The following is a 57,671-nucleotide window of genomic DNA, read 5'->3' on the forward strand; positions in this document are numbered from 1 at the left end:
TCCATCGCCGCTTTGGCAACCGCTGTTGGCACATGCGTAATCAGACGCGGATCAAACGGCACAGGAATGATATAATTTGGACCATAAACGGGCCGGTTTCCCTTGTAAGCAGCGGCCACTTCATCCGGCACATCTTCGCGCGCCAGTTCTGCAATGGCTTCGGCGGCTGCAATTTTCATTTCTTCATTGATGGTTGTTGCACGCACGTCCAACGCCCCCCTGAAGATATACGGAAAACCCAGCACATTGTTTACCTGATTGGGATAATCAGAGCGTCCTGTTGCAACAATTGCATCCCCCCGCACTTCAGCAATTTCTTCCGGGCGGATTTCCGGATCAGGATTAGCCATGGCAAAGATAATCGGTTTGGCTGCCATTTCCTTGACCATTTCCTTAGACACCGCATCCTTGACGGACAGGCCCAGGAAGACATCAGCACCGACCATTGCTTCTTCAAGCGTCCGCGCTTCTGTTTCAACAGCATGGGCCGATTTCCACTGGTTCATGCCGATTTCACGGCCTTTGTAAATCACACCCTTGGTATCACACAGGATGGCTTTATCATGCGGCAAGCCCATCGCCTTGATCAATTCAAGGCAGGCAATCGCAGCGGCGCCTGCGCCATTTACGACAACTTTGGTATTTTTTATATCACGGCCCGTCAGGTCCAGCGCGTTAATCACTCCGGCCGCACAGATAATTGCTGTTCCGTGCTGATCATCATGAAAAACGGGAATATCCATTTCTTCGCGCAAACGCTGTTCAATGATGAAACATTCGGGGGCTTTGATATCCTCTAGATTTATGCCGCCAAAACTTGGGCCCATCAAGCGGACGCAGTTAACGAATTCATCCACATCTTCTGTATCCAGCTCCAGATCAAAACAATCCAGATCGGCAAAGCGTTTGAAAAGAACCGCTTTCCCTTCCATCACGGGTTTAGAGCCAAGGGCCCCCAGATTACCAAGACCCAGAACAGCCGTTCCGTTCGAGATAACCGCAACCCGGTTTCCTTTGGTTGTAAAATCGTAAACAGTATCCGGGTCTTCTGCTATGGCCAGACAGGGTGCCGCGACCCCCGGAGAATAGGCAAGTGATAAATCATGTTGGGTTGCAACGGCTTTGGTCGCAACAATCTCTAACTTACCTGGTTTACCTTGCGCATGATATCGCAGCGCTTCGTCATATTGGCTGGAATCCCGCTTGTCACTCATTTCACTGTTTCCTCAGTTTCTTTCTTGTCCCGGCGACCAAACTCTCCGTTAAAAAAAATTTCTGACAAATGAGTTGGCAAAACCGGCGTCTATGATAGTTTTCATTCATGCCTACAGTAGTAAAAACAAAGTCGCAACAGAATAAGTCTGTCACGCCCATGATGGCGCAATATTTAGCAATAAAGGAAGGCTATCCTGATAGCCTTCTTTTTTATCGCATGGGTGATTTCTATGAGCTGTTTTTCAAAGACGCTGAAATTGCGTCGGCGGCCCTTGACATAGCCCTGACCAAACGCGGAAAGCATGACGGGCTGGACATACCGATGTGTGGGGTTCCAGTTCATTCAGCAGATGGGTATCTTCAACGCCTGATCCGCAAAGGCCACCGGGTGGCCGTTGCCGAACAGACGGAAAGCCCGGCCGAAGCAAAAAAACGGGGTCACAAATCCGTTGTGGCCCGCGATGTGGTGAGGCTGGTCACGCCAGGCACAATTACAGAAGACAATCTTCTAGATGCCCGCTCTCATAACTTTCTCGCGTCCGTTGCGCGGGTCGGAAAAGATCACGCTCTTGCCTGGGCGGATATGTCGACCGGCGAATTTTTTTACAGCACTGTCGCGGAACTGGACATCCAGACGGAACTGGCCCGCCTGATGCCGGGTGAAATCCTGTTATCGGATAAATGGCTCGACGATGCTCAACTCGGCCCTGTTTTTGAAGATTGGGACAAAGAACTGACTCCCCTTCCCTCGGTCCGTTTTGACAGCCAGAATGGGGAACGGCGGCTGAAGGCCCTTTTCAAAGTTTCTGCGCTGGATGCTTTTGGCCATTTTAACCGGGCTGAACTTGCCGCCTGCGGGGCGCTGGTTGATTATGTCGAGCTCACCCAAAAAGGCAAATTTCCGCACATCAAAGCCCCTTTAAAGCAGGCATCAACCGATGTTATGTCCATTGATGGGGCAACCCGCCGCAATCTGGAACTGACCCGTACCATGAACGGCGAGCGGCAGGGTAGTCTGCTGTGGGTTATTGACCGAACCATCACAGGGGCCGGCGCCCGCAGGCTGGGTGCTGATTTGTCCAGTCCGCTTACCCGGCCCGATGATATTTATTACCGGCTGGAAATGACGGATTATTTTGTCCGCGACAATGCCCGGCGCGAAGCACTGCGCACGATCCTGCGCCGATGCCCCGATATGGAACGCGCCCTCAGCCGATTGTCGCTTGGACGCGGCGGCCCCCGTGATATGGCGGCTGTTCGGGATGGGCTTGCTGAAACGGCCAACCTTCGTGCGACGTTGAGCCAACTGGATATCGATACTGAACGCCGGGGAATTGACGCTGCGGCAGAACAGCTTGGCTTTCACGCTGATCTTGTTGACGAACTGACCCGGGCCCTGTCTGCAGATTTGCCCCTTCTCGCCCGCGATGGCGGCTTTATTGCCAAGGGCTACAGGCTCGATCTGGACGAACTAAAGGCGCTGCGCGATGAAAGCCGGCGACATATTGCCAACCTTCAGGCTAACTATGCCGCCAAAGCAAACGTTCCCTCGCTTAAGGTCAAACATAACAATGTTCTGGGTTATTTTATCGAGGTTACGCCTCGGTTTGCTGACAATATGGGCGACGATTTTATTCATCGTCAAACCATGGCCAACGCCATCCGCTATACAACGGTGGAGCTGGGAGAACTTGAAGATAAGATCTCGCGGGCGGCAGAACGGGCGCTTGCCCTTGAAATGGAACTGTACGACAGCTTGAACCAGACTATTCTTGCCCATGCGAGCAAGATCCTGTCTGCGGCTGAAGCCATGGCTTCGTTAGATGTTGCGGCAAGCCATGCGGAACTTGCCGTAGAAAAAAATTACAGTCGGCCGCTGATTGATGACAGCCTGAAGTTCGATATTGAAGGTGGCCGTCACCCCGTTGTTGAAGCTGCCCTTGAAGCCGGCAATGAAGGTAAATTTATCGCCAATGACTGTAGCCTGAGCGATGATCACCGATTATGGCTTTTAACCGGTCCGAACATGGCGGGTAAAAGTACCTTTTTGAGGCAGAATGCCCTGATTGCCGTGCTTGCCCAAATTGGTGCCTACGTCCCTGCCGAAAAGACCCATATTGGGGTTGTTGATCGATTATTCAGCCGTGTGGGAGCTGCTGATGATCTGGCGCGCGGGCGTTCGACCTTCATGGTCGAAATGGTGGAAACCGCTGCCATTCTCAATCAGGCCGGTGAACGCGCCTTGGTTATTCTGGATGAAATTGGCCGCGGTACTGCCACGTTTGACGGCCTGTCCATTGCGTGGGCCACGGTGGAAAATCTCCATGACATTAATAAATGCCGCGGACTGTTTGCCACCCACTATCATGAATTGACAGCCCTTTCCGCCAAATTACCGGCATTGTCCAATCATTGTATGCTGGTCCGGGAATGGAAAGGTGATGTGATTTTTCTACATGAAGTAGGTCAAGGGTCTGCTGATCGGTCGTATGGTATTCAGGTTGCAAAACTGGCGGGTTTGCCCAAAGCCGTTGTCAAACGCGCAGAAAGCGTTCTCAGCCATCTTGAAGAGAAAGACCAGAATTCAGCAACAACCCGTCTTGCCAATGATCTGCCACTATTTGCAGCTGTTGTTGAAGAAGTGTCTCAACCGGCCTCATCCAACGGTCCTTCTGATGTTGAGGAAAAACTGAAAGAGATCAGCATTGACGATCTTTCCCCGCGAGAGGCGCAGACCTTACTTTATGAATTAAAAGGACTTTTACCGCCCGAATAACGCAGCGCAACATAAAGATGACAAATTATCAATTTGCCTTTAATCTGCGTTTATCAGTCAGATAAATACAATAAAAAAGAAAATGGGAGTATCCTGATGTTTGATTTAACCGGGAAAAATGTTGTTATCACAGGGTCCAGTAAAGGGATCGGAAAATCAATTGCACATCAGATGGCGCTAGCCGGTGCAAAAGTCACGATTTCCAGCCGGAAAGCAGATGTCTGCGAAGAAGTCGCCAAAGAAATCAATACCAGCCTTCCCGATGGATGCGCCGGAAGTGCGATCGTCATTCCCGTAAACATTAACTCGAAGGAAAGCCTTCAGAACCTGGTTGACGAAGCGCACGAGAAAATGGGCCAGATCGATGTTCTGGTGTGTAATGCAGCCCTGAACCCGTACTTCGGACCAGCAATGGATTGCCCGGATGATGCGTTTGACAAAATTATGAGCGCCAATATCAAATCAAACCATTGGCTTTGTAATATGGTCTTGCCGGAAATGAAGGCGCGCAAAGACGGTGCCATCATTATTGTCTCCTCTATCGGTGGATTGAAAGGTTCTGCGGAATTGGGGGCTTATTGCATCTCCAAGGCCGCTGATATGCAGCTCGTGCGCAACCTGTCCGTAGAACATGGACCGGATAACGTGCGGATCAATGCGATTGCCCCTGGCCTCATTCGAACTGACTTTGCCCGTGCCCTTTGGGAAAATCCCGAAATCCTTAAAAAAGCGACATCCCGGGCACCCCTGAAACGGATTGGCGAACCTGAAGAAATTGCGGGTGCCGCCGTATTCATGGCGTCAAAAGCCGGAAGTTTCATGACCGGTCACACCATGGTCATAGATGGTGGTCAGACAATCGTCTAACGCGTCACCAGAATGTTATTCGCCCTGCCAGCCTTTCCCCGTTACGATAGGCTGACAGGGCAATCAAGCCCGCCATGCTGTTGAAAACAGGACCACAAAGTTGGCCGTTTGATCTTTTGAGGGCGTCATGAATTTTATTCCCGCATCCACAATCACCTGTCCCAAATGCGGACATGTTGAAACGGAAACCATGCCTGTCGATGCCTGCCAATGGTTTTACGACTGCAAGGGCTGCCAATCCCTTTTAAAACCGAAAGCTGGCGATTGCTGCGTTTTTTGCAGCTATGGTGATGTTGCCTGCCCGCCCATCCAACAGGGAAAAGACTGCTGTTAAAAAGCGCCCTTTATCATCTGATCGTGGACCAGACTGGCCGCAACAGCAAACATCATGACAGCCACAAGAAGATCCAGAAACCGTGCGCCCGCTGGATGCTTCATAAGCGGCGCCATGAGCCGCGCGCCATAGCCTAGGAAAAAGAACCAGGCAAAAGACACAAGAACCGCCCCGGCAACGAAAAACAGACGCAGATCAAACGCATAGGCCGATGCAATCCCGCCCAGCAAAATGACTGTGTCCAGATAGACATGCGGATTAAGTAATCCAAAGGCCAGCGTCAGCATGATCGCTTTTTTAACACTGGAGGTCGGTGGCTCGTCGACCGACGTATCAACCGGTTTTGGGACAAACACACGGAACAATGCCATCCCCCCGAAAATGAGCAAAAATGCTACACCGCCCCAACTTGCCAGCGTCACCAGCCAGGGCAGGGTCGCAATCAATGTCCCAAGGCCCAACGCGCCCGCCGCAATCAATGTGCCGTCAATCAACGAACAAATCAGACACACGATAAAAACCTGATCCCGTGCAATTCCCTGACGCAGAACAAATAGATTCTGGGCGCCAATGGCAATAATCAAGGCGCCGCCGAGAAGCGCGCCATTTGCGAAAGCTGCAATTGACATATATTCGTCGAAATTCCCAAAATCAGGAGGAAGTTACTGATAAACTGTCCGAATGTGATATAAAAAATCTATACAGCAACACGAAGAAGCGCAAGAATTGAAACCGAATGGATAAAGTTCCCAATCAGCGAGCCATCTTTGATCGCAAGACAATCGTCGCCCAAATCAGTAAACTGGCAGAAGAACATGACCCGCAAGGGTTTGATTTTCGTACCGCTCTTCTTCAACTGCTGAAAGATACATTGTCCAGTGGACAGGCTGAAATCAAACGTCGTTTCATGGCCAATAATAAAGGCCGTCCTTCCATGCATGCGACCTGCTTTCTGATCGACCAGTTAATCCGAACCATTTACGATGTAGCGAGTGTTCACGTATATCCATTAAACAATCCCACCTCAGAGGAAAAACTCTCTCTGTTGGCCGTAGGTGGTTATGGACGGGGCGAATTGGCACCTCATTCCGATGTTGATCTGCTTTTTCTGTTTCCGTACAAGCAAACATCATGGTGTGAACAGGTCATTGAGTTTTGCCTGTACCTTCTTTGGGATCTTGGACTGAAGGTGGGGCATTCCACCCGGACACCGGATGAATGTATCCGCCTTGCGAAAAAAGACATCACCATACAAACAGCCCTGCTGGAAGCACGGTATGTCTGGGGAGATCAGGACCTGTCCAACGAATTGCGGGAAAAGTATTTCAAAGACATTATTTCCGGCAATGGAAAGCAGTTTATCGAAGCAAAACTTGCAGAGCGCGACGAACGCCACGAACGGTTCGGAAACTCGCGATACGTCGTCGAGCCTAATATCAAAGAAGGCAAAGGCGGCCTACGAGATATCCAGACACTCTTCTGGATTGCCAAATTTATTTACAGCACGACCAGTATTCCTGAAATGCTGTCTCGCGGCGCATTTACACAGGCTGAACGGCGGCGGTTTCAGAAAGCCTCAAATTTTCTGCGCACGGTCCGCTGCCACCTGCATTACCTGACGGATCGGCCGGAAGAACGCATAACCTTCGATGTCCAAACAGAATTGGCGTCCCGGTTGGGCTATAAGGATCACGCCGGGGCGCTGGGCGTTGAACGCTTTATGAAGCACTACTTTCTGGTGGCAAAGGATGTGGGAGATCTGACCCGAATATTCTGTGCCAATCTGGAAGCAGAACAACAGAAAAAGAACCGCCTCCCCATTCCCGGGCTCGGCCTTCTAAGACGAAAGGTCAAAGGCTATTCGGCAGAAGGGGGCCGGCTAAACTTCATTTCAGAAGAAGAATTCAAGGAAGATCCGGTCAAGATCCTTGGCCTTTTCCATGTGGCCCAGCAAAAAGACTTCGATGTCCATCCGGAAGCCCTGCGCCTTATTCGTCAGAACCTGAAACTGATCAACCGAAAAGTCCGGCTCAATCCAGAAGCCAATCGATTATTTCTGGAAATGCTAACCAGTAAAAAAGATCCTGAAACGACCTTGCGGCGCCTGAGTGAAGCCGGCGTTTTCGGGCGATTTATTCCGGATTTTGGCCGTGTAATTGCACAAATGCAACATGATATGTACCATGTCTATACGGTGGACGAACATACCATTCGCGCCATTGGTATCCTTGCGCAAATCGAACAGGGCGCGCTGGCAGAAGACCATCCTCTCAGCCATCGCATTATGCCCAAAATCATTTCCAGAAATGTTTTGTTTGTTGCCGTGCTTTTGCATGACATCGCAAAAGGACGCGGCGGCGATCACTCTGTTCTGGGGGCAGAGGTTGCGGAAAAGGTCTGTCCACGCCTTGGCCTGTCCCGGTCTGAAACGGAAACAGTCGCCTGGCTGGTTCGGTACCATCTTCTTTTCAGCAATGTTGCTTTCAAGCGGGACATCGCAGACCCCAAAACAGTTGCCGACTTTGTGCAGATCGTCCAAAGCCCGGAGAGATTAAAACTCCTTCTCATTCTTACTGTTGTCGATATCCGCGCCGTCGGTCCGAATGTCTGGAATGGTTGGAAAGGACAATTACTGCGAGAGCTTTATTACGCAAGCGAAACGGCTTTGACCGGCGGCCATGTCTCTGAAGGACGGGCCGATCGGGCGCGCCACAAAAAAGAGGAATTACGGGCCGCATTGCCGAACTGGTCCGAAGAGGAAATGGACAAGCATCTGGATCGTTTTTACGAGTCTTACTGGGTTGCCACCAGTCTTGAGACTCAGATCCTCCATGCGGAAATGTTGAAGAAAGCAGATGCAGCCGGCGACACCTTAACGATCGAAGCCCATAGTGACCCATTTCGTTCCGTTACGGAAGTCACGGTTTATACAGGCGATCACCCGGGTCTGTTCGCCCGAATTGCGGCGGCCATGTCCCTGTCCGGGGCCAATTTTGTCGACGCAAAAATTCACACGACAACCGATGGCATGGCGTTGGATAGTTTTGTTGTCCAGGACCATGAAGGGGATGTGTATCGCCGCATGGACAAACTGCGGACAACGATCCGGGACACCCTGAGCGGTAAAGTAAAAGCGCATCTGGAACTGGAAAAACGCACAAAAACATCAATCCCCAGTCGAACCCGTGTCTTTAAGGCAGAACCGTCGGTTCTGGTCAATAATGTTGCCTCCAATATCCATACTGTTATTGAAGTACGCGGGCGGGACCGACCCGGTCTGCTGGCTGACTTGACCCGCACTTTGTTTACATTATCGGTTACAATTGCGTCGGCTCATATCTCCACGTTCGGTGAACGGGTGGTTGACGTTTTTTACGTGAAAGACATGTTTGGCCTTAAAATCACCAACAAAGTGAAGATAAAGAATATCGAACGCAAACTTATTCTTGCCCTTGAAGGGACAGAAAAGAAAAAGACCAGAAAAAGTAAAACCACCAGTTTGGAAAAGAATACATCGTGAGCCTCTTTCGATCTGTCGCCACCGTTGGTGGCTTTACTATGGTCAGCCGCATATTGGGCTTTACCCGTGATATCCTTGTTGCATTTGTTCTGGGCGCAGGTCCGGTTTCAGACGCGTTTTTTGTTGCGTTTCGCATTCCGAACATGTTTCGCCGCTTGGTCGCGGAAGGCGCATTTTCAGCCGCATTTGTCCCCTTGTTTTCGCGAAAACTGGAAGATGGTGATACGCAAGATGCGCTGGAATTTGCCTCCCATGCGCTCGGTTTCCTGACCGGTTTTCTGCTTATATTCTCCATCGCCTTCATGGTTTTCATGCCCTTAATCATGCAATATCTTGCGCCGGGTTTTGAAATTGGTGGCGATCGGTTTGATCTGGCCGTTACCTATACCCGCATTACATTCCCTTACCTGATTGCAATGGCGGTTGTCGCTTTGCTTGGGGGAATGTTAAACGCGATTTACCGCTTTGCGGCCATGTCGGCTGCGCCGATCCTGCTCAATATCATATTAAGCGGCCTTCTGGTCATGCAGATCCTGTTTCCCGTATACGAGGCTGGCCTGGTTCTGGCCTGGGGCGTTTCAGCCGCAGGTGTCGCCCAGGTTATCTATCTGGTCATCGCCTGCAAAAAAGAAAATATTTTCCCTCCATTGCGCAAGCCTCGATTTACCCCACAAATCAAACGCCTGTTTCAGTTAATGCTCCCCGGCCTGCTGGGGGCTGGCGTTTTACAAATCAATATTCTCGTGGGCACCATTATCGCCTCATTGCTCGCGACAGGCTCCATTTCAGCCCTTTATTATGCAGACCGGATTTACCAGTTGCCGCTCGGTGTTATCGGAATTGCCGTTGGTACGGCGTTACTGCCGATGCTGTCGCGCCAGTTACGGGCTGGCGATAACGGCCCTGCCCTCGATACCATGAACAGGGCTGTTGAACTGTCGATGCTGTTTACCCTGCCAGCCACAGCGGCATTGATGGTGATTGCAGAACCGATCGTTATTGTTCTGTTTCAACATGGCGCGTTTGATTCTGACGCCGCCCGGATCACCTCGGAAGCATTGATTGCCTTCTCGAGCGGTCTTCCCGCTTATGTGCTGACCAAAGTCTATGCGCCAGGTTTTTTTGCCCGTGAAGATACCGTAACACCGGTGGTCATTGGGGTCATTGCCATGATCATCAATGTAACCCTCAGTTTGCTACTGCTTGAAAACCTCGCCCATATCGGCATTGCACTGGCAACCTCTGTAGCAGCGTGGATGAACGCGTTAACCCTGCTGATAATGCTCAGGCGCAAAGGCCAGTACAAAGCCGACAGACGTCTTTGGCTGCGGGTCAGTGCAACGCTCTTATCCAGTGGGTGGATGGCGGCGTGCCTCTATTTCATACAACCTTTTCTGTCTCCCCTGCTTCAAGGTCCCCTTCTTCTTCAGATTGTCGGTCTGGCCGTTCTGGTCCTTGGCGGTGGTCTCGTCTTCGCGATCGCTGCCTTTCTGTTCGGCGCGGCCCAACTTTCAGACATAAAATCGATGCTCTCCCGGCAAAAAAGTACCTAGGCAGTTGACGAACGCGGAGGGCCCTGCAATAACCCGTTTTCTATTGGGAATTGTCCCATTTCTCCAGCCCGGGCGGATTTCAGGTGGAAACCGCAACCCCGGGCCCGTGTCCAAAGCGTGAGGAGCGTTTTATGTCTCGTATTTTTTCTGGCGTACAGCCTACTGGTAATTTGCATCTGGGTAACTATCTGGGCGCAATCCGTAATTTTGTCGGTCTGCAAGATGATTATGAATGCATCTACTGTGCCGTGAACATGCATGCAATTACGGTATGGCAGGAACCAAATGAACTTCGCAACAATACCCGCGAAGTTGCCGCCGCGTACCTTGCCGCCGGTGTTGATCCTGAAAAGTCCATCATTTTCGCGCAAAGCGCCGTTCACGCCCATGCTGAACTAGCCTGGATTTTCAACTGTGTCGCCCGTATTGGCTGGCTGAACCGGATGACCCAGTTTAAGGAAAAAGCCGGGAAAAACAGAGAAAACGCCTCACTTGGCCTTTATGCATATCCGTCCCTGATGGCAGCGGACATTCTGGCGTATAAGGCAACCCATGTGCCCGTCGGCGAGGACCAGAAACAACATCTGGAACTGACACGGGATATTGCGCAAAAATTCAATAACGATTTTGGCAAAGAGGTTTTTCCCATCGTTGAGCCGCTGATATTTGGCGAAGCAACACGGGTTATGTCCTTGCGCGATGGGTCCAAGAAGATGTCCAAATCAGACCCAAGTGATTATTCGCGCATTGCCCTGACCGACGGACGGGATGACATTGCCCGTAAACTCAAAAAGGCCCGGACGGACGCGGATCCCCTGCCGGAGACTGTTGACGGTCTGGAAGATCGTCCGGAAGCTGCCAATCTGGTTGGTATTTACGCCGCCCTGTCTGGTCAGTCCAAAGCGGATGTACTGAAGGAATATGCTGGATCGCAATTCTCAGTGTTCAAGCCCGCATTGACAGATTTGGCCGTTGAAAAATTTGGCCCCGTGGGTGAGGAAATGAAACGCCTGATGACCGATCCCGCCTATGTGGATGACGTCCTGGCGAAAGGCGCAGAACGCGCGTCGGCCATTGCCAACCCGATCATAAAAGAAGTGAAAGAAATCGTTGGATTTCTGGGCGCGTAACACAAGCTTAGACAGGGAAAACTTGTAACTTTCCCTGTCTAAGCTTACATCTTTAGAGGATTTATTCACACCCAAGCAAAAAGCAGGGCAGACACCATGAGTGAAATCGGAACGGGCGGCGAAGCCCAGGGTACACGTAAAATCAAACTGTTATCCCGCTGGCGACCATTTCTGTTGATCCTTCTGCTGATTGTCTTTGGTTATTATGTGGGTGGAATGATCTGGATCCACAAAATCAATGACGACCTGACCTTTCTGCCTGCGGAAAGAAATACCGTTAAGGGTGGAAGTGCGGCCGTTGAAGTTGCCGCAGGCTTGATTGACCGGGAAATCAATCAAAACAGTTGGACCTCCAATGATCCTTTTTTCATGCCGGGCGCGCTGTTGGATAACATGCCTAATTATCAACAGGGCATTATGTCTGCACTGGCACGGTTCAGCTTCGAACTGACCGATCAGATTGGTCGGACCAGAGGATCCAGCCAAACCGACAAAGACCTGCAAACCGCGGCAGGACTTCTACAATATTCCGGTACTGTCTGGAGTTGGGACCCAACCGTTTCTCTGCTGCCAACCGCCTCCTCTGAACGGCAATATAACAAAGCCCGAAAAGCCCTCATTTCATACAATCAGCGCCTGGCGGATGGCCGGGCGGTTTTTGAAAAAAGAGGGGACAATCTGCAGGCGACCCTGAACAGGATTGCATCAGATATCGGCTCTTCAACCGCCGTTATTGACAAACATATCGCCGAAAATGCCGGCGCCTATGTGGATTTTGAAGCTGATGACCTGTTTTACGGTTTCAAAGGTCAGGCCTATGCCTATTACACTGTCCTTACGGCCCTTTCACAGGATTTTGAAAATCTGATCCGCGAGCGAGAACTTGGCAACGCCTGGAACCAGATGCTGGTGAGCTTTCGCTCAATTGTCGAGTTGGACCCCTATGTCATCTCAAATGCCAAAACTGATGGTCAACTTTTCCCCAATCATCTGGCTGTTCAAGGTTTCTATATCTTGCGGGCCCGGACCCAACTCCGCGAAATTAGCAACATTCTCTTGAAATAGAGGCGCTGATGGTGGCAGGATAGCGCTGATTGAAATTACAAATGGAAGTTTCATGAACGATGAAACCCTGTCTCCTGGACGGCGCAACAAATTTCTTGTTGTTGTTGATGAGACACCCGAATGTAAATCTGCAATCCATTTTGCCTGCCGTAGGGCCTGGCATGTGGGCGGTGGCGTAATTCTCCTATACGTGATCGAACCTCCCGATTTTCAGCATTGGATGGGCGTCGAGCAAGTCATGCGCGAAGAAGCCCGGGAAGCCGCTGAAGAATTGCTCCAATCCCTTGCGGACGACATTCGCCGGGACACAAATATTGTTCCAGAATTCGTTATCCGGGATGGGTATAAAAAGGACGAGCTTCTGGCGCTTATTGAAGAGGATCCAGATATCCGTATTCTGGTCCTTGCCGCCTCTCCCGATTCCGGGGGGCCCGGACCCTTGGTCAAAAGCCTTGTTGGCGAGATGTCAGGCACCTTTGCGGTCCCGATTACGGTTATTCCGGGGAACCTGAGTGACAAACAACTGGACGCCGTCACCTAACGCCCAGAAAATGAATCACTTTCTTTTTTTAAGCTTCCCCTGTCGAAAAATTCAAAAAAACTAATATGGTAAACAATTGATTAACAGTGGCAATTCTCACTGCTAAGGGAAAACTTGCATTTCGTTTTTTGTTAGGACATAGTCCCCAACTCTTGTAGAGGAATTACCCCAAATTTGAGGTAAATACACCCTATTTAGTATGCTTGAATGTTGTATAATACTGAATATAGTGTTACAATCAGGCTCGTTTCGACGGGTACAACTTGTGTGACGAAATCTTAATGCATCAGATAACGACTTTATTCAAATCAGCTCGACTTGCCACAGTGCTCGTATTGGGCGTTGCTGGTCTTTACGTGGCAACTGATTTCGGTACTTATCCGTCTCAGCAAAGTGCCGCCGCAAAAATGCCAAAGCCCTATGCCGTGGTTTCGACTGACGCGGTCGATCCAGACAAATTGGCGATGCTATCTGTTCCGGTTCCTTTAACCCGACCTGCAGACCTGCCATATATAGAGCAACCCCATCAGGTGAACGTCGTGTCTCTGGACCAAAAATGGTCTGGCATGTCTTTTGATCTGGATGCCATCCGTTTTGGCCGGGAAGTTCCCCGGTATTTTGTTGAGCAGATGCCCGTCGATATTCTGGACATCACTCAGGTTGACGAACGAAAACGGGTCTTTTTGTCTTTAGCGCTTCCCCTCATTCTAAAAGTCAACGAAGAGATCCAGGCCGAGCGACAACGTCTTGAACGCATTATAACCGCGCGATCTTACCGACAGAATATCAGTTCGAAGGACAAACGCTGGTTGCGCCGTCTGGCGAAGAAATATAATGGCAGCACAAAAAACCTCGCTGACTTGTCTGCACGGGTCGATACAATTCCGGTCTCTCTCGCTTTGGCACAAAGCATTGAAGAAAGCGGCTGGGGAACCTCTCGTTTTGCCCGTGAAGGCAACGCCCTTTTTGGCCAGCGGGTCTGGTCTACGGGAGACGGCCTTATTCCGGTTGAGCGGGAAGAAGGCGCGAACTACGAAGTTAAAGCGTATGATGCTCTTGTGTCGTCAATTCGTGATTACGCCCGGAACCTGAACAGTTTCAGCGCCTATGAAGAATTTCGCCAGCAGCGTTCTTTTCTGAAAAGTCTGTATGGAAAAGCCAATGGCTATGACGTCGCCACGGCTCTGCAATCCTATTCAGAGCGCGGCGACGATTATACGGCAACATTGCAAATGCTCATCCGGGTCAACAGCCTTGATCAATTTGACAATGCCAGCCTCAAAAAAGAAGAGGTTGCTCAGCTTTTCAACTGATCAAGAAGTTCCTGGGCACCGGTCGAAACCAGAGTTGTCTCGGCCGCACACAGAAGAAAATCAAAACCTTCCGCAAACATTTCGCGGGTCCGCCCGGCACCACTCGAAATACAACCAAGCCATTTACCGCTTGCCTTGATTCTATTGCGAGCATCTTCAAATTGTTTGATGACCTCTGGATCATCAAACCAGCCGGGTTTGCCGATACTGCCTGACAGGTCATAGGGCCCAATAAACAGCATATCAACGCCGTCCACAGCCGCGATCTCCTCAATATTGCCGACCGCCTCCTTGCTTTCGATCTGACAAATAATAAGAAGCTTGTCTTCAAATTCTTCAAGATAGCGTTCCTTGTCGCGCCCATAAGCAGCGGCCCGTGCCGCACCAAGACCAACACCGCGGGTGCCGTTTGGCGGATACCGGCAGGCGGCAACGGCCGCACGGGCTTGCTCTGCCGTATTCACAGCAGGAAACATAATCCCTTCCATCCCGGCATCCAGCGCCCGTTTTACGGCAACCGGGTCGTTGGACGGAATGCGCATCAAAACACTGGTATCACCCGCACACCGAATGGCACGGTGCTGATCGATTGCCTGAGATAAATTGCCACTACCATGCTCGTGATCAATCATAATGGCATCAAAACCGGCACCGCCAATTATTTCTGCCATATCGGCCGATCCGGTGAACAACCAGCAGCCCTTGGCTTTCTGGCCTGCAGCCAACGCTTTTTTTACCTTACCAATGCGGTTCATAATGGCGTTATCTCCTTGGAATATAAAATAAGGCACCGAACCAGCGATACCGACCTTCCGGCCCCGGTAATGTGCAGTTGATCCGTCCGCGACCGGCGGAATAGGTTTTACTCAATCGAACCTCAATCCGGGCGTCCCCTAACCGTTCGATCGGGACGGCGCCGCCGGACTGGTTAGACGAAAAACAGGACAACTGGTTCAGGTTAGAATATTGTTCCGCCAATGTGAATCCAAAGGCGGGCGGATTTCGCTTCAAAATATTGTCTTTTGGCATCACTTGTTTGACCCGCAGCGGCATGGCATTCGCGGCCAAACGCAATCGACCAATTGAGCCAAAGGCCTCACTCAAGGCAAATCTGGGCAACCCGTACATGTCAGATCCAGAATAAAAAACACCGGACTGCTGCCCAAAGGCTGCTTTAAATCCAGCTTGCTTGACCACTTCTTTAATTTCGCGGCCATATTCCCCGTAAGGATATGCCAATATACCGGGGACAAAACCAAGCTGTTTTTCAAAACTTGCGCTGGCGCGCTGAATGTCTTCTTTCACCTGTTCGATACTAAGCGCCGGCAAATGCCGGTGGGTCGCTGTATGATGCCCTACATAAACACCTGCATCGACCATTTCTTTAAGCTGCTCCCAGCTCATATAGTCCGGGATTTTTTTATCCAGGGCATCTGTTGACGTAAAAATCGTAAAGGGGAATCCCGCTTCTTTCAGCAGGGGCCAGGCATTTTCATAGACCGACAAATACGCATCATCGATCGTAATCGCAACGGTACGGTCTGGGAGAGCCTGACCACTTTGGATTTTATCGACGATCTGACCCAACGGCAGAACCGTGTATTTTTGCGCCTTCAGTTCCTGCAAATGCTCTTTGAACTGATCGAGTTTGATATTGGTGCTGGGATATTTACCATCGCCAAATCGATGATACATAATAACGCTGGCCCAATCAGCCGCCGCCGCCAGGCCGGGCAGCGCGAGCAAAGGCATGAATACGCTGGCAGCCAATAATATCTGCCGGCTGACATGTCCCAGTTTCGTCATTTTCGTATTTTTCTTCATAAGCGGTCTCTATGTTATTCCTGCATCATTCTTGTTCCCGCAGCCTTATCAGACAAGGTCGCAAAGCGGCGCGGTTTGAACAACTGATAATGCCACCATTCGTTCATATAAAAATCCCAGCCGGCCGCACTCATGATCCCAAGCAGCAAGGCTCTATTTTTCTGGGCTTCCTCTGACACTTCCGTGACCCCATGATGGGATAGGGGCGTCATGGCGTCAAACTCAGTCCCCATATCCAAAGCCTCTCCCATCTCGTCCAGCAATGTCAGATCAATTGCCGCCCCCCGCGAATGCGGCGAACCATTGGCAGGATGGGACAGATAATGCGGATTGGGTGTATGGTCCCACAACGCTTGAACTGCCTCAGTTGGTCGAAAACCGTCAAAGAGCCTGAACCGATATCCCATGGATTTGGCAAGGCGGATTGCAGTGGCCAGCTTATCAGCCGCCTCTTCATTCAAATAGCAGGCTTGGCGGGTATAAATGGGGGCGCCTGTAAAATTATTATCCGTCGCATAGCGAATATCCAGCGCCACATCAAAGTGAGCTTTGGTAATCTCTACAAGTGTCATAACATCCCTGTGAAATGCTCAAATTCTTTTTTTCCACCAGACAGGTGCTTTAAGGTGTGATATGGCCTAGCCTTTCACGCGGACAAAAGCCTACAGGGACATGGACTTAAAGGCAATGAAGATACTTGCACTTGATACGGCACTCAACGCCTGCTCGGTGGCCCTTATGGAAAACACCGAGATACTTCTTGAAAGAAGTGAGCCGAGAGCGCGCGGACATGCGGAGAAGCTTCTTCCCATGGTTCGGGACATGATGACAGAGTGCCAGATTGACTTTGCCCAACTCAATGGTATTGCTGTCTCTGTCGGGCCCGGCACGTTCACCGGATTGCGAATTGGCTTATCCGCAGCGCGGGGCATGGCTTTGGCCGCCGGAATCCCCGCCCTTGGTATAACCACACTTGAAGCACTGGCAGCGTCGGTTTCAGCGGATCAGCATCAAACGCGCCCCGTAACCATCGCCATCGATGCCCGGCGACAGGAAGTCTATCTTCAGTCGTTTGATCCACAAACTCTTGCCACCTCACCGGTCCCGCTGGCCCCCGCCAGAGCCGTTCCTATTAAAAATGTAACCGACTTTTTACCAAAAGAGCCCTTCGTTCTTTTGGGAAGCGGCGCCGGACTTCTTCAAGAGGCAGGAATGCTGCGGGCGCTTTCGTTCGAAATTCTGGATCTACCGGAAAATCCTGCTGCCTCTCGTCTGGGACGCATCGCTGCCCTTCGCGGTTTTGAAACGGCTACAGAGCCACCCGCACCGCTTTATTTACGCTCTCCAGACGCCAAACTTCCCGGTGGCATCGATCCTTTCAAGGGAAAAGAATGAGGCTCTCCCACGATTATCTGACAGAAGAAACAGCCGCCCCTGTCATCGCAGTTCTTCATCAGGCCTGCTTTGATCCGGGCTGGTCGGAGGCCGATTTTAAAAGCCTCCTCTCGGTTCCGGGCGGACTGATACAAATCACCTCCCTTGATCACGCTCCCATCGGGTTCTGTTTTTACCGTCTTGTCGCGGACGAAGCTGAAATTATTACGATCGGGGTTCTTCCAGAATATCGGAATAGAACTGTTGGCGCCCGGTTACTTGAAAAAGGTCAGGAAAAACTCGCCGGTTTAAACATAAAAACCCTTTTTCTTGAGGTGTCAGAGACTAACCTTTCGGCCCAAAAACTCTATGAAAATATGGGCTTTTCAGTGACCGGCCGCCGCAAGAACTACTACACAGAAGCGGCAGAGAAGGTTGATGCCCTGATCATGGGCAAGACATTAAATTCAAACAATTTTCATTGAAATACCAACAAATGGATAAAAACTGTTGATCAGTTCCAAGTAGTTGGAAAGACGAGATACGGGCAAGGAAGAAAAGTATTTTTGCATACCCCTTTATTCTTTACCAACTATTGCACATATTAAGGGCATACTTTATAAGGCTCTCTACTTTTTAATGGAGGAATTGAAAAAGTGTCTGAGAAAATCGAGAAAATGGAGCTCCTTGCTCTGACCACAGACATCGTGACCTCTCATCTGTCCAGAAATACGCTGGAAACAGCTGAAATTTCGAGTCTTATTCGGGAAGTATATTCCACGCTTGCCAATGTTGGAACGTCCGAGCCTATCAGCGACAGACCTCAGCCTGCCATTTCCATCCGCAAATCTATACAGCCTGATTACATTGTATGCCTCGAAGACGGTAAAAAGCTGAAAATGCTGAAGCGTCATCTGAAAACGGCGTACAACATGACCCCAGAAGAGTATCGCCAACGCTGGGGCCTGCCATCAGACTATCCAATGGTTGCGCCCAATTATGCCAATCAGCGTCGGAACCTTGCCAAGAAAATCGGGCTGGGTACGCGCCGCAAAAAAGCTGCCGCCAAATAGCATTTCTTTTCTGGCCCGCTTATACCTAATCGTATAGACTGGCCGAACATCTTAGATATTCAGGTAGATAGAGGGCACGTATGCCATCGCGATTGGAACAACTGTGTGTGGACAAAGGTCTGCGAATGACAGAGCAGCGCCGGGTGATTGCCCGTGTGTTGTCAGAGTCCCAGGACCATCCTGACGTGGAACTGGTTTATAAACGGGCCTCGGATGTTGATGATACAATCAGCATTTCGACTGTCTATAGAACCGTTCGGATGTTTGAAGAAAATGGTATTCTTGAACGGCATGATTTCGGTGATGGCCGCGCCCGTTATGAAGAAGTATCAGACCAGCACCACGATCACCTGATCAATGTAAAAACAGGCCAGGTTATCGAATTTACCAGTGAAAAGATCGAAGAACTGCAAACCTTGATCGCAAAGGAACTGGGCTTTCGGTTGATTGACCACCGTCTCGAACTGTACGGAGAACCGCTGGATGACAATGCAGTCTCAACGGCTACACCGGAAGAATCTGTTGTCAACATCAACCAGACTTCTTTGCAAAAGAAGGACAAATAGGCAACAACAGTTTGTTGCCTGAACCGCCATGACATTTATCCGTTCTCTTTTCGTTATCGCCGCCGTTCTTTTATGGGCTGGCATTTTGGTCCTGCCACAATTCATTGTTCTGATGGCGATGCCGAAACACCGCTATACCCTGCCACAAATTTTTCATCGTGGTCTTTGCCGTCTGTTACGAGTTCAGGTGGAAATCCATGGCACGCCGGCGCAGAACAAGCCGACCCTTTTTGTCATCAACCACATTTCATGGCTGGATATCCCTGTCGTTGGCAAGGCCATCAAAGGCAGTTTTGTCGCCAAGCAGGAAGTTGCCAAATATCCGTTTATTGGCCGCTTGTCCCGGCTGCAACAAACCATCTTCATCTCAAGATCCCGCCCCTCCGTAAAAACCCATAAAGACGACATGCAGGAGCATCTGGAACAGGGTGATAATATATTCCTGTTTCCCGAAGGCACCTCTTCCAACGGTATTGTTATCCAAAATTTCAAAAGTGCCTATTTTGCGTTGGCCGAAAGTCACGCTGGGGACGCCCCCCTGACGGTTCAGCCCGTAACCCTGGCCTATAGCATGATGGATAATCTGATGATGACCCGCGGGACCATGGGTATTGTTGCCTGGGTGGGGGATGAAAATCTGTTATCGCATGTTTGGGATTTCTTGAAATCCGGCAAAATAACAGCCGAACTTCGCTTTCATAAACCGGTAACGATCGATCAGTATGATTCCCGAAAAGACATGGCCGCCGACTGCCAACGGGTCATTGCTCACGGTTTATCCCGCGCAATGACAGGCAGACCCGAGTTTTAGTAGTATAATATGTCTTTTTTCGGTACCTGGAATTGTATTCGACTGGACTTTGCTTATCTACTTCTTCATTAATCTATTGTTTCCTGATAAGACAAAGATACATAAAGACATATTATGAGTAGTGCCAGTGTCTAACAGTATTTTTACGACGACAATGGTCAGCGAGGACCAGTGACCAAAAAACTTTATATCTCAACATACGGCTGCCAGATGAACGTATACGATTCTGCACGTATGGCCGACATTCTTTCCCCTTTGGGATATTCTCTGACAAACCAGCCGAACGGCGCCGATATGGCAATTTTGAATACGTGCCATATTCGGGAAAAGGCTTCTGAAAAAACTTTTTCAGAGCTGGGCCGATTGCGCAATATGCGCAAAGCCAAGGAAGAGAAGGATCAGGGCGGCATGATCATCGCCGTCGCCGGTTGCGTTGCGCAAGCTGAAGGCGCCGAAATCATGAAACGCGCACCTTATGTCGATATGGTCTTTGGCCCTCAATCCTATCACAAGCTGCCGGAAATGATGGCCGAAGCGACCCGCGGCGCCGGTCAGATTCTGGATACGGACTTCCCGATCGAACCTAAGTTTGACTATCTGCCCGACGAAGCCATTGACACAAATCTTAGTGCCTTTCTCACGGTTCAGGAAGGCTGCGATAAATTCTGTGCCTTCTGTGTCGTCCCCTATACGCGTGGCGCTGAATTCTCGCGTCCGGTCGCCAGTATCGTTGCAGAAGCGAAACGAATGATTGCCGGAGGTACCCGGGAAATCACACTGCTGGGACAGAATGTAAACGCCTATCATGGCGAAGGCCCGAACGGTCGCGCCTATTCTCTGGCTGAACTTATTGAGGAACTGGCCGAAATCGATGGGTTGCAACGCCTCCGTTATACGACGTCCCACCCACTGGAAATGACGGAAGACCTGTGCAAAACCCACCGGGATGTTGACATCCTGATGCCGTATCTTCATTTGCCTGTTCAAGCAGGAGCAGACCGGATTCTGGAAGCAATGAACCGCCGGCATACCGGCGCTCAATACAGAACCATTATCGAAAAGCTGCGGAATTATCGTCCTGATCTTGCCCTGTCCGGGGATTTTATTGTCGGTTTTCCTGGTGAAACCGACGCTGAATTCGAAGACACCATGCAATTGGTGCGGGATGTAAATTACGCGCAAGCCTACAGTTTCAAATACAGCCCCCGGCCCGGAACTCCGGCTGCGGCCCTTGAGGGACAGATGATACCCGAAGAGGTAAAATCTGAACGCCTGGCGCGCCTTCAGGCTTTGTTAAACGAACAACAGCTTTCCTTCAACCGCACGTTTGAAGGAAAAGAAATCGACGTTTTATTGGAACGTGAAGGCAAAAAAGAAGGGCAGCTTATTGGAAGAAGCCCGTATATGCAGTCAGTGTTTGTCCAATCCCCTCCCCATCGGATCGGACGTATTGCAACGGTTGTTGTCGAAGAAGGCAATGCCAACTCCCTTCGGGGCAAACTCAAAACCGGATCAACGGCAAGCGCCGCGTAATTCGGGCATCAGGAGAGAAAGTGCCACAACAACCCTCGGACGCGACAACAAAAACCAATAAAAAGTCTGCCAATGACAAGGTGACGATCATCGAGTTTGATGACAACCACCTCGTCGCTCAATTGGTTGGAGAGCATGATCGTTATTTGGCTCGCATTGAACAGGAAATGGATGTTTCTGTGGCACCGCGCGGCAATAAAATGGCGATTTCAGGCCCCAAAGAAAGCCGGACCATTACCAAAAAAGTTCTACAGGACTTGTATGCCCGGCTTGAAAAAGATCTGGAAGTAACGGAAGGCGAAGTGGATGCGGCCATTCGAATGGCCCGTGACCTTCCCGCGTCAGATGGAAGCCGGGGCTCTGTCGCCTCAACCGGGGCAATGATTGTCACAAAACGCAGGCGGATTACACCACGTTCGACCAATCAGTCTTATTATGTCAGTTCCCTGCGCAAGCACGAACTGGTCTTTGGTTTGGGTCCCGCTGGCACAGGCAAAACATATCTGGCGGTCGCCAATGCGGTCGCCATGCTGATCGAAAATCAGGTAGACCGGATTATTCTGGCGCGCCCGGCTGTGGAAGCCGGTGAAAAACTCGGATTTTTGCCCGGCGATATGCGCGATAAGATTGATCCCTACCTGCGCCCGCTATATGACGCTCTCTATGACATGCTGCCCGCCGAAGAAGTAGTCAAGCGGCTGGAAAATGGCGAAATTGAAGTAGCAGCGCTGGCGTTCATGCGCGGCCGAACCCTGTCAAACGCCGCCATCATTCTGGACGAAGCCCAGAATACCACACCCGTACAGATGAAAATGCTGCTGACCCGGATGGGTGAAAATTCGCGCATGGCCGTGACCGGTGACCTGTCGCAGGTTGACCTGCCCCTTGGTGTGCGTTCCGGATTACAGGAAGCGGTGAAAATTCTGGATGGGGTCAAAGGCGTTGATTTCATTAATTTTGGCGAATCTGATGTGGTCCGGCACCCACTGGTCACCCGGATTGTGCGGGCCTATGGCGAGCATGAACGTGAGAAAAAATTGAATTTGAAACGGCCTGATTGAGACACACGTGACACATATTGAACAAGCAGAGGCAGCATTGGCCGACATGGGCTTTGCCTGTGAAAGTGCTGTTTCCATGGAAGAAGACTGTTGGGCATCGGATGCTGAACTGGTTCAGTCGCGAACCCGTCTGTGTTGCGTGCAGTCGCTCCTTCATATTGTGCCCGGACTGGATCTGGATCTGGATGACTTCTCACCCTGTATAGAAATCAGTTTTCGCTATACCAGTGACGCAGAAATTCAGATTTTAAATCGGGATTTCCGGGGCAAGGACGCGCCAACAAATGTTCTGTCTTTCCCCGATACTACCTTGACACAGGATAACCTGCTTTCAGCCGCCCGATTTTCCGAACCGCTTATTCTGGGCGATATTGTTCTTGCAGAAGAAACCATCCGTCAGGAAGCGATAGATCAGAAAAAAACACTGGATCAACATCTTAGTCATTTGATTACACATGGTATGCTACACTTGCTGGGTTATGATCATGAAGAGGATGACGAAGCCGATGTTATGGAACAGCTGGAAATTGAAATCCTGCAAAAAATGAATATCGACAATCCTTATAAACCAAACGATACTTTCAGGATGGAGACACCTGAACAGAAATGAATACACAACAAACTGACGCCCCTGTCCCTGAACAGATTGAAGACGAGACCCTCCCTGAAAAACAAGGGTTCTTTTCCAGGTTATTCAACATTTTCCGTCTGTCCCCCCAAACAGATGGAAGTGTCAGATCCACACTTGAAGAACTCATAGAAGAACATAACGATCCCGAGCAGGCGATAAACGCGACTGAAAAAGCCATGCTGACAAATATTCTGTCAATCGGGGCACTGAATGTCAGCGATGTCATGATCCCACGGGCCGATATTGAAGCGATCGACAATAGCCTTTCCCTTGAACAGGTTGTTGCCCGGTTTAGTGATACCAGCCATTCCCGCTTGCCCGTTTATAAAGAAAACCTGGATAATGTTGTGGGCATGTTCCACATCAAAGACCTGATCAATTTCTGGGGCCAAACCGAACATACCAACTGGCAAAATTTTACCCGAGAAATCCTTTTTGTCCCGCCGTCCATGACGGTTCAGGACCTTTTGCTCAAAATGCGTGCCACGCATATCCACATGGCCAATGTTGTGGATGAATATGGCGGTATTGACGGGCTTGTCACCATTGAAGACCTGGTGGAAGAAATCGTCGGCGATATTGAAGACGAACATGATGAACAGGAAGGCCCGCTAATCTTTGTCTCCGGAAATGGCACCATCGAAGCGGATGCCCGGGCGGCAATAACAGAACTGGAAGATCTTTTGGGTCTGGATCTGCTGCCAGAAGAAGAAGACGAGGATGTCGATACGGTCGGCGGACTGGTCTTCCAGCTTGCCGGACATATCCCAACCCGCGGCGAAATAATCCCCCACATCAGTGGCCTTAATTTTGAAATCATTGACGCAGACCCGCGAAAAGTGAAACGAATTCGGGTTCGCCGAGACCCTGAGAGCCTTCAGGAAGACGAATGACCAACCTGCTTTCGCGATTTGAAAAATTAGCCTTTTGGAAAATCGCCGCTCTCTCTTTCTTACTGGGACTGTTATTTGCAACGACGTTCGCGCCGCTGCATCTTGTTTTTCTGCTACCGGTCTGCTTTTCAGCAATTCTTTTCTTTCTGGGATTTGCGCGAACAAAAAAACAGGCGTTTTTTGTTGGTTGGTGGTTTGGCTGGGGTCAATTTATTGCAGGTTTCTATTGGATCGGCGTTGCGTTCACAATCGATGCAAACGCCCATGCGGCCTTAATTCCGTTGCCAGTCTTGGCTCTCCCCGCCTTTTTAGCCGTCTTTCCGGGTCTGGCGACCCTTGGCACCTATTTACTAAAATGGCGAACCGGCCCCAAAATCCTCGCCTTCAGCAGCCTTTGGATATTGAGTGAATATGTCCGTGGAACAATTTTCACTGGATTTCCCTGGAACCTGACAGGGTATAGCTGGGGCAATATTCTACCGATGCTGCAATGGTCAGCCTATATCGGTATCTTTGGGCTTGGCCTCCTGACCGTTTTAATCAGCAGCATTCCTGTTGTGCTGACAGATCGCGACCTGCCACAAAAATCCAAAAACCGGGCCATGCTTTTCATGTCGGGGCTGCTCGGGATCATGATCCTGACTGGATATTGGCGTCTTGGCGCGGAAACTCCGGCGCCTTTGACCAATAGCGCCTTTCGGATTGTTCAGCCTAATATCCGGCAGGCAGACAAATGGGTGCCAAAACTGAAAGGCGGACACGTCAAGAAGCTGGCGGATCTGAGTAAACTGCCTGCAAAAGGACAGATTCGGCACTTGATTTGGCCGGAAACTGCCGTTCCGTTTTTTCTGACAACCGATCAACCTATCCAATCCTATCTGGACCGGGTTATCCCCGAAGGAGGGTCTTTAACAACCGGGGCACCGCGGAAGGATCCTGAAAAAAGACAATATTGGAATAGCGTACAGGTTCTACAACCGGGTCAGGGCGTAACCGGGATCTATGACAAGCAGCATCTGGTCCCTTACGGCGAATATCTTCCCTTTCGGACATTGCTGATCGAAAGCGGACTTTCGCGCGTTATTCCTGTCCTTGATACGATGTCAGACTTTTCCGCCGGCGCATCAGGATCCCAGACCGTCACCCTGCCCGGACTTCCCCCTGCACGGGTTTTGATCTGTTATGAAGTGGCGTTCCCCTGGGAGGTATCCGGGGCAGACGACTTTTCCTGGATTTTAAATGCGACCAATGATGGCTGGTTTGGAGACACATCCGGTCCGTATCAACATTTGATTATGACCAAAACCAGGGCCATTGAACAGGGCATGTCCGTTATTCGCGCGGCGAATACGGGTATTTCTGCGGTTATTGACGGATACGGGCGGGTTCTGCAAAGCCTGCCTTTGAATGAACCGGGCTTTCTGGATGGCAACATACCGGCACCGCTGGCCAGTATTCCCCTTTATAAACGTGCCGGGGAAATCCTGCCGGCCTCCTTGTTATGCTTGTTTCTGATCGTTGGATTATTCTGGCAAAGACGCCTGTCATCAGAATAAACAACCCGTCCGTAAGGGCCGTGAAATGCACGAAAGAAGCGTACTTTCAGTCGGGGAAACAAGCGATACAGGCGACCGAAAACCAAATATTCAGTATATTTTTACACCGATATAGTGTATTCCATCCTTCTTATCAGGTGTTCTTCTGTCGGTGCCGGAAAAATGCTGAAATGTGTTTGACGATATAAACCCATCCAAATTTAGGGGAATATACATGCCACATCATCCAGTGGACGTACATGTTGGAAGTCGCGTTAGACTGCGCAGAACCCTTTTGGGGATCAGTCAGGAAAAACTGGGCCGTGAATTGGGCCTCACTTTTCAGCAGATACAAAAATACGAAAAAGGCGCGAACCGGATCGGATCCAGTCGCCTGTATGAAATCAGTCAGATTCTGGATGCCCCCCCTGCTTTCTTCTTTGACGATATGCCGCAGGAAAATGCGTCGTCATTTTCCACCCTGCAGGAGGAAGAAACCGCCTTCGAACACCAGCATCTGTCAAAACGTGAAACCCTTGAACTGGTGCGTGCCTATTATAAAATACCGGATGAAGACGTTCGAAAACGGGTATTCGATCTTATTAAAGCTGTGGGCGGTCAGAATATCGATTTGGATGATCTGTAGCAGCGGCAACGCACATCCATGATATTCTAGGCTTGACCCTGACGGTAAGCACGTTACATTGCCGGTCATTGTGATCAATTTGCGTAGCCAGAGCGCTAGCAGCAATCCCTGATATGAAAGCCGAGGTTTATCCGTGCGACAATCCAACTATCTCTTTACAAGCGAATCTGTTTCTGAAGGTCATCCAGACAAAGTCTGTGATCGTATCTCTGATACAATCGTGGACCTTTATTTGTCTCAAGACCCTTATGCACGTGTTGCATGTGAGACCCTTACCACAACGAACCGCATCGTCCTTGCCGGCGAAGTACGCGGTCCGGACACAATCACCAAAGACCTGATCGAAGAGGCTGCCCGTTCGGCCGTTCGGGATATTGGCTATGAGCAGGACGGTTTCCATTGGGAAAATGCTGCAGTCGATATTTTCCTGCATGAGCAATCCGTAGATATTGCCCAGGGCGTCGATGCCACTGGCAATAAGGATGAAGGTGCGGGTGATCAGGGCATCATGTTTGGCTTTGCCGTCAACGAAACAGACGTGCTGATGCCAGCCCCGATTTATTATTCACATGAAATCCTGAAATCGCTGGCGGCAGCACGCCATTCCGGACAGGAAAAAGCACTCGGCCCGGATTCGAAAAGTCAGGTCACGCTGGTATATGAAAATGGTCGGCCTGTCCGCGCGTCATCCATAGTGGTTTCCACACAGCATACAGACGATGTCGAAACAGACGAAGTCCGTGAGATTGTGCGCAAATATGTAACCGATGTCATGCCAGATGGCTGGATGTGCCCGGAAGAAGAGTTTTATGTCAACCCAACCGGTAAATTCGTCATTGGCGGCCCGGACGGGGATGCCGGCCTGACCGGACGTAAAATCATCGTAGACACCTACGGCGGGGCAGCCCCACACGGTGGCGGCGCCTTTTCCGGCAAAGATCCGACCAAGGTGGACCGCTCAGCAGCCTATGCCTCCCGATATCTGGCAAAGAATGTTGTTGCCGCCGGGCTTGCAGATAAATGCTGCATTCAGGTTTCTTATGCCATTGGTGTTTCCAAACCATTGTCTTTGTATGTTGATCTGTATGGCACAGGTCAGGTGGACGAAAGCCGTCTCTCTGAAGTTCTGATGGACGTAATGGATCTGAGCCCTCGCGGGATTCGGGAACATTTGAACCTGAACAAACCTGTCTATGCCAGAACAGCGGCCTATGGTCACTTTGGACGGGACGCAGAAGACGATGGCGGTTTCTCTTGGGAGAGACTGGATCTTGTCGATAGCCTGAAATCAGCGTTCGGATAATCCATTAATGGCCGACGAAAGACCGGACAGAAAGCGTATTCTGTATGGGCGGCGCAGGGGGAAAACCCTGCGCAAAGGCCAACGGCATGCCATCGATGATATCTTTCCGACCCTACAGGTTCCGCTGGAGGCGGAAACGATTGACCTGAACGCACTGTTCGGCGGCAATTTTGAAACCACCTGGCTGGAAATCGGTTTTGGCGCCGGCGAACATCTGGCGTGGCAGGCAGACCATCACCCGGATGTGGGAATTATTGGCTGCGAACCCTTCATCAATGGTGTCGCCGCCCTGATCCTCAAACTTGAGGAAAAAGGGTGTAACAATGTACGAATTCATAACGAAGCCGCCGAATTATTAATGGAAAAGCTCCCCGAAGCGTCAATCAATAAGGGCTTTCTGTTATTCGCCGATCCATGGCCAAAATCGTCTCATCACAAGCGGCGATTCGTTTCAGAAAAGAATATCGCAGCCCTCGCGCGGGTTCTGGAAGACAATGCAGAACTGAGGATTGGTACAGATCACACCAATTACGGAGCCTGGATTTTGTGGCATATGTTACAATCTGAGGACTTTGTCTGGATCGCTGAGTCGCCAAAAGATTGGCGCATTCGCGGCGATGACTGGCCTCAAACCCGGTATGAAGCAAAAGCGTTGCGCGAAGGACGTCAATCTGTTTACTACCGTTTCATCCGGCGGCCCCGCTAAATTTGATCTTCTCCAAGCAAGAAAAGGCTTGGCATTGGCGGCATTCGGACTATTATACAGGAAATTATTACTGTTCGCTCACCGTCCGGATGAGCTTCTGGACAGTGGGCCGATGGTCCACTGTTTTTGTTTATGGGCCTTTTGCTTTTGGTTTCGTACCGGAAAAAAGGCCGGAAAGAGGATTGATTGGATCCAACCGCTAAGATTGCAGAGCTGATTACACCGTCTTTATCAGACTTGGGGTATGAGCTTGTCAGAGTGACCTTTACAGGAGGCGATCGGCAGATTTTGCAGATCATGGCCGAACGTGAAGATGGTACAATGACAATTGAAGGCTGCGAAGAAGTAAGCAGAACAGTTTCTGCCTTACTGGATGTGGAAGACCCAATCAGCGAAGCCTACGAACTTGAGGTTTCTTCACCGGGTATCGATCGCCCGCTGACACGCCTTAAGGATTTTGACAGGTGGTCCGGATTCGAAGCGAAAGTGGAATTGGACGAAGCGGTAGATGGCCAGCGCAGATACCGTGGTAAATTACTTGGTCTACAGGATGAAGAAATTGTTCTTCTGAATGACGCTGGAGAAAAAATATTGCTGCCTTTCGCTGAGTTGCGAAAAGCAAAGCTGGTATTAACAGATGAGCTGATTGCCGCTAGTCAAGACGGCAACAGGTCCTGATCAGATATTGGACGGATAGAGAGTCATGGAATCAGCCGCGAGTTTAAATCGACTGGAATTACTACAGGTCGCTGATACGGTTGCCCGAGAAAAACTGATTGACCGGGATATTGTTCTGGAAGCAATGGAAGAAGCGATCCAGAAAGCAGCCCGGGCAAAATATGGTCACGAAAATGATATTCGGGCTAACATTGATCGGGGCACCGGCGAAATTCGCCTTGCCCGCGTGATCGAAGTTGTCGAGGAAGTCGAGAACGAAGCGGCCCAAATGACATTGGAGCAAGCTCGTGATGTGGCAGAAGATGCTGAAATCGGCACCCTCCTTTCTGAACCATTACCGCCCATTGATTTTGGCCGGATCGCGGCTCAGACTGCGAAGCAGGTTATTGTTCAGAAAGTTCGGGAAGCTGAGCGTGAGCGCCAGTATATCGAATATAAAGACCGTATCGGGGATGTCATCAACGGCATCGTGAAGCGGGTTGAGTTTGGCAATGTAACGGTTGACCTTGGTAAAGCCGATGCCGTTGTCAGGCGCGACAACCTGCTTCCACGGGAAAGCTTCCGTCAGGGTGATCGCATCCGGGCCTACATTTTTGATGTTCGGCGCGAACAGCGCGGACCGCAGATTTTTCTATCGCGGACCCACCCGGATTTCATGGCCAAACTATTTGGTCAGGAAGTCCCTGAAATTTATGATGGTATTATCGAAATCAAGGCCGTTGCACGGGATCCGGGCAGCCGGGCGAAAATTGCGGTTATCTCCAGCGACCCAAGCATTGACCCTGTCGGCGCTTGTGTGGGTATGCGGGGCTCCCGCGTACAGGCTGTTGTAAACGAACTGCAAGGCGAAAAAATCGATATCATTCAATGGTCACCAGACCAAGCCAGCTTTATTGTGAACGCCTTGGCCCCGGCTGAAGTGGCCAAGGTGGTTCTGGATGAGGACGCCAGCCGTATCGAGGTTGTTGTGCCGGATGACCAGCTTTCACTCGCAATCGGTCGGCGCGGACAGAATGTTCGACTGGCAACGCAGTTGTCCAAGTGGGACATCGATATTCTGACAGAAGAAGAAGAATCAAACCGCCGTCAGGCTGAATTTACAGACCGGACGAACGAATTCATGCGGGCTTTGGACGTTGATGAGACAATTGCTCAGCTGTTAGCTGCAGAAGGGTTCGCAACAATCGAAGAAATCATGTATGAAGAAGCTTCTTCAATTGCGGAAATCGAAGGTTTCGACGAAGAGATTGCTGAAGAGCTGATCCGCCGTGCGCAGGAATATATTCAAAACTACCATGCTGAGATGGAAGAAAAACGTCTTGAGCTTGGTGTCAGCGACGATATTGTTGCGATTGAAGTTCTGACACCACCAATGGTGGTTGCTCTAGGTGAAGCGGGTGTTAAAGAGCTCGATGATCTTGCCGATTTGTCTGGCGATGAGCTGATCAGTGAAGAAGACGGAATCCTTAAAGGGTTTGGTCTTGATATGGATACTGCCAATGATATTGTCATGGCAGCCCGCGCTCACTGGTTTGATGACGAAGAAACACCAGCGGAGGCGGAAGACGGTGACGAGGAAGACGCATAAATCAGCGTCAAGGCGTCAACAACAAGACTTGAGTGAACCAGTCCGGCGATGTATAGCGACTGGACAGGTTTTGAAGACAAGCGGCCTTTTGCGCTTTGTTGTCTCACCTGACGGTGTACTGGTTCACGATGTCCATAAAAAACTGCCCGGGCGCGGTATATGGATTGAGAGTAAAAAAGAGAATATTGAATTAGCCCGAAAAAAAGGCTTGTTTGCGCGTTCTGCCAAACAACCGGTTTCTGTCGCAGACGACCTTTGCGATATTGTTGAAGCGGGTTTGGCGAAAAGATGTCTGGATCTTCTGGGCCTCGGGCGAAAAGGCGGGCTTGTTGTAACGGGGTTTGCCAAAGTCGAGGCATCATTGAAGAACGGCAAAGCGGCAATTTTGCTGGCGGCTTCAGATGGTGCGGATGACGGCAGACAAAAATTGAGACGACTGGCGGGTTCGCTCCCGTTAGTAGAGCTGTTTGACAGCGATGAACTAAGCAAGGCACTGGGGCTTGAAAATGCCATCCATGTGTCAATGGTCCGAGCGGGACCAACAGAAAAGTTTTTGGTTGAAGTTTCCAGGCTGGCAGGTCTGAGAAATGCCAACTATGAAGGTTAAAGACCGGGTCGGAGTAAGAATGACTGAATCAAACGACAAGGGTGGGCGCAAATCGCTTAGCCTGAACAAACCGCTGGAAGTAAAAAAGGGCACCGGTGACAGCGGTAAGGTTCACCAGAACCTTGTAGGTCGCACTAAAACGGTGCAAGTAGAAGTGCGCAAGAAACGAGGTGCCCCGGCTGGCGCCGCACCAAGCTCACAGAAATCTGTGGCAACCCCTTCGGCTGCGCAACCCGCGCCGAAATCCCCGAAACGCACCTTAAGTGTTTCAAAGAATGCCGGATCAGGCCAGGGATCAAAATCCCGCGGTAAAAAAGATGGCAGCATTCTGACACGCGATGAAATGGCTGCCCGCGCTGCCGCCCTTCAGGGCGCCCGGGAACAGGCTGTTAAACAGAAAGAAATTGACGCTGAAAATGCCCGCCTGAGAGCAGAGCAGGAACAGCGCCTTGCAGAAGAACAGGCCGCTGCCGAGAAAGTAAGCAGCAAAGAACAGAAAGAAGCGGAAAAAGTTTCCAAACGACGCTCTCCTGAAGAACGCCGCAAGGCCGAAGAGGAAGAAGCGCGCCGCTTGCTTGAAGAAGTCAATGCAACGAAAGAAGCACAGGCTGCCGTTCACCGCGAGAAAAAGAAAACAGCCCCACAACAGGAAGAGCCGCGCCAACGTACGGCGAAGCCAACCCAGGACCGCGCAGGTCAGCCCGCGCGCCCTAAAACAAACGATGCACCGGGCACCGACAAACCAGCGACAACCGGCCCTGCTGGACGGAAGAAAACCGTCAAGCGCGGTGCTGCTGACGACCGGGCGACAACAGCGACCCGCAAGGATGCGCAACCACGTCGTCGCTCTGGTCGCTTGACCATTGGGGAAGCCCTTGATGATCGTGGTCCTAAGCAACGGTCTCTTGCAGCCGTCAAACGCGCCCGTAGAAAACAGATGGCACAGCCTGCGGACAGCCCGCAAAAAGTGTTCCGTGAAGTTACCATTCCAGAAGTCATTTCCGTACAGGAACTGGCAAACAGGATGACAGAGCGGTCTGTTGACGTGATTAAGTCCCTTATGAAATTGGGTATCATGGCGACTGCGAGCCAAACCATCGATGCCGACACGGCTGAACTGGTTGTGGAAGAGTTGGGCCATACGCCAAAACGTATTGCCGAGTCTGACGTTGAAATCGGACTGGGTGGCGATGATATGGATTCACCTGACACATTGCAGCCACGCGCACCTGTTGTGGCCGTTATGGGACATGTTGACCATGGTAAGACATCGCTTCTGGACGCCTTGCGGAAAACTGACATCGTCTCTGGTGAGGCGGGCGGTATCACGCAGCATATCGGCGCCTACCAGGTTAATCTGGCATCAGGCGATCTGATCACGTTCCTCGATACTCCGGGCCACGAAGCCTTTACGGCAATGCGGATGCGCGGTGCCGAGGTAACCGACATTGTGATTTTGGTGGTGGCCGCGGACGATAGTGTCATGCCACAAACCATTGAGGCGATTAAGCACGCAAAAGCCGCTCAGGTACCCATGATTGTCGCGATCAATAAATGTGACAAGCCAGATGCCAACCCGGATAAAGTACGCCAGCAACTTCTTCAGCACGAAGTTTTCGTAGAAGAAATGGGCGGTGACATTCAAACGGTTGAAGTTTCTGCACTGAAAGGCACAGGTCTTGACGCCCTTCAGGAAGCCGTGCTGCTTCAGGCTGAAATCCTGGAACTTAAAGCAAATCCAAACCGCTCAGCCCATGGCTCTGTGGTTGAAGCCAAGATCGAAACCGGTCGCGGTATGGTGGCAACGGTTCTGGTTAAGAAAGGAACCTTGCGGGTTGGAGACAACTTCGTATCCGGTCCCGCCTATGGTAAGGTTCGGGCCCTTCTCGACTATCGCGGTAAGCAGGTAGAAGAAGCCGGCCCTTCTGTACCAGTAGAAGTTCTGGGTATTCAGGGATCACCGATTGCCGGTGACGATTTTGTCGTAACCGAAACCGAAGGTCAGGCAAAAGAAATTGCCGAATATCGCCAGCGGGTCGCCAAAGAGAAAAAAGTAACAGCGAAGGCACGTGGTACCATCGAGCAGATGTTCTCTGCGATTAAAGAAGGTACTGCGGATGAACTTCCGATCGTCGTGAAAGCAGACGTTCAAGGCTCTGCCGAAGCAATTGTTACCTCCTTGGAGAAACTGGCAACAGACGAAGTGAAGGTAAATGTTCTTCTGTCCGGCGTGGGCGGGATTACAGAATCCGATATTTCGCTGGCAGCAGCCTCTCAGGCCATGATCGTTGCCTTCAATACACGTGCCAATAAACAGGCGCGTGAAGAAGCAGAAGCTCAGGGCATTGATATCCAGTATTATTCCGTCATCTACAATGTCATCGACGACATTAAAGCGATGCTGTCTGGAATGCTGGCACCGACATTGCGGGAAGACTTCCTCGGATATGCTGAAATTCGGGAGGTGTTTAACATCACGAAAGTGGGTAACATCGGTGGTTGTATGGTAACAGAAGGCGTCGTGAAACGCGGTGCCAAAGTTCGTCTGTTGCGTGATAACGTTGTTATCCATGAAGGAACCCTCTCAACCTTGAAACGCTTCAAGGACGAAGTGAAAGAGGTTAAATCCGGTATGGAATGTGGTATGGCGTTTGAAAACTACCATGATTTGAAAGTCGGTGATTTCATCGAATGTTTCGAAGTGGTGGAAGTCGCCCGCGAACTCTGATTTCCGGTTCAAACCGGCCACTAAGTCTAATTAAGAGTGCAGGGGTTCAGACCCCTGCCTTTTTTGCTTTATGAGGATCCCATGGCATCCCGAAAACACCCTAGCAAAACAGCAAGCAAACGACAGCTTCGCGTTGGCGAACAGCTGCGCCATATTCTGGCGGAGGTTCTCGCCGAAGGAAATATTCACGATCCGGATGTTGCCGGCAATTCTGTCACCGTTACAGAAGTCCAGGCGAGCCCGGACATGCGCCATGCGACCGTTTATGTGATCCCGTTGGGCGGCATGAACGAAGACACCATTCTGGCAGGCTTAAACCGCTCCGCCGGCTTTATTCAAAGCGAGATGGCAAGACAGCTCAGCATGAAGTTCACCCCCAAGCTGGCGTTTAAAAAAGACGAATCTTTTGATTACGGGGATCATATTGAAAACCTGATCCGGCGGAACAAGCCACAGGACGACTAATGGCACGGCGACGTAAAGGGATTCCAATACACGGTTGGCTCAATGTCGATAAACCGGCTGATATGAGTTCAGCCACTGCGGTGGCTATCGTCAAGCGGGTCACCAATGCCCAGAAGGCAGGCCATGCAGGGACGCTGGATCCTTTTGCGACCGGTGTTCTTCCTCTCGCGCTGGGCGAAGCGACAAAAACCACTCCCTATATGATGGACGGAACGAAAGAATACACGTTTACCGCCCGCTGGGGCGAAAGCCGCAATACAGACGATATTGAAGGAGAGGTTGTTGACACATCGGCACACCGTCCGGACCGTGACGCCATCATCGCCATTCTACCACAATTCACTGGAACCATCAGACAGACACCGCCCGCCTATTCTGCGATCAAAATAGACGGTAAACGGGCTTATAAACTGGCGCGTGATGGTCAGGATGTTGTTATCCCGGAACGGGAAGTATCGATTCTCTCGCTGTCACTCGAAAATATCATTGATACCGACCATGCGATATTCCGGGTTTCCTGCGGAAAAGGCACTTACATACGGGCATTGGCGCGGGATATGGCGGTCTCTTTGGGGACTGTTGCGCACTTAACGCAATTGCGCCGCACACGAGTCGGTCCTTTTTCTGATAAAGATGCGATTTCACTGGATAAATTGGAGAAGCTGTGGCAGTGTCCGGCGGAATTTGAGGATTTACTTCCCTTGACGACCGCGCTGGACGACATCCCGGCGGTGGCCATTTCGGAAACTCAGGCTAATCGCGTGAGGCACGGCAATGACGTGGTGATCCCAAATCAAGCAGACGGTGTTGTCTGCGCAATGGAGGGAAATATCCCGGTTGCAATTTGTCGAATTGAAGACAACAACCTGTTTCCTGTCCGTGTGTTTAATATTTGACTTATGGAGTATATTGATGTCGATCACTGCAGAAAAAAAAGCAGACCTGATCAAGGATTTCGCGACTAAAGAAGGTGACACTGGGTCCCCTGAGGTACAGATTGCCATTCTTTCAGAGCGCATCGTAAACCTGACAGAACATTTCAAAGGCCACAAAAAGGACAAGCATTCCCGCCGTGGTCTTCTTCAGATGGTGAGCAAGCGTCGTCGGTTGCTGGACTATCTTAAAAAGAATGATGAAAGCCGTTACCAGACGGTCATCAAACGTCTTGGTATTCGTAAGTAACATGTATCTTTGGCACCTTTTTTAAGCCAAAGACTGAAATTCCGGCGCCGGTTCCGCTTTAGGCAATAGCCTCTGGCGATCCGGCGTTCGGTGATTCTGGAGTTCTCTCCAGTCTGGAAGTACAAAGAGATTGAAAATACTGTCGCATAGGGCGATAGGAACTGGCAAACGGGCATAGGGCTTTGTTTGCATTGGAAGGAAAGAAAATGTTTGAAGTACATCGCAAAGAAGTGATGTGGGGCGGACGTCCGCTCGTAATGGAAACAGGGAAAGTTGCCCGTCAGGCTGACGGCGCTGTCATGATCACCTATGGTGGTACACAGGTTCTTTGTACAGCGGTTGCTGCAAAGTCCCCAAAGCCGGGAATCGACTTTTTCCCGCTCACAGTAAATTATCAGGAAAAAGCCTATGCTGCCGGCAAAATCCCGGGCGGCTTTTTCAAGCGTGAAGGACGCCCGACAGAGAAGGAAACACTGGTTTCCCGTCTGATCGACCGCCCATTGCGCCCATCCTTCGTCAGCGGTTTTAAACACGAAACACAGATTATCTGTACTGTTTTGGCCCACGATCTTGAAAATGATCCGGATGTTGTTGCCTTGGTTGGTGCTTCTGCGGCCCTGACAATTTCGGGCATTCCGTTCCTCGGCCCTGTTGGTGCAGCCCGCGTTGGTTTCATCGATGGTGAATATGTGCTGAACCCAACATCCGAACAGATGGCCGATACAGATCTGGACCTGGTCATTGCCGGAACGGACGAAGCGGTTCTGATGATCGAGTCTGAAGCGAGCGAGCTATCTGAAGAACAGATGCTGGGCGCTGTTATGTTTGGTCACAAAGAAACACAGGCTGTGATTGATGCCATCATCGATCTTGCTGAAGATTGTGCAAAGGAACCTTGGGACTTCCAGCCACCAGAAGTGGATGCTGATCTGGAAGCAAAAGTGAAATCCGCTGCCGAGGCTGCGTTGACCGACGCTTACAAAGAGCAGGTCAAACAGACACGGACGGACAAGATCTCTGCGGCCAAAGCCGCTGCCCTTGAAGCACTTGAAGAAGATGAAGTTGAAGCTGCTGGTGGGATTCTCAAGAAAATTGAGAAAAACATCGTGCGCGGTAACATCATTTCCAACGGTACCCGTATCGACGGACGTGACACGAAAACTGTCCGCCCGATCGTTGCTGAAGTTGGCGCCCTGCCCCGTGCGCACGGTTCTGCCTTGTTCACGCGCGGTGAAACCCAGGCACTGGTCGTTACAACGCTGGGTACTGGTCAGGATGAACAGATTGTTGATGCCCTTGAAGGCGAATATCGCGAAAACTTCATGCTGCATTACAACTTCCCTCCTTATTCAGTGGGTGAAGCGGGCCGTGTCGGCTTTACAGGCCGCCGCGAAGTTGGCCATGGTAAGCTTGCCTGGCGGGCACTGCACCCATTGCTACCGGGTAAAGATCAATTCCCTTACACATTACGTGTCGTTTCTGAAGTCACTGAATCCAATGGCTCGTCTTCCATGGCAACCGTTTGCGGTACGTCTTTGGCCCTAATGGACGCCGGTGTGCCTTTGAAACGGCCCTGTGCGGGTATCGCAATGGGTCTTATTCTGGAAGAAGACGGTCAATTTGCCGTTCTTTCCGACATCCTCGGTGATGAAGATCATCTCGGTGATATGGACTTTAAGGTTGCAGGTACAGATAAAGGTATTACATCATTACAGATGGATATTAAAATCGCCGGCATTACTGAAGAGATCATGCGCATTGCATTGGCTCAGGCGACTGAAGGTCGTCTTCACATTCTGGACGAAATGGCGAAAGCCATCGATGCCGCCCGTGAAGGCGTACGTGACGGTGCCCCGCGCATCACACAGCTTCAGGTCAAGAAAGACAAGATCCGGGATATCATCGGTACGGGTGGTAAGGTTATTCGTGAAATCTGCGAAACAACCGGTGCCAAGATCGATATCGAAGATGATGGAACTGTAAAAGTTGCTGCGACAACAACCGAAAGTGCAGATGCCGCTGTTGCCTGGATCAAGTCTATTGTTGATGATCCTGAAGTAGGTGTTATCTATACTGGTAAGGTCGTTAAAGTTGTCGACTTCGGTGCCTTTGTGAATTTCTTTGGTAACCGCGATGGGCTGGTTCATATTTCTGAACTCGCGCCAAAACGTGTTGCTAAAGTGACAGATATTGTCAACGAAGGTGACGAAGTTCGTGTTAAAGTTCTGGAAATTGATGGCAAAGGTAAGGTTCGCCTGTCCATCAAGGCTGTACAGGCCGAAGAAGGAACAACAGAAGAAGACGCCGAATAAGGCTGATTTTTCAAGTAAATGGGGGCGGCTCAGCTTGGCTGGGTCGCTCCGTATCCTGTTCACCGCTTGAAGCAAACGCTAAGTTGCTCTAAGTGGTAAGGTACAAAGTAACTCTGCTGTAGGGATTGTCTCGTGAAGTCACTGAACTCCATAGTTATGTCGGGAAAAGAAGTTCTTCCCCTCATCGAAGGCGGTAAAGGTATCGCTGTCTCCTCTGGCGAAAGCTCTGGCGCTTGGGCTGCAGCCGGCGGTGTCGCCACTTTTTCCGGTGTAAACGCAGACAGCTATGACGAGAATGGTCAAATCATTCCACAAGTCTATCATGGCCGTACCCGTCGTGAACGCCACGACGAACTTGTCGCCTATGGTATCCAGGGCGGTATTGCTCAGGCCCAGATAGCGCATGAAGTTTCAAATGGCCAAGGCGCCATTCATATGAATGTATTGTGGGAAATGGGCGGGGCAGAGCGAATTCTGCATGGCGTGCTCGAAGGTGCACGCGGCCTGATTGACGGCATCACATGCGGCGCCGGCATGCCTTACCGTGTTGCGCAGATCGCAGCAGATTATCAAATTCATTATTACCCGATCATTTCTTCAGCGCGCGCGTTTCGCGCCCTTTGGAAACGGGCCTATCACAAATTTGCTGACTGGCTGGGCGGCGTGGTCTACGAAGATCCGTGGCTCGCTGGTGGTCATAACGGCCTCAGCAATTCCGAAGATGCCATGGTACCGGAAGATCCGTATCCACGGGTCGCATCTCTTCGGACGCTGATGAACGAAATGGGATTGCATGATGTCCCGATCATCATGGCCGGCGGTGTCTGGCATATTGAGGACTGGGAGCATTGGCTGGACAATCCGGAAATTGGCCCCATTACATTCCAGTTTGGCACCCGTCCGCTTTTGACGAAAGAAAGCCCGATTTCTGATGCTTGGAAGCAAAAGCTTCTGACGCTGAAAAAGGGCGACGTCTTCCTGAATAAATTCAGTCCAACGGGCTTCTGGTCCTCCGCGGTCCGTAACGAATTTCTGGACGAATTAAAAGGCCGTTCCGACCGTCAGGTTGCGTTTGTTACATCGCCAATCGGTGAACATAGTGAAGCGTTCAGCTTCGGGGCTCGCAAACGTGAGATTTACCTGACACCGGCGGACAAGGCCAATGCCGAGAAATGGGTTGCTCAAGGCTATACATCCGGTCTGAAAACGCCAGATTCCACCATGATCTTTGTTGAGCCAGAGAAAATGGCTGAAATTCGGAAAGATCAGGTTGATTGCATGGGTTGTTTGTCACAATGCTCATTCTCCAACTGGGCTGAAGGCGAAACCGGGAATACCGGACGCAAGGCAGACCCAAGAAGTTTCTGCATTCAAAAAACTCTACAGGATGTTATTCATTCGGAAAACGTGGACAATAACCTGATGTTCGCCGGACACGGCGCATACCGGTTTGCGACAGACCCTTTCTATGCGGATGGCTTTGTTCCAACCGTGAAAGAGTTGATTGACCGAATAATGACAGGGAAATAAATATTTTATCGTTTTCTTAATTGCTGATTTGAATTATTCCAAATAATACACTATATAAAGTAGGAATAATTCAGCAGTAATAAAGTGAGTGCCGGTATTATGAACCCGATCGACAGAAATATTTCGCCGATGAAAGCAGAGCTTGAAGACAAAATCAGGACTGCTCAGCTTCGGCCAACCAAACAACGTATTGCGTTGGCTGAACTTCTGTTTGCTTCCGGAAACCGGCATATTACAGCCGAAAAATTGCACAGCGAAGCCTTGGATGCGGGTGTCCGTATTTCTCTCGCAACCATCTACAACAACCTGCACCAGTTTACGGAAGCCGGGCTGCTGCGCGAAGTTGTCGTCGATGCCAGCAAATCATATTTTGATACAAACGTTACGCCCCATCACCATTTCTTCCACGAAGATAAGGGGTTACTGGAAGACATTTGCTGCGAAAAAATGTCGGTTACCAACCTGCCGGATCTTCCGGATGGGACCAGGATCTCCAGCATTGATGTCATTGTTCGTGTTTCTAATGCGAACAATTCCTAACAATCTGTTTTCAAAACAATTTTTTCCTCTTTAGAAACGTTCTAGTTTATTGACAGCCTGTCTTGGTGGTTTTATACTCTTCGCAATTCTTTAATGGTGAAGAATGTGAACCCGCCAACCCCGATTGAGGAGGTCTTCAATGTCTCTACAGGGAAGTAAAACAGAACAAAATCTAAAAGATGCCTTTGCTGGTGAATCTCAAGCCAACCGTCGTTACCTATATTTCGCCCAGAAAGCCGATATTGAAGGATATAACGATGTTGCTGCTGTTTTCCGCTCAACCGCAGAAGGTGAAACAGGTCACGCGCACGGCCATCTTGAATATCTTGAAGAAGTTGGCGATCCGGCAACCGGTCTGCCAATCGGTGGCACAAGCGACAACCTGAAAGCCGCTGTTGCTGGTGAAACTCACGAATATACAGACATGTATCCGGGAATGGCTAAAACTGCACGCGAAGAAGGCCATGACGAAATTGCTGATTGGTTCGAAACCCTTGCAAAAGCTGAAAAAAGCCATGCAGGTCGTTTCCAGAAAGCACTGGACGATTTGGACTGATATCAGGACCATAACCTGATTTTCGGGCGGCGACACCGCCGCCCGTTTCCCCCCACAAAAAACGGGATTTAAATCATGCGCGAAGGCAGCCTTGATGCCCCTACACGGCATCCGATTGACTGGAACAGTCCAGATTTCTACGACGAAAAACTGTTAGACGAAGAACTTAGACGCATCTTTGATATTTGCCACGGATGTCGCCGATGTTTTAATCTATGTGACTCTTTCCCCCGGCTGTTTGACCTTATTGACGCATCAGAAACGGAAGAACTTGATTCCGTCTCGTCCGATTATTTTAAACCTGTGGTTGATGCCTGTACGCTCTGCGACATGTGCTACATGACCAAATGCCCGTATGTCCCGCCCCATGAATTTAATCTGGATTTTCCCCATTTGATGCTTCGCTACCGGGCGGTGGAAAAGAAAAAAGGCGAAGACAGTTTTGTTTCGCGGCAACTGTCCAAAACGGACCGAAATGGTAAGCTTGCCAAGCCGGTTGCCGGTCTTGCCAATTGGGCAACCGACACAAAAAACACAACAACCCGCGGCATTATGGAAAAAACACTCGGTATCCACCGGGAAGCAGCGTTACCAGAATATAATAGCAAGACCCTTTTGGATCGGGCCAAGGCCAACACGCTGACCCTGAACCAGGAAGCCCCCGGCTTTGGCCGAAAAGTCGTTTTATATGCCACTTGCTTTGGGAATTACAACAACCCCGACATTGGTGAAGCCACCCGCAAGGTCCTGGCTAAAAACGGTGTTGAAACTGAAGTGGTTTATCCTGGCTGTTGCGGCATGCCATTGCTCGAACAGGGCGACATTGAAGGCGTTGCTGAAAATGCAAAAATGGTTTCTGCCGAATTATGTGCATGGATCGACAAAGGCTATGACGTCATTGCACTGGTTTCATCCTGTGCCCTGATGCTGAAATTTGAATGGCCCTTGATTGATCCAGAAAATGAAAACCTGGCGAAACTTGCCAAGGCAACCTATGACGTGTCCGAATATATCGTCGATATTGCAAAAAAAGAAGGCATTGCCGAGGGGATGGAGGCGCTTGAAGGGCCCGTTTCCATGCATCTGGCCTGCCATGCCCGCGCGCAGAATATGGGGGCTAAAGGCGCCGAAATGCTGCGACTGATCCCGAAGACCCGCGTCGCTATTGTGGAACGCTGCTCAGGGCATGGTGGCTCTTGGGGAATTATGAAAGGCAATTACGAAACAGCCTTGAAAGTCGGCAAGACAGCGGCCAAAAATGCTCTGAAATCCGGCGCACCCTTCATCGCTTCTGAATGTCCCCTCGCCGCAGAACATCTGTTGCAGGGCATTGAAAAGCAGGATGCGGAAGCCGCAAAGGAAAAGACGACGGCCCACCCTATCGAATTGATCGCAAAAGCCTACGGTTTTGAATAAGGCATATTTATTATGACAGTAAAACGGAACATTTCACGCAGTGATATTCTGGACATTTCTGATTACGGAAAAATCCGAAAAGAAAACAAGCAGAAGCTGATTGCCATAAAAAAAGACAGGCGGGTCGCAGTTGGACCTTTCGCAACCTTTTACTTCGAAAATTATGATACCATGTGGTCGCAAATCCATGAGATGCTGTATATCGAACGAGGCGGTGAAGACCAGATTGCAGATGAACTTTCCGCCTATAATCCGCTTATCCCGCAGGGAAACGAACTTGTCGCAACTTTCATGATCGAAATCGACGATCCGGTGCGACGGGATTTTACCCTGCGTCAGCTAGGCCATATCGAAGACAAGATTTATTTGTCTGTCGGCGGTGAAAAATGTCTGGCCGTGCCCGAACAGGATGTGGAGCGGACGACAGAAGACGGTAAAACTTCCGCCATTCATTTTCTGCATTTTCCCTTAAGTGACACAATGGCAGCCGCCATGAAAGCACCGGACGCCGAAGTTATCATTAGCATTGAACATCCGGAATATGGCCATATGGCCCGCCTGAACGAAGCGACACGCAGTGCCCTTGCAACTGACCTTTAAATCGGCTTAACGGATTTTCTCGTTTTCATACACCCCGTAAAAGTGGCTGGCTTTGAGCCAGCCGCGATTGCCCGCGATATCAACCTCGCACCATAACCCATCGCATTCCGCCAAAGTTCCCTGAACTCCCGGCTCGGCCAGCAGCACAACCTCACTGTCTGTATCGGGTTCTTCGTAAACGGGTCGTCGATCCCCTGTAATCAATATGGTTCGGCGTCCCGATAACAGGGTTTTATGAACCCAGCCGGTAGCTCCTTCGATGTCCCTTATTTGACGCCAGTGTTCGTATTCCGCGATCACCTCCACAGGCCAGCCAACCCGAACAAATGTCCAGGCAATCGGATACCGGCGTCCGGGCCCGACACGCACATTGACCTCATCAACAGACAAGGATACAAAACGCGGAACAGGCAGCCCTGTCTGTGCAGTGGCAACAAAAGAGCTGCCCATCAGAATCAGGCTTACTAAAAACGGAACGCATAGAGAAAGCGCACGGAACATTACAACTGGCCTCAATTGGAAAAAGTCCTCATCTTTATGCCGTGCAACCCTGTTCCGGGTCAAGAAAGCAAAAAAATTTCGCAAACGCACAAGGCGGAATTGTCTGATCCCGGATGATCTGCTAGAAAATAAGTGGTCAACTTTAAAAAGAGACCGGGACCAGAGAGGCTTCGAATGTCAAAGAAAAAACCTGTTGTCGTTGTTACCCGAAAGCTTCCGGATGCGATTGAAACCCGCATGATGGAGCTATTTGATACACGTCTCAACCACAACGACAAACCCATGTCACAAGCAGAACTTGTCGAAGCGGTAAAAGTCGCTGATGTTTTAGTACCAACAGTGACGGATAAAATCGATCTGGGAGTCCTGTCACAAGCCAATCCAGATCTTAAACTGATTGCCAGTTTCGGAACTGGTGTCGATCATATTGATCTGGCGACAGCCCGGCAACGCAACATCACGGTGACAAATACTCCCGGCGTTCTGACAGAAGACACCGCAGATATGACGATGGCGCTTATCATGGCTGTTCCCCGCCGCCTGACGGAAGGTGAACGCCTGATGCGAAGTGGTGACTGGACCGGATGGTCGCCAACCAGCATGCTAGGACATCGCATCTGGGGCAAACGTCTCGGAATTGTGGGCATGGGCCGGATCGGTCAGGCGGTTGCCCGCCGGGCAAAAGCCTTTGGCCTGTCCATTCATTACCACAATCGCAACAAGCTTCCCGATTATATCGAGGATGAGCTGGAGGCGACTTATTGGGAAAGTCTGGATCAGATGCTGGCCCGGATGGATATCATTTCCATCAACTGTCCGCATACACCCGGAACCTTCCATCTGTTGAACTCCCGTCGTTTGCAGCTGATGCAGAAGCATGCCTATATCGTAAATACCTCACGCGGTGAAGTGGTCGATGAAAATGCACTGACCCGTATGCTGCGCAATGGCGACATCGCCGGTGCTGGCCTGGACGTGTTTGAACATGAACCGGCCGTCAATCCGAAATTGCTGGAACTGGATAACGTTATCCTTCTGCCCCATATGGGTTCTGCAACCATAGAAGGCCGGATCGATATGGGTGAAAAGGTTTTGATCAACATTAAAACCTTCATCGATGGTCATACTCCGACAGACCGGGTGCTGGCCGCAATGCTTTAATGGAACAGGCCCGGATATCCGGGCCTTTTCTTTTTATCGTACAAATACCGTTTGTTGGGGATGGCTAATATATTGCCCGTTCCTCAATCCCCTTCCGGACTTTGATCAACGCGTCCGGCAAGAGGCTCACATCAACAGAGCCAAGCGCCAGCCGGATGGCGTGGGGCACGTCTTTGGAAACCGCAAACGGCTCGGCCGTTGAAATAGAAATATTCTGACGCGCCAAATCCAAAACAAGCTGATCGGCCCGCACATTTTGAGGCAACGAGATCCACACAAAATAGGAGGCCGGATGGGCTTTATAGGTCAACCCTTTCAGCGCCTTACGGGCAATAGCCTGCCTTTTTTCCGCGTCTTTACGTTTTTCCTGTTCCAACCACCGGATACTGCCATCCGTCAGCCACGTGCACACGATCGCAGTCATTACCGGTGGTGTGTTCCAGATGGTCGCCCGGATGGATCTTCTTATTGCAGGAACCCACTCAGGGGGCGCGGACAAGAACCCAACTCGCAATCCTGTCGCTATGCTTTTGGAAACACCTGAAATATAAACCGTTCTTTCAGGGGCAAGGGTAGCAAGCGGAACAGGGGAATTTTCGGCCAAAAATGCATAGGCCGCATCTTCGATAATGCAAAGATCATATTTTCGGGCAATCGACACCAAATCCTTTCGTTGGGCCAGATCCAGAACCCAGCCTAACGGGTTATGAAGCGTTGGCATGACATAAAGAGCCCGAACTGTTCGCGCCTGACATATTTCATTTAACGCCGACAGGTCCGGACCGTGATCCAACGCGGGGATAGGCACAAGTTCTACCCGAAACGCATCAGCAACCACCTTTATTCCCGGATAAGTCAAAGCATCGACGGCAATCACATCCCCCGGACGTAAAAGTGACATTACAGCCAGAGACAACCCATGCTGGGCGCCACTGACAATCATGACCTGTTCTGACGACGTATTGACATCCTGCGACGCAAGATAGTCGGCAATCACACGGCGCTCATGAAGGCGCCCTTCATGAGGCTGATACCGAAGGAGTGTCTCCACCTCACCGATCCCCGCCAACTGCCTCAAGGCATTTCTCAAATGATCCGATTGCTGAGGAAGGACCCCATAATTAAACGTTAAATCGATCATATCGGGAGCGACAGGATGCTGGTCCGCACCGTGGCCATCTGGAATTGCGGTTTCGCGGACAAATGTTCCGCGTCCTCGCTCCCCACTGACAAGGCCCATTTGTTCCAGCTCGGCATATACCCGGGTTGCTGTAACCAGCGCAATTCCTTTCATTGCAGATAATTGCCGATGGGTCGGTAATCGGGTCCCGGGCGCTATTTTTCCGGCTCGGATATCAGCAGCAATTCGATCGACGACCTGTTTGTAGCGAGCTTGCGGCATATCAATTGTATCCATGACAATAATTTTATTGTCATGATTTTAACGGCTATGCTGACACTCAACAACCCTACTCAACACCCCTAATCAAAAAGGCTTTTTTCCGATGCATATTTCCCTTTTGACGTTCGACGGCTTTAACGAACTGGACTCACTTATTGCTCTGGGCATTCTCAATCGTGTCAAAAAACAGGACTGGCGGGTGTCCATTGCAAGCCCAACGCGCACTGTCCGCTCTATGAACGGTGTCGTTATAGAACGTCACATTTCGCTGGAAGAAGCCTGCAAGGCAGAGGTTATTCTTGTTGGTAGTGGGTCAAAAACGCGGGAAATCGCCACCGATCACGCTCTGATGGGCCAGATCGACCTTAACCCGCGCCACCAACTTATCGGGGCACAATGCTCCGGAACCCTTCTCTTGGCAAAGCTGGGGCTCCTCAGCGATATACCGGCCTGTACCGATCTTACAACACGACCATGGGTAGAAGATGAGGGGATCGAGGTGCTTGAACAGGCGTTTCATGCCTCTGGTAACATTGCAACTGCCGGGGGGTGCCTGGCCTCCCAATATCTGGCTTTTTGGGTGCTTGCGCGGACAGAGGGGTTAAAGGCCGCAGAGGACGCCCTGCACTATGTCGCCCCGGTCGGAGAAAAAGAAGATTATGTGGCACGTGCCCGTGACATCGCAGGCCCTTTTTTATCCGCGACTGTTGCAACATAGCGCTTTTCAAAAACCGTTCAGCCGGTATGATTTGGCATGATCCAGATTACGCCACAGATATTTATTCACGACGACGAGATTGAAGAGAGCTTCATTCGGTCATCCGGTCCTGGTGGCCAGAATGTGAACAAGGTTTCTTCCGCTGTTCAACTGCGCTTTGATGCAAAGTCATCCGCTTCCATTTCCGAAACTCTGTTCAATCGAATGCGGCAGGTTGCAAGCCACCTGATGACGAAAGAAGGTGTCCTGATCATCACCGCCGAGAGTTTCAGAAGTCAGGAACGAAATAGAGCTGATGCCAAAGAACGCTTATCAGAGGTTATCAGAAAAGCATCGATCGTTCCCAAAACCCGCAGACCAACCAAACCGACCTATTCTTCAAAACTAAAACGGATGGATAAGAAAAAGCAGCGCGGAACAATTAAAAAAAATCGTGGACGCGTGTCTAAATCGGACTTCTCGTAGATGACATAAAAAAGCCAGAAAGAAATTGATAATTCACAAATTATTTAGAAGGTTATAATACTCTGTTACTGTCACCAAATCGGCATCATTCCAGTTTCGAACCTATTATTGGCCCTACCAGCACTGTAAGTAAGGAAAGACCAATTTGCGACCCGCCACCTGCATATATATGATTTCAATCATTCTGGTTCTGCTATCGTCCAGTGCTTTGGCTTCGCAATCTGATCGGAGCAAAGGCCCTATCATTGTATTATATGCAAATGAATGGGCCCCTATTTCCGAGGGCAACGGCAAACAGGTCCGCGGGATTCTACCTGGTTTAATCGAAGAGATAATTCAAAAACGTTTAGGTATTGATGTGATCCACAAAGGCGTGCCTTGGGGACGGGCACAGGAAGAAATAGAACGTGGGACTGCCGACGCCTTTGTAACAACACCGACACCAACCCGCAAAAAATATGCAATTCCGTCCGATCAGAATGTACTCTATGTTCCGTTTGAAGCCTTTGTAAGGAAGGGTAGTTCTGCTGAAAATAGTCTGAAAAGCGGACGACCCCTCACGGCACTGAAAAACACAGGCTTCTGTGATTTGCTTGGCAACGGCTGGGCTGTTGAGTTTTATCGGGCTCGAAAAATTGACTACCAAATTGCCCCAACAATTGATAGTTGCCTGAATATGCTGAGCAGAGGGCGGACAGACATCGTCATCCATGCAACCCCGGTCACACAGCTTTTCATTAAAAAACTGGGCTTCACAAACGAGATTGTCCGTATTTCACACGTCTATTCCGAAAGCCCGAAATTCCCTTTGCTGATCTCCAAAAAGTCCAAATTCGGAGCTGACTTTTTAGAGCGCTTTGATCAGACCTTGGCGGACATGAAAAAAACAAGTGAATATGACGACCTTCTCCAAGAATTAACGACACAATACCTTGAACATTTTTAGCGGGGGATCGCTGCCCGAAACGCTATCAGAACGGCAACGCAAACAGTCCATGCCTAGAATGAAGCCCCTGTAGAAATTGTTGCCGAATGGCTGCGGCCCCTGCCAGTTCAGTATAATTCAGCCAAAGCCCACCACCGGCTTTAGTTAAGGAATATCATTAAAATGGAATATTTGGTATGGTTTCAGGAAATATTGCATCCGCTGGGGGCCCTATGTCAGAAAACGATAAAGTTTTTACCGGATCTATACCGGAATTCTATGATACCTATCTGGTCCCCCTGATCTTTGAAGAATTTGCCAATGATCTGGCACATCGTGTTTGTGCCCTGTCACCCAGCAGAATACTGGAGATCGCGGCCGGAAGTGGCGTTGTCACCCGCGCCCTTGCACCTAAACTGAAAGCCGGATCACATTATTGTGTGACCGATCTTAATCAGGCCATGCTGGATCACGCAAAAACCAGACAGAAGGCGGACCCCCGCATACGCTGGCAACAGGCAGATGCCTTGAACCTTCCCTATGACGCTTCAAGTTTTGACGTCGCAATCTGTCAGTTTGGGGTCATGTTTTTCCCAGATCGGATTGCGGGATATAAAGAAGCCAGACGCACCCTTACACCAGACGGTGCGCTTGTGTTCAATGTTTGGGATGACATATCGTTCAACGAATTTGCAGACGTTGTGACCGACGCCGCGGCGGAGGTCTTTCCAGACGCCCCGCCCCGCTTTCTGGCGCGCACGCCCCACGGATATCATGACATCTCTCAAATCGAGGAAGAACTGAGACAAGCGGGCTTCTCTCAGATCAGGATCGAAACACTGGAAAAACAAAGCAGCGCCTTGAATGCCAGCATCCCTGCAATTGCCTATTGCCAGGGCACCCCGCTCCGGAACGAGATAGAGCAAAGAGATCCTGATAAATTGGCCCACGTAACGGACGTTGCCACAAAGGCAATTGCCGCACGATTTGGGGACGGTCCGGTCAACAGTAAAATCAGAGGACATGTGATTACCGCTTTTTCCTAGCAAAAGCCGCGCTACCCCCCCCCAAACCATGCCCCCGTTCCTGAACCGCCTCAGGATACGCCTGTCCTGCAGTCTGATAAAAATGAAGCGCGCTGGATCAGAAAGTCTTTCAACCTGTCCTCATATCCCGCAGGCACCGCATTGATCACAGACGGGCGTTGGGCAATGCATGTGCGCCAGTTATGAAGTGTGGTCCGTGTCTCGGTCAAAGACTGATTGAACTCAGCCTCAAAGACATCAAAATATCTGAAAATGGTCCCATAAACCCCATCAATCATATGAAAGGTCGCCCCTCCAAAAAAAGGACCGTCTATCTCTGAACCGATCCGCTGTAATTTAGTAATGAGGGCTGTTCTACTCGCGTCAAACTCCGCACGGGTTTTCGCCGAGTAAAAACGCCCAATCTCTTTCAGGGTTTCAGACCCGAATTCAATCCAGGATCTATGCCGCGCTTTTTCCAGAGGACTCGAAGGATGCAGGGACCCCGCTGTTATTTCATCCAGATATTCAGCGATCACCTGACTTTCAAATATCACAGCCTCCTGATGCTGTAGAAGCGGGACCCGTCCCAGCGGGGACAGAGCTGTAAACCAGTCCGGTTTGTTCGCTAGGTCAATATAGGTCCGTTTATGAGGGATCTTTTTCTCGTCCAAGACAATAACCGCTCTTTGGACATAAGGACAAAGATGGTGGCTTATCAGATGCAGGTCATTCATGGTTATTTCTCCTAATACATGCAGTTGCATATATTTAGGTCTTTATTGCTGGAATTTCAATGCACCTGCATGTAAATTGTGTTTATGAAATCAATGAATGAAGAAACAGTTCAGGTTTGGATCCGTTTGGTGCGTGCCCATGAACAGGCGTTAAGTACCATCGAAACAGCGTTGAAGAAGGCCGGATTTCCACCTCTTGCCTGGTATGACTGCCTTTGGGAACTTGAACAGGCGGGCGAAGCGGGGTTGCGTCCAAGCGCGCTAAACGACGCTCTTTTGCTCCCGCAATATGGGGTATCGCGTATTCTCGACCGTCTTGAAAAAGCTGGGTATATTCGCCGGACACCCTGCGAGGAAGACAGGCGGGCGCAACAGCTTTTCCTGACGCCAGCCGGTCAGAAAACACGGATTGCCATGTGGCCGATCTATCAGGAAGCATTAGAGCAGGCCGTTGGCCGCCGATTGTCACTTGATCAGCAAAGAAAAATCGCGTCTTTGCTGAAACCCCTGACGGATTAAGGGGCGAGCCAACTCAAAACCAGAAGCCAGCTTGAAATTGTCACGACCCCTAACAGGGTGCTTTGCAAAACCGTATTCGCCGCAATATCAACGGATCGATTATAGAAAGTCGCGAAGATATAGACATTCAGCCCCGATGGCATGGCGGCAGTAATCACGGCAACACGCGTCATATTCCAATCCAGTCCGAACACATAATGACTGAGAACCAGCGCGATGAACGGATGCAGAACCAACTTGATAAGCGAGGAGACAAGCGCCTGTTCCCAACTATCTCGCAACTGATATTGATTAAGGGCACCGCCCAATCCAAACAATGCAGCAGGCAATACTGCCAGCGCCAGCATTTTGGTTACATCATTGATCAACCCGGGAACCGGTACGCTGGTCAGGTTGGCAATAATTCCTAGGCTGATACCGATCAGCAACGGATTGCTTAAGATGCGGCTTAGCGCTTCCTTTACCGTACTCTTAAGGGGTGCCCCATCCCGCCGGGCGATTTCCATCGCCACCATGCCCGAGCTCATCAATACAGGCGCATGAAATCCAACAATTGCGAACAGATAGGGTAATGCCTCGTCACCATAGGCCCGCTGAATGATCGGCAACCCCAGCAAAATAGTATTTGAAAAATAGGCCGAAAAGCCCACTGCTACAGATTCGCCTGGCCGGCGCCGGAACGCCCATCGGGCAATTAGAAAAGCAACCGCAAAGCAGGCGAAGGCCCCGAAATAAAAGGATGCCAAATAGTGCGGGTTGAACAATTTGGCAAAGTCGATTTTTAACATGGCCTGAAACAACAGGCACGGGGTCGCAAAATTATTGACGAAACTGATCAGGCCCTGCACACCTGCGGCGGGATAAAGCGAAAATCGAACGCTTAGATACCCAATGGCAACCAGCCCAAAAATCGGGCCGACAACGGATAAAACCTCAAGCATTGGCTTTAATGAGCCTCGCCCCAGTTATCCCCGATCCCGGCATCAACAATCAGTGGTACGGAAATTTCAACAGCCGGCAAAGCCGCATTTTCCATGACGTCCTTGATCACGGCGGCCGTTTGTTCGGTTTCATTTTCAGGAACTTCAAAAATCAATTCATCATGGACCTGCAGCAGCATCCGGCCGTTTAGCCCAGCTGCCGTCAGCGCATCCGGCAGGCGGATCATCGCCCGTTTGATGATGTCCGCCGCGGATCCCTGAATAGGCGCATTAATCGCTGCCCGTTCTGAAAAGCCGCGCCGCGCGCCGTTCTTGTCATTTATGCCCGGCAGATGAACTTTACGGCCAAAAATGGTTTCAACATATTCATGCTCATGGCAATACGCTTTGGTTTCGTCCATATATTTGCGAATACCGGGATATTGCTCAAAATAGGCTTCAATATAGCCTTGCGCCTCGGTCCGTGAGACACCCAGCTGACGGGCCAGACCAAAAGCACTGATCCCGTAAATGATGCCAAAGTTGATCGCCTTCGCTGCCCGGCGTTGCATCGGATCCATGCCTTCCATGGGAATACCAAAGACCTGAGACGCTGTTTTGGCATGGATATCCTGCCCGTTGGCAAACGCCTCTTTCAGGCTTTCGATATTCGCCATGTGGGCCAGAATGCGCAGTTCAATCTGCGAATAGTCCGCACTGATCAGCTTATGGCCCGGCTCGGCAATAAAAGCCTGGCGCAGTTTCCGTCCTTCTTCCGTCCGAATGGGGATATTCTGCAGATTTGGTTCAGAGGACGCCAGACGCCCGGTGGCCGCCGCCGCCAAGCTAAAAGAGGTATGAATTCGGTTGGTGCCTGGATTGACCTGTGCCTGCAAGGCATCCGTATAGGTGTTTTTCAGTTTTGACAGCTGCCGCCAGTCCAGCACTTTTCGGGCAAGCTCAACACCGTCTGCCGCCAAACCCTCCAACACTCCGACATCCGTTGTATACGCGCCGTTTTTACCTTTCTTGCCGCCCTTAATTCCCATTTTGTCAAACAGGATCTCTCCTAATTGTTTCGGGGACGCAACATTAAATTCTTCCCCGGCAAGTTGATGAATTTCCGTCACAAAATCTGCCATTCGGGCGCCAAAATCTTCGGACAGGTTGCTCAGAAACGGCACATCAACTTTAATCCCTTCCCGTTCCATCTGGGCGACGACAGGCACCAGCGGCCGTTCAATTCGCTCATACAGCCGGGTTACATTTTGCGCGGCAATGCCTGGTTTTAACTGCATATGCAGACGCAATGTCAAATCGGCATCCTCTGCCGCATAGGCCGTCGCTTTATCGATCGGAACTTCCGCAAACGTGATCCGGGATTTTCCTGTTCCGCAAACTTCTTTAAACGGGATCGGCGAAATACCGAAATGCAGCTTGGAAAGTTCATCCATGCCATGCCCGTGCAATCCCGCTTCCTGACAATAAGAAATCAGCATCGTGTCATCAACAGGACTGACCTGAACCCCTTCGTTGGCCAGAATAACAAGGTCATATTTAATATTCTGCCCGATTTTAAGCACGGAAGGATCTTCCAGTAACGGCTTCAGGGCTTTCAGGGCGTCACCTTTGGGCAGCTGATCCAGCGTCTCGCCGTCTTTATCAGAGGGCGCGTCATCGCCGAAATCAAAACCACCCTGAGCCGCCGGTTTTGTATGGCCAAGCGGGATATAGCAGGCTTTTCCTGGCTCAACCGACAGGGACACCCCAACCAACTCAGCCTGCATGGCGTTCAGACTTGTGGTTTCTGTATCCACCGCCACATGCCCTTTATAGGTTGCAAGATCAATCCAACGCTGAAGATCAGTCATTGTCGTAACTGTTTCATATTCCGTTTCGACGGCGGACAGGTTCAGATCATTTGTTGGCCGTTCATCTTCCCTCGGTTTTGCCGTCTCGATTTTGGGAATATTTATTTTGAACTCACTGCCATAAAAAGCAGAAACACGGCTGCTTAATTGACGAAACTCGTTTTCAGCCAAAAACGCACCCAGATCGTCCGCAACAGGTTCGTTGAGGTTCAGATCTTCCACCGCCAGGTCCAGCTCAACATCATCTTTCAAGCGCACCAGTTCACGGCTGACACGCGCCATTTCGGCATGCTCAAGCAGTTTTTCCCGTCTGCCTTTCTGCTTGATTTCGCCGGCCCGCTCCAACAGGGTATCCAGATCGCCATATTCGTTAATCAGCAAGGCTGCCGTTTTGATGCCAATCCCGGGCACGCCCGGAACATTGTCCACACTATCCCCCGCCAGCGACTGAATATCGACCACCTTATCCGGACCAACGCCAAATTTTTCATGCACTTCTTCAACGCCGATGTCTTTACCCTTCATTGGATCGAGCATGGTCACCGGACCGCCAACCAGCTGCATCAGATCCTTGTCGGACGATACAATGACACATTCCATGTCTTTTTCGCGGGCCTGACGCGCATAGGTCGCAATGATATCGTCCGCCTCAAACCCAGCCTTTTCGATGGCGGGGACGTTAAAGGCCCGGGTTGCTTCCCGCACCAGCGGAAATTGCGGGATAAGATCTTCAGGCGGGGCGTCCCGGTTGGCTTTATACTCAGGGTAAATTTCAGTACGAAACGTTTTTCGGCTTGTATCAAAGATCACCGCCAGATGACTGATACGCCCGTCACGCTGGGTATCCTGTATCAATTTGAACAGCATGTTCGAAAAACCCAGCACCGCCCCTGTCGGTGTGCCATCCGAACGCGAAATTGGCCCGCGTCCTCGGATCATGGCAAAATAGGCACGAAAAATATAACCGGATCCATCCACCAGATAGACACGATGTTTCTGGTTCGGATCGCCGGTTACGTCTTTTTCTTGCATACTGCCTCGCTTTTACATGCCCCTGAAAGGCATCTTTATTTGGATTAAGTGTTCGCGTGTCCTGCTGATCAGACGATCAGTGATCACCCGAAACTTTTGCGCCTTCTTTTAGAACAAACAAATGCCCGCAATAAGGACATTCAACTTTGTTGTCATTGCCAAGATTGAGGTAAACACGAGGGTGCCCCAAGGCACCTTTCCCTCCATCGCAATGTACTTTAAGGCTTTCAACTTCACTTTTTTCAGGTGCGTCCATGACCCGTTCCATTTCCACTAATTCATATGCCAGACTTGCATACCGGTTCCAATGTGATTAAGTCTTTGCACAGAATGACCAGTATGGGGTCGGATGATATCGATTGCGGTTGCTTTCGCAAGTTTGAAATGCGTAAAACCGCTCTTCACCAAGAAAGAGTATCACTTCATGTCCGCTGTTGCAGCTCACGAAATCGGAACCGAAAACGCTCTGGAAGTTCGGGACCTTAAAAAAATCTATAAAGGAAAAGGCGGCGTACCAGACAAAGAAGCCCTGAAAGGGATTAGTCTGGATGTGCCCCGTGGTTCTTTCTTTGCCCTTCTGGGCCCCAATGGCGCCGGAAAATCAACGCTGATCAACATTCTCGCCGGTCTCGTGAATAAAAGCTCCGGCCATGCGCGAGTCTGTGGGTTTGACATCGAGAAGGACATGCGGGCGGCACGCCGGTCTCTGGGTGTTGTCCCGCAAGAGCTTAATCTGGATGCCTTTTTCTCGGCCCGTGAAGTCATGGAATTTCAAGCCGGATTATACGGCGTTCCGAAATCTGCCCGCCAGACTGACGAAATTCTGGCCGCAATGGGGCTGACGGATAAAGCCGATTCCTATGCCCGCACCCTGTCAGGCGGCATGCGCCGTCGTCTTCTGGTCGCCAAAGCGATGGTTCACCAACCCGAAGTTCTTATTCTGGATGAACCGACAGCCGGTGTGGATATCGAACTTCGTCAGCAGTTATGGCATCATATCCGACTGCTGAACGAAGCCGGCACAACCATTATCCTGACAACCCACTATCTGGAAGAAGCCGAAGAGCTATGCGACCAGATCGCCATTATCAACCACGGCGAAGTGGTCGCCTGCGAGCCAACAGAAAAACTTCTGTCCAAGCTTGATGCCAAAACCATTACATTAGTGCTTGAAACGGATATTACTGAAATACCGGACTGTCTTGCGCGTTTTAATCCATCCTTGAAACTGGGACGTCATCTGACAATTGATTATAAACCCAGCGAGGTTGGGATCAGCCAGATCCTGTCGGAAGTGTCCGCAGGCGGCCTGTCTATCGTTGACCTGACAACCCACGAGCCAGATCTTGAGGATGCATTTCTGCAAATGACATCGTCCAAAAAGAAATAAATACCCGCCCTTACTTTTCAAATCTCACCAATTGCCATATTGTTGGGACGCAAACAATGGGTGCATCTTTAATTGCCAAAGGTAGAAATTAAATGACAAGAGTTCTCTATACAGGTGGTCAGGTTTTCGACGGACAGGAAACAATGCTGACCGATCATGCCGTCATGGTCGAAGGTGACACGATTACTGAAGTCGCCCCTGTGGGTAATTTTGCGGGATTTGATGGTCAGGCGGTCGATATTTCAGGGGGCACCATCATGCCCGGTATCGGCGACTGCCATGTTCACCTTGTCTATAAAGGCGGTGCCCGCCCGTCCGAGGAGGTTGAAGGACAAAATCCTGCCGAAATTACGCTTTGTGCTCTTGAAAATGCGCAGTCCAGTCTGAAAACCGGCGTGACCGCAGTTCGCGATTGCGGCGGTCACAAGTATCTTGAATTCCCGGTACGCGATGCCTGCAACAGCGGCCGCTTCACAGGCCCCAATATCATGGCATCTGGCCGGATGATTTGCATGACCGGTGGACATGGCAACCGGCATGGCCGGGTCGCCGACGGCTGTGATGAAGTGGTCAAAGCGGTGCGCGAACAGGTTCATGCGGGTAGCGATCTTGTAAAAATCATGGCAACGGGCGGGGTCATGACCAAAGGCGTCGATCCGGAAGATGCCCATTATAGTGCAGAAGAAATGGCCGCCGGCATCAACGAAGCCAAACGGTTCCGCCGGACAACCGCGTCTCATGCGCAAGGGGCCGAGGGCATCATGAACGCCGTTCTAGGCGGCATCACATCCATCGAGCATGGTATCTTTATGGATGATGAATGTCTTGAAGCCATGCTGGAACGCGGCACATATCTGGTGCCCACACTGGCCGCCGTCAAGAATATTATCGTCAACAAAGAAAACGGCATTGCCGATTACGTTGTCGAAAAAGCCCTGCGCGTTTATGACAAACACCGGGAAAGCTTCAAAATGTATTATGAAGCAGGCGGAAAAATTGCCATGGGCACCGACGCGGGAACGCCGTTTAACCTGCATGGTAAAAACACGCAGGAACTGGCCTATATGGTTGAATGCGGCATGACCAATATGGATTCGTTAAAAGCCTCTACCTCCGTTGCTCACGAACTGATGCAATTTACAGATCGTGGCCAGATTAAAGCAGGCTTCAAAGCCGATCTTTTGGTGGTCAATGGGAACCCGGCAGAGGATATCCAGATGGCTGCGAACCCTGAAAATCACCGGTTTGTTGTTAAAAACGGGGCGCGGGTAGCACTTTAAAAAAACAGCCTTAAGACCCTTCCAAAAGCCAGCGGTGAAACGCTGGCTTTTTTGTTTTTTATACAAAATGCCCTATTTTATAGAAAGGAAAGGATCCCAATCATCAGGAGGGTAAGAGGATGAGCATGGGCAATGACATGATCCGACTAAAAGAGAGAAAAGAGCGGTTTTGGGAACGACGACAAAAAGAGCGGTCCATGCAGAAAGAAGAAAAAATGGATTTCAGCCGGGATTTTCAAACGCTGAAAGACCGCAAAGCCGCGAGAGAAACCCTCGCCGCCAAACGAAAAGCAATGCATCATTAAAGGGACCCGCCGAACAGTGCGGACCAGCCGGTACCTAAAAAACCCAAGTGGCCGCTTTCCCGGTCATAAAAAACCGGTCAACGACCAGGCACCTTAACTTGCGGCCGAACGACACCCAAAAACGCAGGCTGTCTGCAAGATCATCAAAAAGTCAGGCTCAAACCAACGCTAGCAAATGTGTTTTGAGAAGACTGGCCCATATTCAGCTCGGCTGACAGGTTTCCAGACGCATTTTTAAACGCAAGCCCCGAATTCACAAAGGCGCCTTCTTCGGCCGAAAAGTCGAACTTTACGAAAGGCGAAACCATGCCTTTTTTCTCACCCCGCCAATTCCCTATCGGAACACCATAGGAAATCAGCCCGGAAATTGAATATTCATCATAGTCATTCCGACCGAGCGTTTTTTCCGCGATCACAGATCCCGCCAGCCCCTGCTCGGTAGCGTTCAGGCGCAGCCCTGCCGACAGGGTATAGGCGTCCACATCGTCGTTAACGGCATCGCCAAAATCATAAATATATTCCAGACCGCCAAATGGCTCAACCTGGAGGCTATCCAACGCAAACCCATAAGCGAGTTCAACACCAGGGGATACCCGTTGGGTGTCTGAGACCGATTTTTCGTTGGCTGTATTATCACTATAGGTAAAGGCATCGACCGTTTTCCGGCCAACCTCAAACTCAAGCTTCCCCTTGATGGTAAGCGGTCCTCCGTCAAAGCGGTGCTGGTAGGAGCCGCGAATATTGGCAAACCAGCTTTCACTATCCGCATTACCCGTATCTGAAGTGTCTTTGGTGCGCTCAACCTGCCCGATGCTATATCCGAGAACCGAAGACACTGAGAAGTTTTCCGACGGCTTGTACATTAAATAAGGCAACACGGAAAACGTGTCTTCCTGATAGGTGCCGTTATTAAATTCAGTTTCCACGTCTGTTATTGTATAGCCCACG

The 57,671-nt window shown here is 50.4% G+C and carries 57 protein-coding genes (2 of these 57 running past the window's edge); 44 read left to right on the plus strand and 13 right to left on the minus strand.

Features of this window, described 5'->3' with window-relative positions; translation table 11 throughout:
- Window positions 1–1,214, minus strand: the 5' portion of a protein-coding gene (locus tag OIR97_RS18725; RefSeq protein ID WP_169543539.1) for an NADP-dependent malic enzyme. The gene continues 1,051 nt to the left of window position 1, outside the view; only the first 1,214 of its 2,265 coding nucleotides appear in the window; it begins with the start codon at window positions 1,212–1,214; its stop codon lies off the left edge, out of view.
- Window positions 1,215–1,321: 107 nt separating this feature from the next.
- Between OIR97_RS18725 and mutS the strand changes: the two genes are divergently transcribed.
- Complete coding sequence (gene mutS / locus OIR97_RS17765; RefSeq protein ID WP_219821594.1) at window positions 1,322–3,991, plus strand: DNA mismatch repair protein MutS; 2,670 nt, start codon at window positions 1,322–1,324, stop codon at window positions 3,989–3,991.
- 90 nt (window positions 3,992–4,081) lie between these two features.
- A complete protein-coding gene (locus OIR97_RS17770) occupies window positions 4,082–4,858 on the plus strand; it encodes a glucose 1-dehydrogenase (protein ID WP_169544340.1) in 777 nt (258 codons plus the stop codon).
- Between the two features lie 4 nt (window positions 4,859–4,862).
- Here OIR97_RS17770 and OIR97_RS17775 read toward each other — a convergent pair whose 3' ends face one another.
- Window positions 4,863–5,096 (minus strand): hypothetical protein, encoded by a 234-nt coding sequence (locus OIR97_RS17775; protein WP_169543540.1) that lies wholly within the window; start codon window positions 5,094–5,096, stop codon window positions 4,863–4,865.
- Between OIR97_RS17775 and OIR97_RS18730 the strand changes: the two genes are divergently transcribed.
- Entirely contained in the window at window positions 5,049–5,192 is a 144-nt protein-coding gene (locus OIR97_RS18730; protein ID WP_323373300.1) for a GDCCVxC domain-containing (seleno)protein, read from the plus strand. The two genes, OIR97_RS17775 and OIR97_RS18730, sit on opposite strands and share 48 nt — an antisense overlap.
- Here the strand turns inward: OIR97_RS18730 and OIR97_RS17780 are convergent.
- Complete coding sequence (locus OIR97_RS17780; protein WP_169543541.1) at window positions 5,189–5,821, minus strand: LysE/ArgO family amino acid transporter; 633 nt, start codon at window positions 5,819–5,821, stop codon at window positions 5,189–5,191. The two genes, OIR97_RS18730 and OIR97_RS17780, sit on opposite strands and share 4 nt — an antisense overlap.
- Window positions 5,822–5,928: 107 nt before the next feature.
- On the opposite strand from OIR97_RS17780, the gene OIR97_RS17785 reads away from it, so the two are divergent.
- From OIR97_RS17785 to OIR97_RS17810, 6 genes are all read left to right on the plus strand, one after another.
- Complete coding sequence (locus OIR97_RS17785) at window positions 5,929–8,712, plus strand: [protein-PII] uridylyltransferase (protein WP_169543542.1); 2,784 nt, start codon at window positions 5,929–5,931, stop codon at window positions 8,710–8,712.
- Complete coding sequence (gene murJ, locus OIR97_RS17790; RefSeq protein ID WP_169543543.1) at window positions 8,709–10,265, plus strand: murein biosynthesis integral membrane protein MurJ; 1,557 nt, start codon at window positions 8,709–8,711, stop codon at window positions 10,263–10,265. The genes OIR97_RS17785 and murJ overlap by 4 nt, the downstream gene beginning before the upstream one ends.
- A 131-nt stretch (window positions 10,266–10,396) precedes the next feature.
- A complete protein-coding gene (trpS, locus tag OIR97_RS17795) occupies window positions 10,397–11,395 on the plus strand; it encodes a tryptophan--tRNA ligase (protein ID WP_169543544.1) in 999 nt (332 codons plus the stop codon).
- Between the two features lie 96 nt (window positions 11,396–11,491).
- Entirely contained in the window at window positions 11,492–12,460 is a 969-nt protein-coding gene (locus tag OIR97_RS17800) for a DUF2333 family protein (protein WP_169543545.1), read from the plus strand.
- A 52-nt stretch (window positions 12,461–12,512) separates the two neighbouring features.
- Window positions 12,513–13,001: a universal stress protein gene (locus tag OIR97_RS17805; protein ID WP_169543546.1), complete on the plus strand. Its 489-nt coding sequence runs from the start codon at window positions 12,513–12,515 to the stop codon at window positions 12,999–13,001.
- A 281-nt stretch (window positions 13,002–13,282) separates the two neighbouring features.
- A complete protein-coding gene (locus tag OIR97_RS17810) occupies window positions 13,283–14,314 on the plus strand; it encodes a glucosaminidase domain-containing protein (protein ID WP_169543547.1) in 1,032 nt (343 codons plus the stop codon).
- Here the strand turns inward: OIR97_RS17810 and OIR97_RS17815 are convergent.
- From OIR97_RS17815 to ddpX, 3 genes are read right to left on the minus strand one after another with little or no spacing between them, the layout of a single operon-like run.
- Complete coding sequence (locus OIR97_RS17815; RefSeq protein WP_169543548.1) at window positions 14,299–15,069, minus strand: HpcH/HpaI aldolase family protein; 771 nt, start codon at window positions 15,067–15,069, stop codon at window positions 14,299–14,301. The two genes, OIR97_RS17810 and OIR97_RS17815, sit on opposite strands and share 16 nt — an antisense overlap.
- A gap of 7 nt (window positions 15,070–15,076) precedes the next feature.
- Entirely contained in the window at window positions 15,077–16,138 is a 1,062-nt protein-coding gene (locus OIR97_RS17820) for a polysaccharide deacetylase family protein (RefSeq protein ID WP_169543549.1), read from the minus strand.
- A gap of 14 nt (window positions 16,139–16,152) precedes the next feature.
- Window positions 16,153–16,710 carry a D-alanyl-D-alanine dipeptidase gene (gene ddpX / locus OIR97_RS17825; RefSeq protein WP_169543550.1) on the minus strand — a complete coding sequence of 186 codons (558 nt, stop codon included), beginning with the start codon at window positions 16,708–16,710 and terminating at the stop codon, window positions 16,153–16,155.
- A gap of 115 nt (window positions 16,711–16,825) precedes the next feature.
- Between ddpX and tsaB the strand changes: the two genes are divergently transcribed.
- From tsaB to OIR97_RS17955, 26 genes are all read left to right on the plus strand, one after another.
- A complete protein-coding gene (gene tsaB / locus OIR97_RS17830; RefSeq protein ID WP_169543551.1) occupies window positions 16,826–17,533 on the plus strand; it encodes a tRNA (adenosine(37)-N6)-threonylcarbamoyltransferase complex dimerization subunit type 1 TsaB in 708 nt (235 codons plus the stop codon).
- On the plus strand, window positions 17,530–17,997 hold the full coding sequence (gene rimI, locus OIR97_RS17835; protein ID WP_169543552.1) for a ribosomal protein S18-alanine N-acetyltransferase: 468 nt from the start codon (window positions 17,530–17,532) through the stop codon (window positions 17,995–17,997). The genes tsaB and rimI overlap by 4 nt, the downstream gene beginning before the upstream one ends.
- A 171-nt stretch (window positions 17,998–18,168) precedes the next feature.
- Window positions 18,169–18,585 (plus strand): MucR family transcriptional regulator, encoded by a 417-nt coding sequence (locus OIR97_RS17840; RefSeq protein ID WP_169543553.1) that lies wholly within the window; start codon window positions 18,169–18,171, stop codon window positions 18,583–18,585.
- Window positions 18,586–18,665: 80 nt separating this feature from the next.
- The gene (locus OIR97_RS17845; RefSeq protein WP_169543554.1) at window positions 18,666–19,151 is read left to right on the plus strand and encodes a Fur family transcriptional regulator; all 486 of its coding nucleotides are present in this window, start codon (window positions 18,666–18,668) and stop codon (window positions 19,149–19,151) included.
- A 28-nt stretch (window positions 19,152–19,179) separates the two neighbouring features.
- Window positions 19,180–19,962, plus strand: a complete 783-nt coding sequence (locus tag OIR97_RS17850; protein ID WP_169543555.1) for a lysophospholipid acyltransferase family protein — start codon at window positions 19,180–19,182, stop codon at window positions 19,960–19,962.
- Window positions 19,963–20,172: 210 nt separating this feature from the next.
- Window positions 20,173–21,495, plus strand: coding sequence for a tRNA (N6-isopentenyl adenosine(37)-C2)-methylthiotransferase MiaB (gene miaB / locus OIR97_RS17855; protein ID WP_181017845.1), 1,323 nt, complete (start codon window positions 20,173–20,175; stop codon window positions 21,493–21,495).
- Window positions 21,496–21,515: 20 nt separating this feature from the next.
- Window positions 21,516–22,556 (plus strand): PhoH family protein, encoded by a 1,041-nt coding sequence (locus tag OIR97_RS17860; RefSeq protein ID WP_219821595.1) that lies wholly within the window; start codon window positions 21,516–21,518, stop codon window positions 22,554–22,556.
- Between the two features lie 7 nt (window positions 22,557–22,563).
- Window positions 22,564–23,166: an rRNA maturation RNase YbeY gene (gene ybeY / locus OIR97_RS17865; protein WP_169543557.1), complete on the plus strand. Its 603-nt coding sequence runs from the start codon at window positions 22,564–22,566 to the stop codon at window positions 23,164–23,166.
- Complete coding sequence (locus tag OIR97_RS17870; RefSeq protein ID WP_169543558.1) at window positions 23,163–24,080, plus strand: hemolysin family protein; 918 nt, start codon at window positions 23,163–23,165, stop codon at window positions 24,078–24,080. The genes ybeY and OIR97_RS17870 overlap by 4 nt, the downstream gene beginning before the upstream one ends.
- Window positions 24,077–25,636, plus strand: a complete 1,560-nt coding sequence (lnt, locus tag OIR97_RS17875; protein ID WP_169543559.1) for an apolipoprotein N-acyltransferase — start codon at window positions 24,077–24,079, stop codon at window positions 25,634–25,636. The genes OIR97_RS17870 and lnt overlap by 4 nt, the downstream gene beginning before the upstream one ends.
- A 214-nt stretch (window positions 25,637–25,850) precedes the next feature.
- Complete coding sequence (locus OIR97_RS17880) at window positions 25,851–26,261, plus strand: helix-turn-helix domain-containing protein (protein ID WP_169543560.1); 411 nt, start codon at window positions 25,851–25,853, stop codon at window positions 26,259–26,261.
- 133 nt (window positions 26,262–26,394) lie between these two features.
- Window positions 26,395–27,564 (plus strand): methionine adenosyltransferase, encoded by a 1,170-nt coding sequence (gene metK, locus OIR97_RS17885; protein WP_169543561.1) that lies wholly within the window; start codon window positions 26,395–26,397, stop codon window positions 27,562–27,564.
- A gap of 7 nt (window positions 27,565–27,571) precedes the next feature.
- A complete protein-coding gene (trmB, locus tag OIR97_RS17890) occupies window positions 27,572–28,270 on the plus strand; it encodes a tRNA (guanine(46)-N(7))-methyltransferase TrmB (RefSeq protein WP_169543562.1) in 699 nt (232 codons plus the stop codon).
- Window positions 28,271–28,456: 186 nt separating this feature from the next.
- Window positions 28,457–28,948, plus strand: a complete 492-nt coding sequence (gene rimP, locus OIR97_RS17895) for a ribosome maturation factor RimP (protein WP_169543563.1) — start codon at window positions 28,457–28,459, stop codon at window positions 28,946–28,948.
- A gap of 25 nt (window positions 28,949–28,973) precedes the next feature.
- Window positions 28,974–30,536 carry a transcription termination factor NusA gene (nusA, locus tag OIR97_RS17900; protein ID WP_169543564.1) on the plus strand — a complete coding sequence of 521 codons (1,563 nt, stop codon included), beginning with the start codon at window positions 28,974–28,976 and terminating at the stop codon, window positions 30,534–30,536.
- On the plus strand, window positions 30,484–31,143 hold the full coding sequence (locus OIR97_RS17905; protein WP_246201940.1) for an RNA-binding protein: 660 nt from the start codon (window positions 30,484–30,486) through the stop codon (window positions 31,141–31,143). The genes nusA and OIR97_RS17905 overlap by 53 nt, the downstream gene beginning before the upstream one ends.
- Window positions 31,144–31,162: 19 nt before the next feature.
- A complete protein-coding gene (gene infB, locus OIR97_RS17910; protein WP_169543566.1) occupies window positions 31,163–33,871 on the plus strand; it encodes a translation initiation factor IF-2 in 2,709 nt (902 codons plus the stop codon).
- An 81-nt stretch (window positions 33,872–33,952) separates the two neighbouring features.
- A complete protein-coding gene (rbfA, locus tag OIR97_RS17915) occupies window positions 33,953–34,336 on the plus strand; it encodes a 30S ribosome-binding factor RbfA (RefSeq protein ID WP_169543567.1) in 384 nt (127 codons plus the stop codon).
- Window positions 34,336–35,232, plus strand: coding sequence for a tRNA pseudouridine(55) synthase TruB (truB, locus tag OIR97_RS17920; protein WP_169543568.1), 897 nt, complete (start codon window positions 34,336–34,338; stop codon window positions 35,230–35,232). Before rbfA ends, truB begins: the two co-directional genes overlap by 1 nt.
- Window positions 35,233–35,248: 16 nt before the next feature.
- On the plus strand, window positions 35,249–35,518 hold the full coding sequence (gene rpsO / locus OIR97_RS17925) for a 30S ribosomal protein S15 (protein WP_169543569.1): 270 nt from the start codon (window positions 35,249–35,251) through the stop codon (window positions 35,516–35,518).
- A gap of 206 nt (window positions 35,519–35,724) precedes the next feature.
- On the plus strand, window positions 35,725–37,830 hold the full coding sequence (gene pnp, locus OIR97_RS17930) for a polyribonucleotide nucleotidyltransferase (RefSeq protein WP_169543570.1): 2,106 nt from the start codon (window positions 35,725–35,727) through the stop codon (window positions 37,828–37,830).
- A 132-nt stretch (window positions 37,831–37,962) separates the two neighbouring features.
- Window positions 37,963–39,360 (plus strand): NAD(P)H-dependent flavin oxidoreductase, encoded by a 1,398-nt coding sequence (locus OIR97_RS17935; protein WP_169543571.1) that lies wholly within the window; start codon window positions 37,963–37,965, stop codon window positions 39,358–39,360.
- A gap of 84 nt (window positions 39,361–39,444) precedes the next feature.
- A complete protein-coding gene (gene irrA, locus OIR97_RS17940) occupies window positions 39,445–39,900 on the plus strand; it encodes an iron response transcriptional regulator IrrA (protein ID WP_267177743.1) in 456 nt (151 codons plus the stop codon).
- 139 nt (window positions 39,901–40,039) lie between these two features.
- A complete protein-coding gene (locus OIR97_RS17945; RefSeq protein ID WP_169543572.1) occupies window positions 40,040–40,456 on the plus strand; it encodes a rubrerythrin family protein in 417 nt (138 codons plus the stop codon).
- A 75-nt stretch (window positions 40,457–40,531) separates the two neighbouring features.
- Window positions 40,532–41,872 (plus strand): heterodisulfide reductase-related iron-sulfur binding cluster, encoded by a 1,341-nt coding sequence (locus tag OIR97_RS17950; protein ID WP_169543573.1) that lies wholly within the window; start codon window positions 40,532–40,534, stop codon window positions 41,870–41,872.
- A 12-nt stretch (window positions 41,873–41,884) separates the two neighbouring features.
- Window positions 41,885–42,472, plus strand: coding sequence for a DUF3501 family protein (locus OIR97_RS17955; RefSeq protein ID WP_169543574.1), 588 nt, complete (start codon window positions 41,885–41,887; stop codon window positions 42,470–42,472).
- 6 nt (window positions 42,473–42,478) lie between these two features.
- Here the strand turns inward: OIR97_RS17955 and OIR97_RS17960 are convergent, their stop codons facing one another.
- Entirely contained in the window at window positions 42,479–42,973 is a 495-nt protein-coding gene (locus tag OIR97_RS17960) for an SH3 domain-containing protein (protein WP_169543575.1), read from the minus strand.
- A gap of 174 nt (window positions 42,974–43,147) precedes the next feature.
- Here OIR97_RS17960 and OIR97_RS17965 point away from each other — a divergent pair, with 174 nt between their 5' ends.
- Window positions 43,148–44,134, plus strand: coding sequence for a 2-hydroxyacid dehydrogenase (locus tag OIR97_RS17965; RefSeq protein WP_169543576.1), 987 nt, complete (start codon window positions 43,148–43,150; stop codon window positions 44,132–44,134).
- 64 nt (window positions 44,135–44,198) lie between these two features.
- Here OIR97_RS17965 and OIR97_RS17970 read toward each other — a convergent pair whose 3' ends face one another.
- Window positions 44,199–45,536: an aminotransferase class I/II-fold pyridoxal phosphate-dependent enzyme gene (locus OIR97_RS17970; RefSeq protein WP_169544343.1), complete on the minus strand. Its 1,338-nt coding sequence runs from the start codon at window positions 45,534–45,536 to the stop codon at window positions 44,199–44,201.
- Between the two features lie 103 nt (window positions 45,537–45,639).
- Here OIR97_RS17970 and OIR97_RS17975 point away from each other — a divergent pair, with 103 nt between their 5' ends.
- From OIR97_RS17975 to OIR97_RS17990, 4 genes are all read left to right on the plus strand, one after another.
- Complete coding sequence (locus OIR97_RS17975; RefSeq protein WP_169543577.1) at window positions 45,640–46,254, plus strand: DJ-1/PfpI family protein; 615 nt, start codon at window positions 45,640–45,642, stop codon at window positions 46,252–46,254.
- Window positions 46,255–46,290: 36 nt separating this feature from the next.
- Entirely contained in the window at window positions 46,291–46,719 is a 429-nt protein-coding gene (gene arfB / locus OIR97_RS17980) for an alternative ribosome rescue aminoacyl-tRNA hydrolase ArfB (RefSeq protein WP_169543578.1), read from the plus strand.
- Window positions 46,720–46,888: 169 nt separating this feature from the next.
- Window positions 46,889–47,665, plus strand: a complete 777-nt coding sequence (locus OIR97_RS17985) for a substrate-binding periplasmic protein (protein ID WP_169543579.1) — start codon at window positions 46,889–46,891, stop codon at window positions 47,663–47,665.
- A gap of 212 nt (window positions 47,666–47,877) precedes the next feature.
- On the plus strand, window positions 47,878–48,690 hold the full coding sequence (locus OIR97_RS17990) for a class I SAM-dependent methyltransferase (protein WP_169543580.1): 813 nt from the start codon (window positions 47,878–47,880) through the stop codon (window positions 48,688–48,690).
- Between the two features lie 50 nt (window positions 48,691–48,740).
- Here the strand turns inward: OIR97_RS17990 and OIR97_RS17995 are convergent, their stop codons facing one another.
- Window positions 48,741–49,406 carry a glutathione S-transferase family protein gene (locus OIR97_RS17995; RefSeq protein ID WP_169543581.1) on the minus strand — a complete coding sequence of 222 codons (666 nt, stop codon included), beginning with the start codon at window positions 49,404–49,406 and terminating at the stop codon, window positions 48,741–48,743.
- 93 nt (window positions 49,407–49,499) lie between these two features.
- Here OIR97_RS17995 and OIR97_RS18000 point away from each other — a divergent pair, with 93 nt between their 5' ends.
- Entirely contained in the window at window positions 49,500–49,925 is a 426-nt protein-coding gene (locus OIR97_RS18000; RefSeq protein WP_219821597.1) for a MarR family winged helix-turn-helix transcriptional regulator, read from the plus strand.
- Here the strand turns inward: OIR97_RS18000 and OIR97_RS18005 are convergent.
- The 3 genes from OIR97_RS18005 to OIR97_RS18015 form a co-directional block, all read right to left on the minus strand.
- Window positions 49,922–50,866, minus strand: coding sequence for an AEC family transporter (locus OIR97_RS18005; protein ID WP_169543583.1), 945 nt, complete (start codon window positions 50,864–50,866; stop codon window positions 49,922–49,924). The genes OIR97_RS18000 and OIR97_RS18005 overlap by 4 nt on opposite strands.
- Before the next feature lie 5 nt (window positions 50,867–50,871).
- Complete coding sequence (polA, locus tag OIR97_RS18010; protein WP_169543584.1) at window positions 50,872–53,748, minus strand: DNA polymerase I; 2,877 nt, start codon at window positions 53,746–53,748, stop codon at window positions 50,872–50,874.
- Between the two features lie 76 nt (window positions 53,749–53,824).
- Window positions 53,825–54,004, minus strand: a complete 180-nt coding sequence (locus tag OIR97_RS18015) for a zinc-finger domain-containing protein (RefSeq protein ID WP_169543585.1) — start codon at window positions 54,002–54,004, stop codon at window positions 53,825–53,827.
- 168 nt (window positions 54,005–54,172) lie between these two features.
- On the opposite strand from OIR97_RS18015, the gene OIR97_RS18020 reads away from it, so the two are divergent.
- The 3 genes from OIR97_RS18020 (at window position 54,173) to OIR97_RS18030 (ending at window position 56,723) form a co-directional block, all read left to right on the plus strand.
- Window positions 54,173–55,138, plus strand: coding sequence for an ATP-binding cassette domain-containing protein (locus OIR97_RS18020; protein WP_169544344.1), 966 nt, complete (start codon window positions 54,173–54,175; stop codon window positions 55,136–55,138).
- Between the two features lie 92 nt (window positions 55,139–55,230).
- Window positions 55,231–56,418 carry a metal-dependent hydrolase family protein gene (locus OIR97_RS18025; RefSeq protein ID WP_169543586.1) on the plus strand — a complete coding sequence of 396 codons (1,188 nt, stop codon included), beginning with the start codon at window positions 55,231–55,233 and terminating at the stop codon, window positions 56,416–56,418.
- Window positions 56,419–56,537: 119 nt separating this feature from the next.
- On the plus strand, window positions 56,538–56,723 hold the full coding sequence (locus tag OIR97_RS18030) for a hypothetical protein (protein ID WP_169543587.1): 186 nt from the start codon (window positions 56,538–56,540) through the stop codon (window positions 56,721–56,723).
- 143 nt (window positions 56,724–56,866) lie between these two features.
- On the opposite strand, the gene OIR97_RS18035 is transcribed toward OIR97_RS18030, so the two are convergent.
- Window positions 56,867–57,671, minus strand: the 3' portion of a protein-coding gene (locus OIR97_RS18035; RefSeq protein ID WP_169543588.1) for an autotransporter domain-containing protein. The gene runs 788 nt beyond the window's last position; 805 of the gene's 1,593 nt are visible here — the last part of the coding sequence; its start codon lies off the right edge, out of view; it ends in the stop codon at window positions 56,867–56,869.

It is taken from the genome of Sneathiella aquimaris (assembly GCF_026409565.1).
GTDB lineage: Bacteria > Pseudomonadota > Alphaproteobacteria > Sneathiellales > Sneathiellaceae > Sneathiella > Sneathiella aquimaris.

Excerpts from the sequence above, each read along its gene's own strand:
- nusA (WP_169543564.1), top strand. The coding sequence starts at position 28,974 with ATGGAATCAGCCGCGAGTTTAAATCGACTGGAATTACTACAGGTCGCT.
- OIR97_RS17950 (WP_169543573.1), top strand. The coding sequence starts at position 40,532 with ATGCGCGAAGGCAGCCTTGATGCCCCTACACGGCATCCGATTGACTGG.
- OIR97_RS17780 (WP_169543541.1), bottom strand. The coding sequence starts at position 5,821 with ATGTCAATTGCAGCTTTCGCAAATGGCGCGCTTCTCGGCGGCGCCTTG.
- OIR97_RS18015 (WP_169543585.1), bottom strand. The coding sequence starts at position 54,004 with ATGGACGCACCTGAAAAAAGTGAAGTTGAAAGCCTTAAAGTACATTGC.
- OIR97_RS17880 (WP_169543560.1), top strand. The coding sequence starts at position 25,851 with ATGCCACATCATCCAGTGGACGTACATGTTGGAAGTCGCGTTAGACTG.
- OIR97_RS17945 (WP_169543572.1), top strand. The coding sequence starts at position 40,040 with ATGTCTCTACAGGGAAGTAAAACAGAACAAAATCTAAAAGATGCCTTT.
- OIR97_RS18000 (WP_219821597.1), top strand. The coding sequence starts at position 49,500 with ATGAATGAAGAAACAGTTCAGGTTTGGATCCGTTTGGTGCGTGCCCAT.
- trmB (WP_169543562.1), top strand. The coding sequence starts at position 27,572 with ATGGCCGACGAAAGACCGGACAGAAAGCGTATTCTGTATGGGCGGCGC.
- arfB (WP_169543578.1), top strand. The coding sequence starts at position 46,291 with ATGATCCAGATTACGCCACAGATATTTATTCACGACGACGAGATTGAA.
- OIR97_RS17905 (WP_246201940.1), top strand. The coding sequence starts at position 30,484 with ATGACGAAGAAACACCAGCGGAGGCGGAAGACGGTGACGAGGAAGACG.
- OIR97_RS18730 (WP_323373300.1), top strand. The coding sequence starts at position 5,049 with ATGCCTGTCGATGCCTGCCAATGGTTTTACGACTGCAAGGGCTGCCAA.
- mutS (WP_219821594.1), top strand. The coding sequence starts at position 1,322 with ATGCCTACAGTAGTAAAAACAAAGTCGCAACAGAATAAGTCTGTCACG.
- rimI (WP_169543552.1), top strand. The coding sequence starts at position 17,530 with ATGAGGCTCTCCCACGATTATCTGACAGAAGAAACAGCCGCCCCTGTC.
- OIR97_RS17810 (WP_169543547.1), top strand. The coding sequence starts at position 13,283 with ATGCATCAGATAACGACTTTATTCAAATCAGCTCGACTTGCCACAGTG.
- OIR97_RS17785 (WP_169543542.1), top strand. The coding sequence starts at position 5,929 with ATGGATAAAGTTCCCAATCAGCGAGCCATCTTTGATCGCAAGACAATC.
- OIR97_RS17850 (WP_169543555.1), top strand. The coding sequence starts at position 19,180 with ATGACATTTATCCGTTCTCTTTTCGTTATCGCCGCCGTTCTTTTATGG.
- OIR97_RS17970 (WP_169544343.1), bottom strand. The coding sequence starts at position 45,536 with ATGCCGCAAGCTCGCTACAAACAGGTCGTCGATCGAATTGCTGCTGAT.
- OIR97_RS18005 (WP_169543583.1), bottom strand. The coding sequence starts at position 50,866 with ATGCTTGAGGTTTTATCCGTTGTCGGCCCGATTTTTGGGCTGGTTGCC.
- trpS (WP_169543544.1), top strand. The coding sequence starts at position 10,397 with ATGTCTCGTATTTTTTCTGGCGTACAGCCTACTGGTAATTTGCATCTG.
- pnp (WP_169543570.1), top strand. The coding sequence starts at position 35,725 with ATGTTTGAAGTACATCGCAAAGAAGTGATGTGGGGCGGACGTCCGCTC.
- OIR97_RS18030 (WP_169543587.1), top strand. The coding sequence starts at position 56,538 with ATGAGCATGGGCAATGACATGATCCGACTAAAAGAGAGAAAAGAGCGG.
- OIR97_RS17960 (WP_169543575.1), bottom strand. The coding sequence starts at position 42,973 with ATGTTCCGTGCGCTTTCTCTATGCGTTCCGTTTTTAGTAAGCCTGATT.
- OIR97_RS17800 (WP_169543545.1), top strand. The coding sequence starts at position 11,492 with ATGAGTGAAATCGGAACGGGCGGCGAAGCCCAGGGTACACGTAAAATC.
- OIR97_RS17990 (WP_169543580.1), top strand. The coding sequence starts at position 47,878 with ATGTCAGAAAACGATAAAGTTTTTACCGGATCTATACCGGAATTCTAT.
- OIR97_RS17975 (WP_169543577.1), top strand. The coding sequence starts at position 45,640 with ATGCATATTTCCCTTTTGACGTTCGACGGCTTTAACGAACTGGACTCA.
- infB (WP_169543566.1), top strand. The coding sequence starts at position 31,163 with ATGACTGAATCAAACGACAAGGGTGGGCGCAAATCGCTTAGCCTGAAC.
- OIR97_RS18025 (WP_169543586.1), top strand. The coding sequence starts at position 55,231 with ATGACAAGAGTTCTCTATACAGGTGGTCAGGTTTTCGACGGACAGGAA.
- polA (WP_169543584.1), bottom strand. The coding sequence starts at position 53,748 with ATGCAAGAAAAAGACGTAACCGGCGATCCGAACCAGAAACATCGTGTC.
- OIR97_RS17845 (WP_169543554.1), top strand. The coding sequence starts at position 18,666 with ATGCCATCGCGATTGGAACAACTGTGTGTGGACAAAGGTCTGCGAATG.
- OIR97_RS17985 (WP_169543579.1), top strand. The coding sequence starts at position 46,889 with ATGATTTCAATCATTCTGGTTCTGCTATCGTCCAGTGCTTTGGCTTCG.
- lnt (WP_169543559.1), top strand. The coding sequence starts at position 24,077 with ATGACCAACCTGCTTTCGCGATTTGAAAAATTAGCCTTTTGGAAAATC.
- truB (WP_169543568.1), top strand. The coding sequence starts at position 34,336 with ATGGCACGGCGACGTAAAGGGATTCCAATACACGGTTGGCTCAATGTC.
- OIR97_RS17995 (WP_169543581.1), bottom strand. The coding sequence starts at position 49,406 with ATGAATGACCTGCATCTGATAAGCCACCATCTTTGTCCTTATGTCCAA.
- OIR97_RS18020 (WP_169544344.1), top strand. The coding sequence starts at position 54,173 with ATGTCCGCTGTTGCAGCTCACGAAATCGGAACCGAAAACGCTCTGGAA.
- OIR97_RS17955 (WP_169543574.1), top strand. The coding sequence starts at position 41,885 with ATGACAGTAAAACGGAACATTTCACGCAGTGATATTCTGGACATTTCT.
- ddpX (WP_169543550.1), bottom strand. The coding sequence starts at position 16,710 with ATGACACTTGTAGAGATTACCAAAGCTCACTTTGATGTGGCGCTGGAT.
- OIR97_RS17965 (WP_169543576.1), top strand. The coding sequence starts at position 43,148 with ATGTCAAAGAAAAAACCTGTTGTCGTTGTTACCCGAAAGCTTCCGGAT.
- miaB (WP_181017845.1), top strand. The coding sequence starts at position 20,173 with ATGAACGTATACGATTCTGCACGTATGGCCGACATTCTTTCCCCTTTG.
- OIR97_RS17815 (WP_169543548.1), bottom strand. The coding sequence starts at position 15,069 with ATGAACCGCATTGGTAAGGTAAAAAAAGCGTTGGCTGCAGGCCAGAAA.
- OIR97_RS17820 (WP_169543549.1), bottom strand. The coding sequence starts at position 16,138 with ATGAAGAAAAATACGAAAATGACGAAACTGGGACATGTCAGCCGGCAG.
- tsaB (WP_169543551.1), top strand. The coding sequence starts at position 16,826 with ATGAAGATACTTGCACTTGATACGGCACTCAACGCCTGCTCGGTGGCC.
- OIR97_RS17870 (WP_169543558.1), top strand. The coding sequence starts at position 23,163 with ATGAATACACAACAAACTGACGCCCCTGTCCCTGAACAGATTGAAGAC.
- OIR97_RS17805 (WP_169543546.1), top strand. The coding sequence starts at position 12,513 with ATGAACGATGAAACCCTGTCTCCTGGACGGCGCAACAAATTTCTTGTT.
- rpsO (WP_169543569.1), top strand. The coding sequence starts at position 35,249 with ATGTCGATCACTGCAGAAAAAAAAGCAGACCTGATCAAGGATTTCGCG.
- rbfA (WP_169543567.1), top strand. The coding sequence starts at position 33,953 with ATGGCATCCCGAAAACACCCTAGCAAAACAGCAAGCAAACGACAGCTT.